At 41.8% G+C, this 57,671-nt stretch carries 46 protein-coding genes and 1 pseudogene; 33 read left to right on the top strand and 14 right to left on the bottom strand.

The window, feature by feature from the left end:
* Positions 1–35 precede the first annotated feature (35 nt).
* From mmgD to prpB, 3 genes are read left to right on the top strand one after another with little or no spacing between them, the layout of a single operon-like run.
* Positions 36–1,178, top strand: coding sequence for a citrate synthase (gene mmgD / locus BA79_RS13130; protein WP_019743303.1), 1,143 nt, complete (start codon positions 36–38; stop codon positions 1,176–1,178).
* A 2-nt stretch (positions 1,179–1,180) separates the two neighbouring features.
* Positions 1,181–2,617: a bifunctional 2-methylcitrate dehydratase/aconitate hydratase gene (locus BA79_RS13125; RefSeq protein ID WP_024718585.1), complete on the top strand. Its 1,437-nt coding sequence runs from the start codon at positions 1,181–1,183 to the stop codon at positions 2,615–2,617.
* Between the two features lie 12 nt (positions 2,618–2,629).
* Positions 2,630–3,547: a methylisocitrate lyase gene (gene prpB, locus BA79_RS13120; protein WP_035703253.1), complete on the top strand. Its 918-nt coding sequence runs from the start codon at positions 2,630–2,632 to the stop codon at positions 3,545–3,547.
* An 87-nt stretch (positions 3,548–3,634) separates the two neighbouring features.
* On the opposite strand, the gene BA79_RS13115 is transcribed toward prpB, so the two are convergent.
* Together BA79_RS13115 and BA79_RS13110 are read right to left on the bottom strand one after the other, a co-directional pair.
* Positions 3,635–4,297: a lysozyme family protein gene (locus tag BA79_RS13115; protein WP_035703248.1), complete on the bottom strand. Its 663-nt coding sequence runs from the start codon at positions 4,295–4,297 to the stop codon at positions 3,635–3,637.
* Positions 4,298–4,394: 97 nt separating this feature from the next.
* Positions 4,395–5,720, bottom strand: a complete 1,326-nt coding sequence (locus tag BA79_RS13110) for an APC family permease (RefSeq protein WP_035703247.1) — start codon at positions 5,718–5,720, stop codon at positions 4,395–4,397.
* A 187-nt stretch (positions 5,721–5,907) separates the two neighbouring features.
* Between BA79_RS13110 and czrA the strand changes: the two genes are divergently transcribed.
* Positions 5,908–6,237, top strand: a complete 330-nt coding sequence (czrA, locus tag BA79_RS13105) for a Zn(II)-responsive metalloregulatory transcriptional repressor CzrA (RefSeq protein WP_007500691.1) — start codon at positions 5,908–5,910, stop codon at positions 6,235–6,237.
* A 35-nt stretch (positions 6,238–6,272) separates the two neighbouring features.
* Here the strand turns inward: czrA and BA79_RS13100 are convergent, their stop codons facing one another.
* Entirely contained in the window at positions 6,273–6,797 is a 525-nt protein-coding gene (locus BA79_RS13100; protein WP_025207492.1) for a CcdC protein domain-containing protein, read from the bottom strand.
* 118 nt (positions 6,798–6,915) lie between these two features.
* Here BA79_RS13100 and BA79_RS13095 point away from each other — a divergent pair, with 118 nt between their 5' ends.
* From BA79_RS13095 to BA79_RS13065, 7 genes are all read left to right on the top strand, one after another.
* Positions 6,916–7,839 carry a helix-turn-helix transcriptional regulator gene (locus BA79_RS13095; protein WP_035703242.1) on the top strand — a complete coding sequence of 308 codons (924 nt, stop codon included), beginning with the start codon at positions 6,916–6,918 and terminating at the stop codon, positions 7,837–7,839.
* A 54-nt stretch (positions 7,840–7,893) separates the two neighbouring features.
* Positions 7,894–8,370, top strand: a complete 477-nt coding sequence (locus BA79_RS13090; RefSeq protein ID WP_035703240.1) for a GyrI-like domain-containing protein — start codon at positions 7,894–7,896, stop codon at positions 8,368–8,370.
* A gap of 38 nt (positions 8,371–8,408) precedes the next feature.
* Positions 8,409–9,128: an MBL fold metallo-hydrolase gene (locus tag BA79_RS13085; protein ID WP_035703237.1), complete on the top strand. Its 720-nt coding sequence runs from the start codon at positions 8,409–8,411 to the stop codon at positions 9,126–9,128.
* Positions 9,129–9,131: 3 nt separating this feature from the next.
* On the top strand, positions 9,132–9,704 hold the full coding sequence (locus BA79_RS13080; RefSeq protein ID WP_035703235.1) for a TetR/AcrR family transcriptional regulator: 573 nt from the start codon (positions 9,132–9,134) through the stop codon (positions 9,702–9,704).
* Between the two features lie 151 nt (positions 9,705–9,855).
* A complete protein-coding gene (locus BA79_RS13075; protein ID WP_035391767.1) occupies positions 9,856–10,737 on the top strand; it encodes a membrane protein in 882 nt (293 codons plus the stop codon).
* Positions 10,700–11,305 (top strand): DUF4166 domain-containing protein, encoded by a 606-nt coding sequence (locus BA79_RS13070; protein WP_035703231.1) that lies wholly within the window; start codon positions 10,700–10,702, stop codon positions 11,303–11,305. The genes BA79_RS13075 and BA79_RS13070 overlap by 38 nt, the downstream gene beginning before the upstream one ends.
* Positions 11,298–12,923, top strand: a complete 1,626-nt coding sequence (locus BA79_RS13065) for a YndJ family protein (RefSeq protein ID WP_035703229.1) — start codon at positions 11,298–11,300, stop codon at positions 12,921–12,923. Before BA79_RS13070 ends, BA79_RS13065 begins: the two co-directional genes overlap by 8 nt.
* Here BA79_RS13065 and BA79_RS13060 read toward each other — a convergent pair.
* Positions 12,920–13,399 (bottom strand): hypothetical protein, encoded by a 480-nt coding sequence (locus BA79_RS13060; protein WP_007500681.1) that lies wholly within the window; start codon positions 13,397–13,399, stop codon positions 12,920–12,922. The two genes, BA79_RS13065 and BA79_RS13060, sit on opposite strands and share 4 nt — an antisense overlap.
* Positions 13,400–13,643: 244 nt before the next feature.
* Here BA79_RS13060 and csaA point away from each other — a divergent pair, with 244 nt between their 5' ends.
* From csaA to BA79_RS13045, 3 genes are all read left to right on the top strand, one after another.
* Positions 13,644–13,976 carry a chaperone CsaA gene (csaA, locus tag BA79_RS13055; RefSeq protein WP_035391774.1) on the top strand — a complete coding sequence of 111 codons (333 nt, stop codon included), beginning with the start codon at positions 13,644–13,646 and terminating at the stop codon, positions 13,974–13,976.
* Positions 13,977–14,493: 517 nt separating this feature from the next.
* Positions 14,494–15,885: a glycoside-pentoside-hexuronide (GPH):cation symporter gene (locus BA79_RS13050; protein ID WP_007500679.1), complete on the top strand. Its 1,392-nt coding sequence runs from the start codon at positions 14,494–14,496 to the stop codon at positions 15,883–15,885.
* 24 nt (positions 15,886–15,909) lie between these two features.
* The gene (locus BA79_RS13045) at positions 15,910–17,517 is read left to right on the top strand and encodes a glycoside hydrolase family 43 protein (protein WP_035703225.1); all 1,608 of its coding nucleotides are present in this window, start codon (positions 15,910–15,912) and stop codon (positions 17,515–17,517) included.
* A 46-nt stretch (positions 17,518–17,563) separates the two neighbouring features.
* On the opposite strand, the gene xylR is transcribed toward BA79_RS13045, so the two are convergent.
* Positions 17,564–18,724: a transcriptional repressor XylR gene (xylR, locus tag BA79_RS13040; RefSeq protein WP_035703222.1), complete on the bottom strand. Its 1,161-nt coding sequence runs from the start codon at positions 18,722–18,724 to the stop codon at positions 17,564–17,566.
* A gap of 213 nt (positions 18,725–18,937) precedes the next feature.
* Between xylR and xylA the strand changes: the two genes are divergently transcribed.
* The 3 genes from xylA to BA79_RS13025 all read left to right on the top strand — a co-directional run bounded on the left by xylA (position 18,938) and on the right by BA79_RS13025 (position 22,583).
* Positions 18,938–20,275, top strand: a complete 1,338-nt coding sequence (gene xylA, locus BA79_RS13035; protein WP_017367424.1) for a xylose isomerase — start codon at positions 18,938–18,940, stop codon at positions 20,273–20,275.
* 33 nt (positions 20,276–20,308) lie between these two features.
* A complete protein-coding gene (gene xylB, locus BA79_RS13030) occupies positions 20,309–21,802 on the top strand; it encodes a xylulokinase (RefSeq protein WP_035703220.1) in 1,494 nt (497 codons plus the stop codon).
* A 94-nt stretch (positions 21,803–21,896) separates the two neighbouring features.
* Positions 21,897–22,583: a glycoside hydrolase family 11 protein gene (locus BA79_RS13025; RefSeq protein ID WP_007500674.1), complete on the top strand. Its 687-nt coding sequence runs from the start codon at positions 21,897–21,899 to the stop codon at positions 22,581–22,583.
* Positions 22,584–22,629: 46 nt separating this feature from the next.
* Here the strand turns inward: BA79_RS13025 and BA79_RS13020 are convergent, their stop codons facing one another.
* Positions 22,630–24,669 carry a molybdopterin oxidoreductase family protein gene (locus tag BA79_RS13020; RefSeq protein WP_035703218.1) on the bottom strand — a complete coding sequence of 680 codons (2,040 nt, stop codon included), beginning with the start codon at positions 24,667–24,669 and terminating at the stop codon, positions 22,630–22,632.
* Between the two features lie 118 nt (positions 24,670–24,787).
* Positions 24,788–25,984, bottom strand: a complete 1,197-nt coding sequence (locus BA79_RS13015) for a cytochrome P450 (protein WP_035703214.1) — start codon at positions 25,982–25,984, stop codon at positions 24,788–24,790.
* Between the two features lie 471 nt (positions 25,985–26,455).
* Between BA79_RS13015 and proC the strand changes: the two genes are divergently transcribed.
* The 4 genes from proC to BA79_RS12995 all read left to right on the top strand — a co-directional run bounded on the left by proC (position 26,456) and on the right by BA79_RS12995 (position 30,336).
* On the top strand, positions 26,456–27,253 hold the full coding sequence (gene proC / locus BA79_RS13010; protein ID WP_019743319.1) for a pyrroline-5-carboxylate reductase: 798 nt from the start codon (positions 26,456–26,458) through the stop codon (positions 27,251–27,253).
* A gap of 27 nt (positions 27,254–27,280) precedes the next feature.
* Complete coding sequence (gene proB, locus BA79_RS13005; protein WP_025207481.1) at positions 27,281–28,399, top strand: glutamate 5-kinase; 1,119 nt, start codon at positions 27,281–27,283, stop codon at positions 28,397–28,399.
* Positions 28,400–28,417: 18 nt separating this feature from the next.
* Positions 28,418–29,686 carry a glutamate-5-semialdehyde dehydrogenase gene (locus BA79_RS13000; protein WP_035703212.1) on the top strand — a complete coding sequence of 423 codons (1,269 nt, stop codon included), beginning with the start codon at positions 28,418–28,420 and terminating at the stop codon, positions 29,684–29,686.
* An 86-nt stretch (positions 29,687–29,772) separates the two neighbouring features.
* Positions 29,773–30,336, top strand: coding sequence for a GNAT family N-acetyltransferase (locus BA79_RS12995; protein ID WP_035703211.1), 564 nt, complete (start codon positions 29,773–29,775; stop codon positions 30,334–30,336).
* 53 nt (positions 30,337–30,389) lie between these two features.
* On the opposite strand, the pseudogene BA79_RS19140 reads toward BA79_RS12995, so the two are convergent.
* Positions 30,390–30,681 (bottom strand): annotated as a pseudogene (locus BA79_RS19140) (IS5/IS1182 family transposase); the annotation flags it as partial.
* A gap of 55 nt (positions 30,682–30,736) precedes the next feature.
* A complete protein-coding gene (locus BA79_RS12990; protein WP_035703210.1) occupies positions 30,737–31,306 on the bottom strand; it encodes a GNAT family N-acetyltransferase in 570 nt (189 codons plus the stop codon).
* An 88-nt stretch (positions 31,307–31,394) separates the two neighbouring features.
* On the opposite strand from BA79_RS12990, the gene BA79_RS12985 reads away from it, so the two are divergent.
* The gene (locus BA79_RS12985; protein WP_035703209.1) at positions 31,395–32,216 is read left to right on the top strand and encodes a MerR family transcriptional regulator; all 822 of its coding nucleotides are present in this window, start codon (positions 31,395–31,397) and stop codon (positions 32,214–32,216) included.
* Between the two features lie 59 nt (positions 32,217–32,275).
* On the opposite strand, the gene BA79_RS12980 is transcribed toward BA79_RS12985, so the two are convergent.
* The 3 genes from BA79_RS12980 to gltC form a co-directional block, all read right to left on the bottom strand.
* Positions 32,276–34,105 carry an ABC transporter ATP-binding protein gene (locus tag BA79_RS12980; RefSeq protein ID WP_035703208.1) on the bottom strand — a complete coding sequence of 610 codons (1,830 nt, stop codon included), beginning with the start codon at positions 34,103–34,105 and terminating at the stop codon, positions 32,276–32,278.
* Positions 34,102–35,835, bottom strand: coding sequence for an ABC transporter ATP-binding protein (locus BA79_RS12975; RefSeq protein WP_025207476.1), 1,734 nt, complete (start codon positions 35,833–35,835; stop codon positions 34,102–34,104). The genes BA79_RS12980 and BA79_RS12975 overlap by 4 nt, the downstream gene beginning before the upstream one ends.
* A 94-nt stretch (positions 35,836–35,929) precedes the next feature.
* Positions 35,930–36,832 carry a glutamate biosynthesis transcriptional regulator GltC gene (gene gltC / locus BA79_RS12970; protein WP_024718330.1) on the bottom strand — a complete coding sequence of 301 codons (903 nt, stop codon included), beginning with the start codon at positions 36,830–36,832 and terminating at the stop codon, positions 35,930–35,932.
* Between the two features lie 153 nt (positions 36,833–36,985).
* On the opposite strand from gltC, the gene gltB reads away from it, so the two are divergent.
* A complete protein-coding gene (gene gltB / locus BA79_RS12965) occupies positions 36,986–41,557 on the top strand; it encodes a glutamate synthase large subunit (RefSeq protein ID WP_035703205.1) in 4,572 nt (1,523 codons plus the stop codon).
* Positions 41,558–41,573: 16 nt separating this feature from the next.
* Positions 41,574–43,058, top strand: coding sequence for a glutamate synthase small subunit (gene gltD / locus BA79_RS12960; protein ID WP_008346585.1), 1,485 nt, complete (start codon positions 41,574–41,576; stop codon positions 43,056–43,058).
* A 63-nt stretch (positions 43,059–43,121) separates the two neighbouring features.
* Here the strand turns inward: gltD and BA79_RS12955 are convergent, their stop codons facing one another.
* On the bottom strand, positions 43,122–44,324 hold the full coding sequence (locus tag BA79_RS12955) for a nitrate/nitrite transporter (RefSeq protein WP_017367412.1): 1,203 nt from the start codon (positions 44,322–44,324) through the stop codon (positions 43,122–43,124).
* A gap of 169 nt (positions 44,325–44,493) precedes the next feature.
* Here BA79_RS12955 and nirB (BA79_RS12950) point away from each other — a divergent pair, with 169 nt between their 5' ends.
* From nirB (BA79_RS12950) to BA79_RS12910, 9 genes are all read left to right on the top strand, one after another.
* Positions 44,494–46,755 carry a nitrite reductase large subunit NirB gene (nirB, locus tag BA79_RS12950; RefSeq protein ID WP_025207474.1) on the top strand — a complete coding sequence of 754 codons (2,262 nt, stop codon included), beginning with the start codon at positions 44,494–44,496 and terminating at the stop codon, positions 46,753–46,755.
* Positions 46,752–48,890: an assimilatory nitrate reductase catalytic subunit NasC gene (nasC, locus tag BA79_RS12945; RefSeq protein WP_025207473.1), complete on the top strand. Its 2,139-nt coding sequence runs from the start codon at positions 46,752–46,754 to the stop codon at positions 48,888–48,890. Before nirB (BA79_RS12950) ends, nasC begins: the two co-directional genes overlap by 4 nt.
* 89 nt (positions 48,891–48,979) lie before the next feature.
* Positions 48,980–51,391 (top strand): nitrite reductase large subunit NirB, encoded by a 2,412-nt coding sequence (gene nirB / locus BA79_RS12940; protein ID WP_017358862.1) that lies wholly within the window; start codon positions 48,980–48,982, stop codon positions 51,389–51,391.
* Between the two features lie 23 nt (positions 51,392–51,414).
* Complete coding sequence (gene nirD, locus BA79_RS12935) at positions 51,415–51,738, top strand: nitrite reductase small subunit NirD (protein WP_008346593.1); 324 nt, start codon at positions 51,415–51,417, stop codon at positions 51,736–51,738.
* 66 nt (positions 51,739–51,804) lie between these two features.
* Positions 51,805–52,497, top strand: a complete 693-nt coding sequence (locus BA79_RS12930) for a DUF421 domain-containing protein (protein ID WP_008346595.1) — start codon at positions 51,805–51,807, stop codon at positions 52,495–52,497.
* A 99-nt stretch (positions 52,498–52,596) separates the two neighbouring features.
* Positions 52,597–53,577: a pectinesterase family protein gene (locus tag BA79_RS12925; RefSeq protein WP_008346597.1), complete on the top strand. Its 981-nt coding sequence runs from the start codon at positions 52,597–52,599 to the stop codon at positions 53,575–53,577.
* 131 nt (positions 53,578–53,708) lie between these two features.
* On the top strand, positions 53,709–55,193 hold the full coding sequence (dacB, locus tag BA79_RS12920; protein WP_008346599.1) for a D-alanyl-D-alanine carboxypeptidase/D-alanyl-D-alanine endopeptidase: 1,485 nt from the start codon (positions 53,709–53,711) through the stop codon (positions 55,191–55,193).
* Positions 55,194–55,212: 19 nt separating this feature from the next.
* On the top strand, positions 55,213–56,580 hold the full coding sequence (locus tag BA79_RS12915; protein ID WP_035703202.1) for an MATE family efflux transporter: 1,368 nt from the start codon (positions 55,213–55,215) through the stop codon (positions 56,578–56,580).
* A 64-nt stretch (positions 56,581–56,644) separates the two neighbouring features.
* A complete protein-coding gene (locus tag BA79_RS12910; protein ID WP_035703200.1) occupies positions 56,645–57,205 on the top strand; it encodes a CatB-related O-acetyltransferase in 561 nt (186 codons plus the stop codon).
* A 31-nt stretch (positions 57,206–57,236) separates the two neighbouring features.
* Here BA79_RS12910 and BA79_RS12905 read toward each other — a convergent pair.
* A partial coding sequence (locus tag BA79_RS12905; protein ID WP_035703196.1) for a BclA C-terminal domain-containing protein occupies positions 57,237–57,671 on the bottom strand: 435 nt, incomplete at its 5' end.

Here is a 57,671-nt window from a genome sequence, read left to right as displayed (position 1 = left end):
TGGAGAACACAATTGAACGAAACGGGGGTTATATGATGACTGAACAATTGCAGTACAAACCGGGGCTTGAAGACATTGTGGCAAGCGAAACGTCAATTTCGTTCCTAGATGTCCAGCAAGAAGAAATTGTGATTCGCGGTTATGACCTCATCGAGCTGGCACAAAGCAAGACGTACTTAGAAACAGCCTATCTGCTCATTTATGGAAGATTACCAGATGCAATGGAATATCACCAATTTCAGCAAGATATTTCCTCACAAACAAGCTTACATCCAACCATTCAAACCATTTTGACAAAACTGCCAAAAACCACTCACCCAATGGATGCCATGAGAACGTGTTTATCTGCTCTTGCAGGGTACGATGAACAACTGAATGATCGATCAGAAGCATGCCAACAAGCGCGTGCTGTTCGATTACTTGGCCAGCTACCAGCGATTGTTGCGGGAAGCTATCATATTCTCACACAAGACACCACACCTACTCCAGACCAGACCAAATCCTACACTGAAAACTTTCTAGCGATGTTAACAGGCCGCACTCCGGCACAAGACGAAATCAAAGCATTTGACCAAACACTCACGCTTTATAGTGAGCATGAGCTGCCGAATTCAACATTTGCAGCAAGAGTCATTGCATCTACTCATTCTGACATGTATGGTGCTTTTACTGGAGCGATTTCTTCATTAAAAGGTGACTTACACGGAGGCGCAAACGAAGCAGTCATGCACATGCTGCTCGAAGGCAAAACAACAGAAGGTTTCCTTGCGCTCATCGAACGTAAATTAGCCGCAAAAGAAAAAATGATGGGCTTTGGACACCGGGTATACATGAGAAAAATGGACCCAAGAGCGGCACTTTTAAAACGATCGTTGAAAACGCTTACTGAATCAAAAGGAGACACGACGCTTTATGACATGTGCGTCGCAGGCGAGGCATACATGAAAGAAAAGAAAAACCTCTATCCAAACCTTGATTATTACGCAGCACCTATTTATTACGTGCTCGGTATTCCTATTTCACTTTATACACCGATTTTTTTTGCTGCGAGAGCAAGCGGATTAGCAGCGCATGTCATCGAGCAGCATTCACACAATCGGATTTTTAGACCGAGAGTAAGGTATTTAGGACCAAGAGGATTAAAAGTCTCAAATGATGATGGAAAAACGGGGGAATGAAGATGAATAAAACAGCAGTAGCCAATCAAACAGATCAACTATTAGAAGATATCGCAGCTTATGCCGTGGATGGAGAAATTACGAGCAAAGAGGCCATTGAAACAGCTCGGTATGTACTCATGGATACACTCGGCTGCGGAATGCTGGCGCTCAACTTTCCAGAATGCACGAAGCATCTTGGACCCATCGTACCTGGAACTGTTGTCCCTAACGGAGCAAGAGTGCCCGGCACTTCATTTGTATTAGATCCTGTTCAAGCGGCGTTTAATATAGGATGTATGATCCGCTGGTTAGATTATAATGACACGTGGCTTGCACAGGAGTGGGGGCATCCCTCAGATAACCTAGGCGGGATATTGGCTGTAAGCGATTATATCAGCAGAACGAGGCTTGCAAACGGAGAAGAACCGCTTTCGATGAATGACGTACTGCATGCGATTGTAAAGGCACATGAAATACAAGGTGTGCTTGCTTTAGAAAATTGTTTGAATCGAAATGGCTTGGATCATGTTCTTTTTGTCAAGGTGGCATCAAGTGCAGTCGTTTGTGCAATGCTTGGCGGAACGAAAGAAGATGTGCAGCATGTATTATCACAAGCATTTGTGGACAATTCACCGCTTAGAACGTACCGCCACGCCCCAAACACAGGATCGAGGAAATCATGGGCAGCAGGGGATGCAACAAGCCGTGCAGTGAGACTAGCGATGATGACATTGAAAGGAGAAATGGGCTATCAAACGCCCCTCAGTGCAGAAAAGTGGGGGTTTGAAGATGTGTTAATGAAAGGAAAACCACTCACACTTGCCCAGCCGCTTGGGTCATATGTGATCGAAAATGTACTCTTTAAAATTGCTTATCCAGCAGAATTTCATGCGCAAACTGCCGCTGAGGCCGCTGTCATTCTACATGACGCGGTAAAAGACCGTTTAGATGAGATTGACAGGATAGAGATTACGACACATGAATCAGCCATTCGAATTATTGATAAAAAAGGACCGCTTTACAACCCGGCAGACCGTGACCATTGCTTGCAGTATATTACAGCCATTGGGTTAATCTATGGTGAGCTGACCGCTGATCATTATGAAGAAGAAACGGCGCAGAATCCGCTCATTGACCGTTTGCGTGATCAAATGATCGTGAAAGAAGATAAACGGTATACAGAAGACTATTTAGATCCGAAAAAGAGATCAATTGCAAACTGTGTTCAAATCTTCTTTAAAGACGGAACGATGACAGATCGAATCGAAATTGAATATCCGCTTGGTCATCGCAGAAGAAGGCAGGAAGGGATCCCGCTGCTTGAAAAGAAATGGGTATATCATTTGAAAACGAGATTTCCACAAAAACAAGTCGATCAAATTGTTTCACTTTGCCAAAATCCAAATCAATTAAAAACAACGACAGTACCAGCATTTATGGACTTATTTGTCATATAAGGGGGAGCTAGTGTGTGGATCGTGAATGATGAAGTAAGTCAAGCTGACTTAGCCGCAGCTTTTAAAGAGCAAATGCACAAATCTGCTTTATTTCAAATTCCAGGCGTTCACGATGGAATGTCTGCGCTCTATGCGAGGAAAATGGGATTTAAAGGGCTTTATTTATCGGGTGCCGCTTTTTGCGCAAGCAAAGGGCTTCCTGACCTCGGTATGATTCATTCCACTGAAATGGCGGAAAAGGCAAAGGAAATCATTCGAGCTTCTCAGCTGCCTCTTTTAGTTGATATGGATACTGGCTATGGCGGGGTATTAAATGCAGCCAGAGCAGCAAAAGAGATGGTTGAGAGCAAGGTAGCGGCTGTTCAAATTGAAGATCAGCAAATGCCGAAGAAATGCGGACATTTAAACGGAAAATCACTCGTTTCTGTAGAAGACATGATGGCGAAAATCAAAGCGATCAAACAAGCGGCACCTACACTTCTCGTCATCGCAAGAACGGATGCGAAGTCAGTAAACGGGATGGAGGATGTCATTCACCGGGCTAATCTCTATCTAGAAGCAGGAGCAGATGCCATTTTTCCTGAAGCGCTGATCACAGCAGAAGATTTCACGTATGCTTCAAATAATATAAAAGGGCCGCTTCTTGCAAACATGACGGAGTTTGGAAAAACACCTTATTATCATGCAGACGAATTTTCTATGTTTGGCTTTCAAATGGTGATTTATCCAGTGACATCCCTGAGAGTTGCTGCAAAAGCGTATGAGCGTTTATTTACAGAGATTAAAGAAAAGGGGACGCAGCAGGGAATGCTGGAGGACATGCAAACGAGAAAAGAGCTATATGAAACGATTCATTATGATGAATATGAAGAAATGGATCAGCATTTAGCCAAAACGATCCTGCCGGAAATCGGGAAAGAGCATTCATAAGATGAAAAGAAGACAAAGGGCTAAAATAAAATTCATTTTAGCCCTTTGTCAACAATTTGAAGCATTTCCTTCACGGAAGTGCTTTTTTTACGATGATGGTGTGGATGATGAAGCCAATTTCATCTTTTCTTCAACTGTTTTCGTTTTTTCTTTTACTTTTTTAGCATAAGTGAAATCACCGTAGCAATACGGATAGCGGAAGTTATCTTTGTCGCCCCCGCATGTATAGACTTCAGGGTTTCGCTTCACTTGCTTTTTGGAGTATTGCTTTGCCAATTTTTCGGAATGTTTTCCCCCGTTTTTTGCAACAAAATCAATATAGCCGATTCCCATGTTATAGCTTTGAATAATGGTTTCCAAATCAACGCCTTTTTTCTTCCCATGCTTGTACATAGTCGAAAAATGATGGACTCCTTGTTTAATGCTTTTCTGAGGGTCATTGATTTCATTTCGTTTCAAACCAAGAGATTCAGAGGACTGCATTGGATCTCCGCCTCTGCCTTTTGATTCTTGATACATCATACCGAGAATTAACGCGGTATATTGATCTAAATCTTGATCTCTTAACTCTGTTTCTACAAGCGGTTTGTAATCATCCAATCTCGACAAAACAATTGATTCCGTATCAATCGGCAGCTTTTTTAACTCCTTTTGATTAAAGGAAATGACAATGGCCGCTAATACGCAAACAAACAGAAAAATCGTGAAACAGCCTGAAATGGCAAAACATCCTGTTTTTTTCTTTTTCAAGGTCAGTTCACCCCTGTTTTGCCCCGCTTTTAAAAGGGAAGTACAGCCTTTATATTATGCCATATCCTGCACAGGATACCAAGTGAAAACCTTATATTCAATCATAGCCAAACGTAAATTCTGTTCTTGATTTCAGTCTATAGCAGAAATAAACAAAACCGATCATGAGCCACACCATGCCGATGATTAATGCATTTGTACTGATGCTTGTTAAGAGCCAAATACAAAAAGCCGTTCCGCAAAGCGGGATGATGGCATACCTCAGTGTGTTTAATACACCTCTTTGTTTTTGTTTGATGAAATAGTAGGCGAAAACAGACAAGTTAACAAACGTAAATCCAATTAATGCCCCGAAGCTGATAAACGAGTAAATGACCTCAAGCTCACCAACAACTGCGGTTAACGAAAAAACACCAATTAATAAAATATTAAATACAGGCGTTTTCAATGTTGGGTGAATATAACCGAAGAAACGCTTTGGTAATGATTGATCTCTTCCCATCGCATACAAGAGTCTTGCGGCACTTGCATGTGATGATAGGGAGGAAGAGATGACAGCGACCATGGTGCCGGCTAAAAAGAATGAGTGGAGAAACGCTCCGCCCACAAATTCCGCAATTTCAAGTGATGCCGCATCTGGATGCTTGAACTGTTGAAAATTTGGAAACACCTGCTGTAAAAAATAAGAGGTAAGGGTAAACAGCACACCTCCAATAGCGACCGTTAAAAATATGGCGAGAGGAATCGTTCTTTTTGGCTTAATTGTTTCCTCAGACATGGTCGAAATCGCATCAAATCCTAGAAAAGAAAAACATAAAATCGTTGCGCCGGAAAAAATAAGGGCGGGATCTAAGCTCGCTGAATAAAACGGACGGGTTGACAGTAACTCTCCTGTGCCTGCATGCTGCGTGAGCCCATAAATAATAAACCCAACAAATGTAACAGCGACAATCACCTGAAAGGTCACAAATAGCGCTGTAATGTTGGCTGTAAGACGTATACCGATTACATTGACAGTCGTTATGGCGATAGCAAGTATGATGATCCAAATGTAATGAGGTACATCAGGAAAGGCTGCGGTTAAATAAGCACTTCCGATTGCAAAATTCACCATAGGCAAAAATAAATAGTCTAGCAATAGTGTCCAGCCTACAAGAAAGCCAACGTGAGGATGAATACTTTTTTGCGCGTATGTATATGCAGATCCTGCTTTTGGAAAAGCCTTCACCATATTCCCATAGCTAAGCGCTGTCAATAGTAATGCCAGTAAAGTAAAGATATAAGCTGCAGCAACGTGTCCTTTCGTCAGCTGAGCAACAATGCCGTATGAATCAAATACGACAAGTGGGTCCATATAAGCAAGCCCGATCACAACAAGCGGAAAAACAGTCAGGCTGCGTTTTAGTCTTGGCTCTTCAGTCAATTTGCCTATCAGCTCCTCTAAAAAAATGTATAAATAATGCTCATTTTAAAAAGAATGCTACCACGTGTCAATGCTATTTGAATAAATCTTTTTTCAAAAGGTGTGGAAGCTTTGCATGCTACACGTTTTGGTATATGATGATACATAGAATAAGTCGTGAGTTGACTGACAAGAAAGGTGAAGCGAAATGAAGGAAGAACTGAATACAAATCAAGAACAGGAACGGATGGAGCTGGACGAAGAAAGTCTATTTCTTGTCTCCCAAACATTTAAAGCCTTATCTGATCCGACGCGTATTCGTATTCTGCATTTGCTGTCTCAAGGTGAACATTCAGTAAATGATATAGCAGAAACACTAAACCTTATGCAATCAACCGTATCTCATCAGCTGCGCTTTTTAAAAAATCTTCGTCTCGTGAAATCTAGACGAGCAGGGACCTCGATTTTTTACAGTCCTGAAGATCAGCATGTGATGGAAGTGCTTGAACAAATGATACACCATGCACAGCATGATTGAGAAAAAACCTTCCTACTTTTATATAGGAAGGTTTTTTATGCATGATGTACTTGGGTTGATCGTTTATTTGCTTTCATCATTTGATAAGAAAACACAATATAGTAAGCCGCTAGAAGGAAAAAGCTGAGTATTGTCAGCGCATCATCGCTGACAATATGCTGATACAATTCAACGATATCCATTTTGGTGATCGCATGTGTTGTCAGATTGACCGATTTAAATGCAAGCCTAGATAAAAACAAACATAAAATAAAGCTTTCAATCCATTTACTTGTTTTCATATACAGCCGGCCATTTTCTAATTTCATCTGAATCGTCTGATAGGCGTGGATGGCGAGACTGCTCCCGAAGATCATGCCAATGACGGCATAGATAAAAATACTGTGATTTTGCCATCCTTCTGATAAGAGAATAAGGGCAGTGAGACTAAATACATACATTCTCATGAAAAGATTTACCGGGCGCACAAGCTGATAGCGTCTCATTCGATTCATTCGAATGATGATCCAGACGAGCATGACGATCCCGATCATGAACAACTGCCATACGTGATGTGTCATGATGCAACCTCCTCCTGCACAGGCAGGGATGTAAACGAATGCTGGCTGTTACTTATCATTACCATTCTTTCTTTTTTTATCAAATCAAAACCTATATTTATGAAAAAGAGGAAAAGTCATGAAAATCGATCGCATTTTGTCCATTGTGATGATACTGATTAGCAAACGGCAAGTACAGGCGAAAGACCTCGCTGAACTACATGAAGTGAGCGTAAGAACCATATACCGTGACATTGATACGATTAATCAAGCGGGGATTCCAGTTGTCACAAAACAAGGCGCAGGGGGTGGAATTTCACTCGTTGACGACTATCGTCTAGAGAAAAAATTATTCACCGATGATGATATTGAACTGATTTTAACAGCTCTTGAAAGCATTACGAGTGCATACACCTTTAAAGAAAGTGAACATGTACTAAAGAAAATGAAATCCCTGATCCCGCCTCAAAATGAGAAACAGCAACATGTCTTTATTGATTTAAGCTCTTGGGGGAAAGACAGCTACTTAGAAAAGAAGCTCCAGCTCATTCATACCGCTGCCTCAGCGCATCAATATATCCAGTTCACCTATCGCAATGCAAAAGGCGAAACACTTCCTAGAAAAGTAGAGCCTTATACACTTGTCTTAAAAGGAAGACACTGGTATTTGTATGCGTATTGCTGCGAGAAAAAAGCGTTTCGTCTGTTTAAACTCAAAAGAATGTCAGACCTTATCACGCATTCAGTATCTTTTCTTCCTAAACGAATAAAAAATGAAGACAAGCCTTGGAATGATTCTTGGCATGAAGAACCTTCCGTCAGTACACTAACGCTCAGGTTGACTCAAGATTCTGTTGGTAAAGTGAAGGAATGGATAGATGAAAATGAATTCACCGTATGTGCAGATGGTACGTATCTTGCCACAATCGCTTTGCCTCAGGATGATTGGTTATATAGCTTTCTTTTTTATTTAGGGCCAGATGTCGAGATTGTCTCTCCGCTATCCGTTCGGGAAGCATTTGATCTCAAGTTGAAACAATTTCAAAAACCAAAAGGAACTTGACACAATGTTGTCAGGTTTCTTTTTATATGATGGAAAAAAAGGAGATGAGAATGTATGTACGATATCGTGATTTTACAGAAACAATGGATCAAGGGATTATCTGTTCGAACAACAAATGAAATGGAGCAAACAAACGAGCGGAAGATTGCACCGCTTTGGCAGCAATTTTTCACGCAGCAGCTCGACGGGGGCCATGCGCCAGTCATAGGGCTGTATTCAGATTATGAAAAGGATGAAAATGGCGCTTATTTGTTCACAGCGGGGCAATTGGTTGACCAGCAGCTAGCACAAGATGCAAAAGAGATTCCAGGCTCCACCTACGCAAGATTTCAAACGAGAAAGGGCCCGATTGAAGAGGTTGTGTTTGAAACATGGCAGCAGATTTGGAGCTGGGATCAGCGTCACTTGCGAACATATACTGGCGATTTTGAATGGTACGACGAACGATCGATTGATCCAAAAGAAGCACAAATTGATATTTATATAGCAGTCGATGAAAAAATAGTTGCTAAAACTAATGGTATTAGTTAATATAAAACTAACGACATTAGTTTTAGGGGGAAAACAAGATGAGATTGACAACATTTGACCGTTTGCACCAGCTTACACTCATGCCACGTATTTTTCCGGTAAATTGTTATGTATTTGAGGAAGAGAATGAACTCATCTTAATTGATGCAGCTTTGAAAATGGCAGCAAGCTCGATAATTGAATTTGCACATCAATTAAACAAACCCATTAACAAAATTATTCTGACTCATAGTCATATGGATCATATTGGCGCACTAGATGAAGTGAAAAAGGCTTTTCCAGAGGCAGTTGTTTATTTATCGAAACGAGATGCTCGCCTGTTTGCTGGCGATTTCTCTTTACTTCCTGGTGAACCAGAGAAAAAAGTCAAAGGCAGTTTTTCAAAAGACATTCTCACAAAACCAGACGTGCTTGTTGAAGAAGGGGACGAGATTGGGTCCCTGAAAGTCATTGCCACACCAGGACATACACCAGGAAGCATCTCTTTATACGATGAAAAGTCAGGGGTTGTCATTGCGGGTGATGCAGTTGTGACAAAAGGCGGTTTATTTGTAACGGGTGAGTTTCGCTTCACCTTCCCATTCCCGGCTTTTGCCACTTGGGATGCAGAAACAGCACTAAAAAGCGCTGAAAAATTACTGGCATTTCCCTTGTCTTGTCTCGCAGCAGGACATGGTGATCTCATCATAGAGCCTGAGGCAAAGCTCAGAGCCGCTATCGAAAAAAGGAAGCATCAGCTACAAAAGGGAGGACAGTAAGCCATGTCTCCAAGAATGGGTATCACACAAGAAAAAATTGTTGAATCTGCCATCGAATTTGTCGATGAGGAGGGCTTTTCCGCTTTGACCATTGCTACATTGTCCAAACGGCTTAACATCAGACCACCATCTCTTTACAACCATATATCTGGTCTTCATGAAATACAGGCAGCTCTTGCTGTCAAGGGGCTGACAATGCTTTGTGAGGCCGGCAAACAAGTAACAGTGGGGCTGGAAAAAGAAGACGCTGTTTTAGCATTTGCAAGACAATATGTTCAATTTGTTCGTCAGCATCCCGGTCTTTATGAGGCTGCTTTTTCACATATGAATGAAAAAGAAGTCAGTGTGGTTGCAGAGAATCTTGCTGATTTTGTCCAATCCATCATGTCTCGTTTTGGTGTAAAAGAAGAGGACATGACGCATGTCGTCAGAGGTCTCAGAAGCTTACTGCACGGCTTTGGAGATATTTCAAACAAAAAAGGATTTCAACGGAAAGAACAGCTTGAAGATAGTGTGAGCTATGCGGTCCGTCTTTATATTGCAGGCATCAAAGAGCAAGAAGATCTGTCTCATTGACAGGTCTTTTTTATGTATCGAACCGATTTGATGAAGGAGATGTAAACAAATCAAAACATTTTTTGGGCAAAAAACCAATAAAGATTTGACAGTTTTGTGAAACATGGTATGCTTATTATGTGAAATAATTCACATAGAGGAGTAGAGGCAGATGAAAAGAAAGCCTGTTTATGTGGAAACAACCATTCAAGCACCTATTGAAAAAGTATGGGAGTATACGCAAAATCCAAAGCTTCATGAACAATGGGATTTGCGATTTTCGACCATTTCATTAAATGGACCTAGTGATGAACAGCCCCAATCCTTTTTGTATGAGAAACACCTTGGATTCGGCATTAGTGTAACTGGGACAGGAGCGTATCGAACGAGCGTGAAGGATGAGCGTCATGAAAGAGCATCCTCACTTCAATTTAAATCATCACACCCTTTGTCTTTCATCAAAGAAGGCGGAGGGTATTGGAAATACATGAAAACGAATGATCACATTGTGTTTCAAACGCAATTTGATTATGAAACAAAGGAAGGAAAAGGGTGGAAATGGGCAGACCGGTTCTTTTTTCGGCCAATGATGGGGTTTATGACTGCCTTTAGCTTTGGCGCATTAAAGACGTGGCTTGAAAAGGGAACGCATCCCCGTTTGCTGCTAGAGAGAACACTTGCCCATTATGGCATTTGTTTGTTGTTTGCCATCGTCTGGTTATGTCAAGCGATCATTCCTTTTTCACCTTCTGCTTTTGATCATAGCACCGGATTTCGATTGTTTTATGCGCTATTAGGTGTATCATGGCTCATGCCTAAACTGCCAAAGAAATATATATTCATCCTTCAAAGCATCTTTCTGCTACTGATGCTTGGTATAGGGATTTTATCGCCAGAAACGACTCTGCACGAGCCGCTGGTGCTGAGTGCATTTTTCATTTTATCCGTTGCAGGAATGATCAATTTAAAAGATTGTGTAGATGTGTTTTCGATCAAACGAAAAAGGGGAGGTAGACATGGTCGTTCATCATCATCAAGTAAAAGACTACGATAAGCTGCATCCAGCATTAAAAGAACGTTATAACCGCGCGTTTACGGCCGAAGGCATCATGGAGGAAATAGGAGGCGGGACAAAGCTCATCCGATTGTTATTCAAAATCGGTCCATTGTTTCGCTGTTTTTTTCCTGAAAGAGGGCGAAATATTCCCTTCCAAATTGTGAACAAGCCTTTTACGACAAGTAAGGGAGAAGAAGGGATGCACTGGTTTCGAACGTTCTATTTTCCTGACAAGGAAAGACATTTTGATGCAGATATGATCATTGATCAGAAGAGCCATCAAGTACTAGACTACTTTGGAAAACCTAGGCTTCTTGTGTCAGAGCTTCATTTTACAGTCACGGAAAAAGGATTCTTGCACATTCAATCAGGTAAGCAAAAGTTTTTGCTGTTTGGGCGGGAGTGGCCACTGCCTTCTTGGCTTTACGGTGAATCTGATGTAACAGAAGGGTACGATGAGCATGCAGGTGAGTATACGATTGATGTTCAAGTGAAAAATCGCCTTTTTGGCACTCTTTTTACTTATAAGGGCCGGTTTACGGAAAGGGTGTCACCTCATGAATAAATGGCATTTGATGTGTAGCATCGTGTTGATGTCCTGCTTTCTCGTTACACGTTTGACGACAGCTCCCATACCAGAATTTTTTGTTTTGATTGCGATTTTATTTTTTCTTCCCGCTTTCTTACACTTTTTTTATCAGGAAGAGAAGAAACGGCAGCAGAAGGGGCTGATCGGCTTCATAATGAAAGCCTTTCCAGTAGCAGCTCTATGTGCAACAGGCGCATTCATCTATCATTCTCTTTGGCTTGCATTGGGATGGCTTTTCTTTACAATGATTCTGGCTTTATTTGGTTTCACCCGTTTGCTGAAAAGAGGGGCCCATCCGCTTCATGAGCTGATGATCGATGGCGCATGTATGTATATCGCTCTAGGTGGGCTTTGGTTCTGGCTGTACATAGCAGATATACAAGTGATGACATTTTCACCGATGATTGTACTTTTGACCGCTATTCATTTTCATTATTCGGCTTTTTTTATCCCTATCTTTTATGGATTATTGGGGAGGCAGCGCAAAAAAGAAACGACGCTATACAAAGTGGGTGGCTGGGTTATTTTACTGTCGCCAGTTATGATTGCTGTGGGAATCAGCTATTCTCGCCTGTTTGATACGTTCAGCGTCGTTCTTTATGTGATCGCACTTTATTTGTATGGAATTTTATGTATGACAACTTCTTTTCGTTCAACTGTCGCAAAAGGGTTCGTTGTGTTTTCTAGCATCATGTTAATGGGAACGATCGTCCTATCATTCCTTTATTCTGCCGGAATGCTTTTACATGTTACCTACATCAGCATGGATCAAATGATTTGGTTTCATGGCAGTATCAATGCAAGTTTGGTTATTTTACCAGGTCTCATAGGATGGTTGATTGAAAAACCAGCTGATCGATTGAAACAGAAGGATTTTCCGGTATCGAGAGTTCACGGTCGTTTTCAGGTCATGTCTTTTCAACATGACGACATGCAGCATGATGAGAAGATTGGTTTAGTCGATTCTCTTGACCAATTAAATGGAAAGGCATTTTCAGCAGAGAGTGTGTCACCTGTTATTCGCAGATTTTATGAGGACCCGATGTCGTTTACGTTAAAAGCAGCCGTCTGTTTTCATTGGTGGGTAAGGCCGTTTGTCTTTTTGCTTCAACCTGTTTTTAGACAAATAGGACAACTCTATTTAGGGTCATCACGATTGCCATATGAAATGCCGGGGAGTCTTTCAAGATTTCAACATCCTCTTGAAGATAGGAAGAATGTACGTGTGTGGATCAGGCGCAATGAGAAAGGCGAGCAAGTCTTTTATGCGCTCTATGCTCAGCACCATGATGAAGAGACAGTCTATATGAATATTGCTTTGCCGCTTCCTTTTTCACAGCTTACGGCAATTTTAAAACCTTTGAATGAAAAGGAAGATTTTCTATTAAAAAGTAAAAGTCCAAAAGGCAGTACGGGCGATGAAGGATTGTATTTGCATACGTCTTTCATCACCATGAAACTGCCAATGGAAGAAAGCTTTCATATGAAAGCAGAGACGGAAAAAAGTCTCACAGCAATTCATCAAATGAAGTTATTCGGTATTCCTTTTTTAACGATTCAGTATCAAATCGCCAGTGAAAGCCCCTCATCTTAGTCAATGATGTCGCATGGTTCACCGTGACGAATGATGTTCACAATCGCTTGCCCATCACTCGGATGATGATCTGCATACTGTACTGGCAGTAAAGCAAAAAATACATAGTAGACTGAGAAGTAAGCAAATTGATAGAAAAATTGATGTTCTGGCAGGAAATCATTGGCGATCATTGTATTCAATATGAGAACACTGAGCAGGTTGCATAATGATCCGCCTAAGTAGACAAGTATGTGTGAGAAACGGTTATTTCTCCTCATTTCTTCATAGTGGCAAAATGCATCTAGAAAATAGATTCTTCTAATTTCAACGACGCCTATTTTCAATACTTTTTTGCCTCGGCCAAGTGCAAACGAAACCTTTGCTCCAAACAGCCATGCGACTACAATATGGCCCAGCTGATGCAAGATGGCAACGATAGGAAGAATGACGAAAAACGACCAGCAAAACGTCCACATATCTGATAATGTAAACAAGTGTTAACCCTCCCTGATATATTTGGGAGGAAGCAGTAGGATTATTTGCCATTTTACCGAATTCATTTTCATGATGCAAATATTTAATAGACTACTATAAAATGATTATGTAAACTAAAAAGGATTTTCAATGAATAGTCTTTTTAACCCTTTCTTTTAGAAGAGTAGGGTGTGCTACAATTAAGAAATTAGTGGAAGACAAGTGGTCATCTTTTATGAAAGATTGAAAGGGAGAGAGATTCTAATGGCAGATATTGAACAGTTTTTAGCATTAGACATTTGTGTTGGGACGATAGTAGAAGCAGAGTTCTTTGCAGAAGCGAGAGTGCCTGCTTTCAAGCTGAAGATTGACTTTGGGGATGAGATTGGCATAAAACAATCTAGTGCACAGCTGACAAAACGTTATCAGGCTGAGAATCTCACTGGGAAACAAATTATTGCAGTGGTCAATTTCCCGCCAAGAAGAATTGCCGGGTTTAAATCAGAGGTGCTTGTCTTAGGAGGCATGCCGTCAAAAGAAGACGTTGTCCTGCTTGCCACCGATGAGCCGGTTGAAAATGGCACCAAAATAGGGTAAGAAAAAAGACATCTTCATCAGAAGATGTCTTTTGCGTATTGAGGCGGAATAACCACACGCCACATTCGTGTGTGTCTCAAAGAGACGTGTTACCCGACTTACACAATTCAGCTCATCGCTTGATTAATATAGCATGGGATTGGTATGAATGCAACCATTATTTGAGTTCTCTTTGTTTTTGGAAGATAAAAAGAAGGTTCATCTCCTCATATCTTAGAAAAAATGACAAGAAATCAATTATTTGGATTATTTTTTCGAAAAATATTGAAAAGTCAGATCATATTTTATAAAATGAATTCATCTTAGTTTGTTTAATCGATAAACTAAGATAGCGATCATCTATTGATCTATTGTTTAAAGCACATGATTTGCTGCTATGTGGGCTAAGCTGAAAGAAAGAGCTGTTCAGCTTCATTTTTACAACGAATTGAAAGCGCTTTATTTTCGACCTATTGATTGCTGCTGCCCTGCACCATCTGTCCGTTAGAAGAGGCTAAGTGAAGAAGGGAGAAAACTCATGGTGAGTGAGAATTTAAAGAAGATTCGTATGTCTGAAAAAGTGGGGTATGCTTCAGGAGATTTCGCATGTAATTTAATTTATGCAACTGTCTCTACGTATCTATTATTTTTTTATACGGATGTGTATGGATTATCAGCAGCAGCAGCAGGGACGATGTTTTTGGTGGTTCGGGCCATCGATGCGCTTGCAGATCCGTTTATTGGGGCGATGGTTGACCGAACGAACAGCCGTTTTGGCCGGTTTAGACCTTATTTGTTATTTGGTGCGTTACCTTTTGCCGTTCTTGCCATTCTTTGTTTTACGACACCGGATTTTTCCGAAATGGGAAAACTCATTTATGCGTACATCACGTATGTTGGTTTATCGCTTACATACACGTTCATCAATGTTCCTTATGGTGCTTTAACTTCCGCAATGACAAGAAATAACCAAGAGGTCGTCAGTATTACGTCTGTTCGTATGCTTTTTGCAAATCTCGGTGGTTTAGTTGTTGCTTTTTTTGTTCCGTTTCTTGCGACGTTTTTGAGTGATACAACAGGAAATACAGCACTTGGCTGGCAGATCACGATGGCATTTCTCGGCGTACTTGGGGGCGGATTACTGATTTTCTGTTTTAAAAGTACGAATGAGCGCGTCACGCTTCAAAAGCCAGAGGAAAAGATCAAGTTCAGTGATCTCTTTGTCCAGTTACGAGTGAATCGTCCGCTTGTTGTGTTAAGCATTTTCTTTATCATTATCTTTGGTGTGAACTCGATCAGCAACTCAGTCGGGATCTATTATGTGACGTATAACCTCGGCAGAGAGGATTTAGTGAAGTGGTACGGCCTGATTGGCAGTCTGCCAGCTTTAATGGTGTTGCCGTTTATCCCTAAGCTACACAAGTTGTTAGGAAAGAAAAAGCTGCTGAATTATTCATTATTGCTGAATATTGTAGGCCTTCTTGCCTTACTTGTGATCCCGCCGAGTCAAATCACTTTAATACTTATTTTCAGGCTCGTTGCGGCTGCAGGGAGTATTACAGCAGGTGCTTACATGTGGGCACTCATTCCTGAAACCGTTGAATATGGCGAATATAAAACAGGGAAAAGAATGGGTGGACTGATCTACGCAGTGATTGGCTTCTTCTTTAAATTTGGGATGGCCTTAGGCGGCATCGTTCCAGGGCTTGTCCTTGACCGATTTGGTTATATTGCAAATCAAGTGCAAACACCAGAAGCTTTACTGGGCATTTTAATCACGACAACGGTGATTCCTGTATGCTTACTCATTTTAGCGATGGTTGATATTAATTTTTATAACCTAGATGAAGAAAAACATAAAAAAGTCATACGAGAGCTTGAGAATAGAGACAAGGTGTATATCGATCATATGGACGACTTTAAAATGTAGCTCTCTGAAAGAGGAGGAAATTCAATGAACATTACCAATCCAGTGCTCAAAGGGTTTAACCCTGACCCAAGTATTTGCCGTGCGGGAGAGGACTATTACATGGCGGTTTCTACATTTGAATGGTTCCCGGGGGTGCAAATTTATCACTCAAAGGATCTCGTCCACTGGCGGCTCGCCGCGCGTCCCTTGCAAAAAATTTCTCAACTCGATATGAAAGGAAATCCTGATTCCGGCGGGGTTTGGGCGCCGTGTTTAAGTTATGCGGATGGTCAGTTTTGGCTCATCTATTCAGATATTAAAGTAGTAGATGGTCCGTTTAAGGATGGTCATAATTATTTGGTCACAGCTGATGCAGTAGATGGCGAGTGGAGCGATCCGGTTCGACTCAATAGTTCTGGGTTTGATCCTTCCTTGTTCCATGATCCAAGCGGAAAGAAATACGTGTTGAATATGCTGTGGGACCATCGAGAAAAACATCATTCTTTTGCAGGTATAGCCTTACAGGAATATAGTGTATCTGAAAAAAAACTGGTCGGTGAACGGAAGGTCATTTTTAAAGGCACGCCAATCAAACTGACAGAAGCCCCGCATCTTTATTACATCAATGATGTCTATTATTTATTAACAGCTGAAGGGGGAACACGTTACGAACATGCAGCCACAATCGCCCGTTCCTCGCGTATTGATGGGCCGTATGAGGTTCATCCTGACAACCCAATTTTAACGGCTTTTCACGCGCCTAGCCATCCACTACAAAAATGCGGGCATGCTTCCATTGTACAAACGCATACAAATGAATGGTATTTGGCTCATCTGACTGGCCGTCCAATTCATTCAAGTAAGGAATCCATTTTTCAGCAAAGAGGCTGGTGCCCTTTAGGAAGAGAGACAGCCATACAAAAGCTTGAATGGAAAGATGGCTGGCCGTATGTGGTAGGCGGAAAAGAGGGGCTCCTAGAGGTTGAAGCGCCTGCGATGAGCGTAAAAGAGTTCTCTCCAACCTATCACATAGTCGATGAATTTAAAGATTCATCGTTAAATAGACATTTTCAAACATTAAGAATCCCATTTACGGATCAGATTGGTTCAGTGACGGAAAATCCTCATCATTTAAGGCTGTATGGGCAGGAATCTTTAACGTCTAAATTTACCCAAGCGTTTGTTGCGAGGCGCTGGCAAAGCTTTTATTTTGAAGCAGAGACAGCGGTTTCCTTCTTTCCGAAAAACTTTCAGCAAGCGGCAGGTCTTGTGAATTATTATAATACGGAAAATTGGACTGCACTTCAGGTGACTTATGACGAGGCGCTTGGCCGTATCCTCGAGTTATCTGTGTGTGAAAATCTGGCCTTTTCTCAGCCGCTAATCAAAAAAATCATCATCCCAGACGAGATTCCGTATGTGCATTTAAAAGTGACCGTTCAGAGAGAGACGTACACGTATTCTTATTCTTTTGATCAACAAGAGTGGGAAAAAATAGATGTACCGCTTGAATCGACCCATTTATCAGATGATTTTATTCGAGGAGGGGGGTTCTTTACAGGGGCTTTTGTCGGAATGCAGTGCCAAGACACAAGCGGCGAACGTCTGCCTGCCGATTTTAAGTATTTTCGATACGAAGAAACAACTGAATAAAAAAAGACAACACTCTAAAGGCTGTCTCTCTTTAACATGTATTCAATTATGGTGAAGGCGTGACATCACGCAAAAAAGCTTCAGTGACAAGAGATGTCATCCCTAAGGCTGGTGCGTTTTGTCCTAATGACGAAGGGAGCAGCTCCACCCGTGAGCTGAATTGTGCATCCATTCTAGAGGATACTTCATCTTGAATGACACTTAGAACGGCCTGCTCAGATTCAATGACCTTGTTTCGTAAAATAACGGCTTGTGGGTTGAAGGTATGCAGAACGTTTGTGAGACCTACCCCAATGTAAAAGCCAAAGTTACGCAAGGCATTGAGTGTCTTCATATCATTTAACTTCGCCAGCCGCTCAATATCTTGATAGGTGAATGGCTGACCATCTGTTTGGAGCGATTGGAACAGTGCCTTCTCAGATGCATACAGTTCCCAGCAACCACGATTTCCGCAGCTACATGTCGGTCCATTAAAGTCGATCGTCATATGTCCCATTTCACCAGAAAAACCGTTTGTGCCTCTATATAAATGATGATTGATAATGATGCCTATTCCAATACCAGTGCCGATACTTGCATAGATCAGATGGTCATAATGTTTAGCAGCACCGAAGATTTTTTCACCGTACGCACCGGCATTTGCTTCATTCTCGATAAAAACCGGTACTTGGAATGTGTCTTGGAGACTTGTTTTTAGATCGACATTTTTCCATTTTGAATGAGGCGTAAACACAATTTGTTCATCTGCATCGACCAGACCTGGTATACAAATCCCTATACCAATCAGCCCGTATGGAGAAGAAGGAATGTGTGAACGTAACTGCTGAATCAATTCAATTAATATTCGGACGGTCACATCAGGTGTGCTGGATGGGAGCTTGAGCTGCTCATCATGAATAATCGACCCTTCAAGGTCTGTTAAAATGCCGTTGACATAATCAACACCGACATCAATGCCGATAGAGTAACCTGCACGTTTATTAAACATGAGAAGCACGGGTCTTCTTCCGCCGCTAGATTCACCTTGACCGATTTCATAAACAAGATGTTCTTTCATTAATGTACTCACTTGAGAAGAAACGGTCGATTTATTTAACCCAGTGCGTTCAGATAATTTTGCTCTGGAAATTGGTGCATGGTGCAGAATTTCGTTTAGCAATAGCTTTTGATTTATTTTTTTCACAAAGTTCTGATCCGCAATATCCATTGTATCCACTCCATTTGTTTCGTCTTTAGATTAAGTGAAGAAAAGCCATTTTTTGTCGAGTTCATTCTCTATAAAACATGCTTTTCACTTTATTATAACGAAAATATTTCTAAAAAACTAAAAAATATGGAAAATTCAAAGAGATTAGTTGGTCAACTCGTTCATTTGTTTGTTGAATCAACTTACTAAGTGAATATATAGGGGGAATCACTTATGGTCAAATCAAATATGACTTCGTTAAGTAGTTTACAAGGGATTGGCAACATTCAATATGAAGGAAAACATTCAAAGAACCCATTCGCATTTAAATATTATAATCCGAGCGAAATGATTGGCGGAAAATCAATGAAAGATCACCTGCGATTCTCCGTCGCTTATTGGCATACATTGACTGCTGATGGAACAGACATGTTTGGAACTGGCACGATGAAAAGGGCATGGGATTCTTATAGTGGAATGGATTTGGCGAAGGCTAGATTGGAAGTGGCTTTTCAGCTCTTTGATCTATTGGATGTCCCGTATTTTTCATTCCATGACCGTGATATTGCACCAGAGGGCGACACGCTTCAAGAGACCAATCAACAGTTAGACATCATCATAGAAAGAATGAAAGATTACATGCAGCAAAGCGGGGTTCGTCTTCTATGGAACACGGCTAATATGTTTAAGCATCCAAGATTTGTTCACGGTGCAGCGACATCCTGTCATGCAGATGTATTTGCCTATGCAGCAGCACAAGTGAAAAAGGGCATCGAAACAGCAAAGGAACTCGGCGCAGAAAATTATGTTTTCTGGGGAGGACGAGAAGGTTACGACACACTGCTGAATACAGATATGAAAAGAGAGCTTGACCATTTGGCGACCTTTTTGCATATGGCGGTCGATTATGCAAAAGAAATTGGATTTACAGGTCAATTTTTAATTGAGCCAAAGCCGAAGGAACCGACAACTCATCAATATGATACGGATGCAGCGACATCGATCGCCTTTTTAAAACAATATGGATTGGATATACACTTTAAATTAAATATCGAGGCCAATCATGCGACATTAGCGGGTCATACGTTTGAGCATGAGCTGCGTGTAGCAAGAATTCATGGACTGCTCGGTTCCGTTGATGCCAACCAAGGAAACTCCCTTCTAGGATGGGACACAGATGAATTCCCAACGGATTTATATGCCACAACACTCGCCATGTATGAAATTTTGCAAAATGGCGGACTTGGAACAGGCGGTCTCAATTTTGATGCAAAAGTCAGAAGAGCCTCCTTTGAACTGGAAGATCTTCTGTATGCCCATATTGCGGGGATGGATGCATTCGCAAAAGGGCTGCGGGTGGCTCATAGACTCATAGAAGACCGTGTGTTTGAAGATGTGATCAAGCACCGGTACCGCAGTTTTTCTGAAGGAATTGGACGGGAGATTTCAGAAGGAAAGGCAAACTTTCATACATTAGAAGAATATGCACTGAAACATCCGCTCATCAGAAACGAATCTGGCAGAGAGGAACAGCTGAAAGCCAGATTGAATCAATATTTGTTAGAAGATTAATGGAGCGGGCTGATGTTTTGAAGGAGTGAACACATGAAGTATGTGATGGGAATTGATCTTGGAACGAGCGGAGTTAAAGCGATATTAGTAGATGAGAGCGGGAAGGTATGCTGCGAGACGACTAAATCTTACCGCCTCATTCAAAGCAAACCAGGTTATTGTGAGCAAAATCCTGAAGACTGGGTAGAGCAGACGATGGCCGCGATGACAGAACTTATGGAGAGAAAGCCTGTTCAGTCAATGCAGGTAGAAGGCATCAGTTTTTCTGGACAAATGCACGGACTTGTTTTATTGGATGAATCCCTTCAGGTGCTCAGGCCTGCCATCTTGTGGAATGACACAAGAACAACACCGCAATGCGTGCGCATGACAGAAAAGCTAGGAGGCAGGCTGCAAGCGATCACAAAAAATCAGGCGTTAGAAGGATTTACACTGCCAAAGTTGTTATGGGTAAAGGAACATGAACCAGAAATTGATCAACGAATCCATTTGTTTTTACTTCCAAAAGATTATGTCAGATATCGATTAACCGGCGCTATTCATATGGACTATTCTGATGCGGCTGGTACGTTACTGTTGGATATGGGAGAACAAACATGGAGTCAGGAGATTTGTCAAAGCTTTGATATTCCGATTCGTATTTGCCCGCCACTCGTTTCATCGGAGGCGGAGGTTGGAACACTCTTGCCGCAGATCGCAAAGGAAACCGGGATGACAGAAGAGGTGAAGGTTTTTGCGGGTGGAGCGGATAATGCTTGCGGTGCCATTGGCGCCGGCATTTTATCATCAGGTCACACATTATGCAGCATTGGCACATCAGGTGTCATTCTTTCCTATGAAGAAAATCATAACAGAGAGCTGAATGGAAACTTGCATTTATTCCATCATGCAAAAAAAGACGCTTTTTATACAATGGGAGTCACTTTATCAGCAGGTTATAGCCTCGATTGGATTAAATCTTTACTTGCTCCAAATGATTCGTTTAAAGCCCTTTTAGCCGGAGCAAAGGATATAGCGCCTGGCGCAAATGGATTGCTATTTACGCCATATTTAGTTGGGGAAAGAACGCCTCATGCAGATTCAGTCATTCGTGGAAGCTTCATTGGATTAGACAGCCGGCATGAAAAAGCGCATATGGTTAGAGCTGTGCTTGAAGGAATCACTTTTTCATTAAATGAATCGATCGCTTTATTCAGGCAGGCCGGAAAAAGAATAGATGCTATTGTGTCCATTGGTGGAGGTGCGAGAAGTCATACATGGCTTCAAATGCAGGCAGACATTTTTCAAGCTGAAGTGATTCAGCTTGAAAATGAGCAAGGGCCCGCGTTAGGTGCAGCGATGCTTGCAGCAGTTGGATGCGGCTGGTACGAGTCACTTGAGGCGTGCGCGGATCAGTTTATTCATCAAGCGGCCGTATTTACACCAAATCAACAGCATGTCGATGTATATGATCATCTCTTTCGTTTGTATCAAAGCATTTATACATACACAAGAGACATTCATGCGGGTCTAGCAAAGTATCGATAATCTAGCAGTGAGTGGGAGCATGAAAGGAGGTGATGAATTCGTTTCATCTTAGAGATGACAGAATCAAAAGGATGAAAAAGGAGAGGAATGGACGATGAATTTGAGAAAATTAAGACTGTTGTTTGTGATGTGTATTGGACTGACGCTTATACTGACGGCTGTACCAGCCCATGCGAGAACCATTACGAATAATGAAATGGGTAACCATAGCGGGTACGATTATGAATTATGGAAGGATTATGGAAATACCTCGATGACACTCAATAACGGCGGGGCATTTAGTGCAGGCTGGAACAATATCGGAAATGCTTTATTTAGAAAAGGGAAAAAGTTTGATTCCACTAGAACTCACCATCAGCTTGGCAACATCTCCATCAATTACAACGCAAGTTTTAACCCAGGCGGGAATTCCTATCTATGTGTCTATGGCTGGACACAATCTCCATTAGCAGAATATTACATTGTTGATTCATGGGGCACGTATCGTCCAACAGGAGCGTATAAAGGATCATTTTATGCTGATGGAGGCACATATGACATTTATGAAACAACCCGTGTCAATCAGCCTTCCATTATCGGGATCGCAACCTTCAAGCAATATTGGAGTGTACGTCAAACGAAACGTACAAGCGGAACGGTCTCCGTCAGTGCGCATTTTAGAAAATGGGAAAGCTTAGGGATGCCAATGGGGAAAATGTATGAAACGGCATTTACTGTAGAAGGCTACCAAAGCAGCGGAAGTGCAAATGTGATGACCAATCAGCTGTTTATTGGCAACTAAAAAAGTCAAAGAAAAGAGCCGGGAGCAAAACTCCTGGCTCTTTCTATCATAATTTTTCAACTTCGACTCTGCCGGAAAAGAACGTCGCACCACCGCCCATATCTGCCAAACGATCAGGTGTGAGGCCATTCACCAAATGTTTTTTGCCTTTTTGGTCTGCCCATAATCCCTGACTGACAACAACACCAGATAACACATTTTGTCCGACTGACACGATCAGCTCGCATTCTCCTCGATCATTCAGCACACGAACCATGTCCCCATCTTCAATCTGTCTTTCTTTTGCATCTTGTTCATTCATATGAAGCTTCGGAAATTTCTCAAGCTTTTGATGCTTCTCATGAAGAGAGAAGGTGGAATTAAGAAAATTATGGTTTGGTCCCGGTATAAACGTTAGTGGATAATCACTTTCCTTGAATAAAGGTACATAGGTTGGAAGGGCTGGATATCCATCTTTTTTCATTTGTTCAGAGTAAAGTTCAATTTTCCCGCTTGGGGTAGGGAGCTTTAAATCTTCGAAAGGCCCTCGTTTTGCTTTGATCCACTTTTTCTCTTTTAACGCTTGATATGAAATGTTTTCATAGTGCGGGTTTTCAGGATGATGAAGAGCTTGTTCCATTAGTTCCGCATCTGTCTCTTTAAAGGCTTCATCTTCAAAGCCCATCGCATGAGCCAAAAGACGAAACACTTCAGTGTTTGATTTGCTTTCTCCATAACGTTCTATAACAGGTTCTTGAATTTGAATGTAATGATGCCAGTAAGAAGTATAAAAATCCTCGTTTTCAAAGGCAGATGTCGCTGGCAGAACAATATCCGCATAAGTGGCTGTCTCTGTCATGAACAAGTCATGGACTACCGTAAATAAGTCTTCCCGCATCAAACCGTCTCTTACTTTATTTGCTTCAGGTGTCACAACAGCCGGGTTGCAAGAGTAGACAAAAAGAGAATCAATTGAAGGTTCTGCGTTCGTTAACACGCTGCCCAGCTGATTCATATTAAATGTTCTAGGTTCGCGCTCCTTTAATAATTCCGGTCGCTGAAGAGCGGTTTCATTATAACTAAGAAAAGAAGAGTTCGATTTCATCGCACCGCCGCCTTTGTGCAGCCATTGACCGGTGAGGGCAGGGAGGCAGGAGATGGTTCGAATACTCATGCCGCCATTATCGTGATGCTGAAGCCCATTGCCAATACGAATGAGAGACGGCGTTGTCTCTGCGTACATTCTCGCAAGTGAGACAATGTCTTCTTTAGGGACACCCGTGATTTGTTCAACCGTTTCTGGATCATACTGCTTCACATGCTCGCGAAGTTCATTGTGACCGACCGTGTAAGTCTCTAAAAATGACGCATCTGTGCGGTCTTCTTTAAAAATGACATGCATGATCCCAAGAGCTAGCGCACTGTCAGTGCCAGGGCGAAGCGGAATGAACCAATCTGCCATCCGGCCCGTTTGGTTTTTGTGCACATCAATGACGACAATTTTAGCCCCTTGCTTTCGAGCTTTTTGTGCCAACGTGATTTGATGCATATTGGTTGAAACCGCATTGATGCCCCAAAAGATAAATAGTTTTGTATGAATGGTTTCTTCTGGGTCTGTCCCAATGCTTGCGCCCATTGTATATTTATAGCCAGTTGTTCCGGCTGACTGACAAATGGTTCGGTCTAGCTGACTTGAGCCAAGTCGATAGAAAAAGCGGCGGTCCATTCCTTCTGCATTAAGATTCCCCATATTCCCATAGAAGCTGTAAGGCAAAATGCTTTCTGGTCCTTTTTCTTCGATCAGCTTTGTCCATTTTTGACGAATGGTTTCAATCGCTTCTTCCCACGTAATTGGTGCAAACTGCCGGTCACCTTTTTGACCTACACGTTTTAATGGCGTTGTCAGACGTTTTTCATCATATAAACGAGCTGTGACATTCCGCACTTTATTGCAAATGTTTCCTTGAGTGACTGGATGATCTGGATCTCCTTGAACTTTAACGATCTTTCCGTTCTCTTTATGTATTAAAAGACCGCACTGATCAGGGCAATCTAACGAACAAACTGATTTGAATATCCCGTCTTTCATTGCTGTGTAATCGGTCATACGTTTAGCTTCCTTTCCGAATTCCGTGATCACTGTACATATGGACTTTATTTTAGCATGTTCAGAGCAGGAAGGTAAGGATAAGCATATGAAAAAAAGCCCCTGATGAAAGGGGCTTTTAAAAACGGGTGACCTGCACAGGGAATTCTTTGACCCCAAACACAAACGTGCTTTGAATCGGTTTCAGCTGATCTGCCGCACAGGTGATTTCTCGAAACGTACGGAGTAAAATCTCAAGTGCTAGATGAGCCTCAAGCCGGGCGAGAGGGGCACCAAGACAAAAATGGATGCCGAAGCCAAAGCTCAAATGCGGATTTGATTTTCTGTCAAGACGAAACGTATCTGGATCGTCAAACTTCCGTTCATCACGATTCGCAGATGCCACCCAGCTGATGAGATAGTCTCCTTTTTCAATGTGAGAACCGGCAATCTGAACATCCTCTGCTGCAACTCGCCCAATCGCTTGAACAGGCGGATAATAGCGCAGCGTTTCCTCCGTCAATTGAGGAATGAGAGACAGGTCTTGCCGCACTGATTCGGCGATATGCGGCTGTTCTGTTAAAAGTCGTACTGCATTTGTGATTAAATTCGTCGTTGTTTCATTACCAGCAACGAGTAAGAGTATACAAAAGCCAAGCAGTTCATTTTCTGATAAACGCTCACCGTCAATTTCTGCTTGGATGAGAAGGGAGATTAAATCATCGGCTGGTGTTTCTTTTCGTTTTTGGATCAAATGAGCAAAGTACGCTGAGAGCTCTTTTTCTGCTTGTTTTTGCATGTCGACAACGGCTTGAATAGCTTCTTTTGAATCATCTTTGGCTCCTGCAACTAGAGCATCTGAATGCTTTTTGATCAGCTCTCTGTCTTTCACTTCTGCACCGAGAAGCTCGGCGATGATCATGACAGGTAGGGGAGCGGCCAGATCTTGCACAATATCGAAGGTCCGTTGATCCTTTACTTGATTTAATAGATCATGGGTCAAGTCTTTGATCTTTTCTTCTATTTGTTTGATCGCTTTTGGCGTGAAGGCTTTATTGACGAGTGCTCTCATTTTGGTATGTTTTGGAGGGTCCATTGTTAAAATACTCGTTTTAGATGTACTTCTTCCTCGCTGTGATGAAAACACTTTTGGCTGCTTCAGAACGGACTGAATATCAGCATATCGAAAGAGATCCCAGCACTTTCTCGTTTCATCGTATCGAATATCACCCTGCGATCGTAATTCATTGTAGATAGGGAATGGGAAAAGAAGGTCATCAGTAGATCGGATTTCTTTCATTGGGATGACATTGACGTAATTTTCTTTTACTTTCATTATGAACGCTCCTTTTTCACTTGATTTCCCTTTCACGGTATCACCACGAAAAACGCATTTCAACGGACATGTTTTCTAAAATATGTCAATAGTCTAATCGAAAGATTCAAACACATTCATCCTATAGGAAAATAGAAAGTCATCAAAAATGATAGCGCTTTCTAAAAACTAGAATTGAAGTCACCGAAACCAAAAATAAAATGGTGAATTCAGTCGAACGAAAGGGTACTATGATTCAAATCTATATAGTTCTTTTGATCTAAATTGATGATTTAAAAAAACACGGCTAACATACATACCGCAAGCTGTTCAGCGTGTATTCGGGACTTTTGAAAAGCGCTGGCTCTTTCTTGACACGATTTCTCATCATGTTACGATAACTAACGTGCGAAAAACACGAACAAAAAGCGAACAAGGGAGAGGATCAATATCATTGATCAAAAGAAAGTTGCTTTCATTGGAGCAGGTTCTATGGCGGAAGGAATGATTGCAGGTATTGTGCGATCAGGTCAGATGCCGCTCAGCCAAATTTACGCAACAAACAAGCAAAATAAGCAGCGATTAAACGAACTAACGAAACGCTACGGAATCCAAACAGCCACAATGGATTCATTTCCTTTTGAAGAGATGGATATGTTGATCCTGGCGATGAAGCCAAAGGATGCTGAAACAGCACTTGAATCATTAAAACCTCATATTCAGAAAGATCAGCTCATCCTGTCTGTACTTGCAGGTGTGAAATCATCGTATATTGAAGACATGCTGCATGAAGGGCAGCCTGTTATGCGAGTAATGCCAAATACGTCAAGTACGATTGGGGCGTCGGCGACCGCTTTATCTGCTGGACGTGATGTGAAAAATGAACATGTAAGCATGAGTCGGGCTCTTTTATCTGAAATGGGAGAAGTGTATACCATTCAGGAAGAGCAAATGGATATTTTCACAGGAATTGCCGGAAGCGGTCCAGCTTATTTTTATTTCTTAATGGAAAGAATCGAAGAAGCTGGAGAAGAAGCTGGCTTATCAAAAGAAATGTCCCGTCAAATCGGTACACAGACACTTCTCGGTGCAGCGAAGATGCTGCAAGAAACAGCTGAAAATCCTTCTGTCCTCAGAGAAAAAATTACGTCACCTAATGGAACAACGGCTGCAGGACTAGATGCATTAGATGATTTTGGCGGAGGAGAAGCCATCAAGCAGGCCGTCAAACATGCCGCCAATCGATCAAAAGAAATAAGTGAACAGCAAAAACAAAAAGTAACGATATAAATAGAGCCTCAATACAGGAGTGATAAGGTGTACGCAGATAAAGAGAGAAAACGAATTGTTGTGAAAATCGGAAGCAGCTCTCTTACTAGCTTTCAAGGTGAGATTAGTTTAAAAAAACTAGAAAACCTCGTCAATCAAATTGTAAAACTCAAAGATGAAGGACACGAAGTCATTTTGGTTTCATCTGGTGCGGTTGCAGCTGGTTACCGAAAATTAGGATTTATTGATAGACCGAAAACACTGCCAGAAAAACAGGCGTCTGCCTCAATAGGGCAAGGGCTTTTAATGGAGTCATATTCTACTTTATTTTTATCGCACGGCTATATTGCTTCACAGCTATTAATTACAAGAAGCGATTTTTCAGATGAAACGCGCTATCAAAATGTGCGAAATACAATGAATGTGTTATTAGATCGAGGGATCATCCCGATTATTAATGAAAATGATACAGTGACGATCAATCGGTTGAAGTTTGGAGATAATGATACATTGTCTGCAAAAGTAGCTGGACTGATTGATGCGGATTTCCTCGCTATTTTATCTGATATTGACGGTTTGTATGAAGATAACCCTCATACAAATCCGAATGCGAAGAGAATTCTAGAAGTCACAGAAATCACAGAAGACATCGAAGCAGCCGCTGGAGATGCGGGAAGCAGCGTTGGCACAGGCGGAATGAAATCAAAACTCGACGCCTTTAAAATTTCAATGGCCTCAGGCATCAATGGCTTTTTGGGAAAAGCCGATACGCCTCACATTTTAGACAAAGCCATTAATGGGACAGAGGACGGCACTTATTTTACAGCTGACGAAAATTTAGCGCCGCTGAATTATAAAAAACAGTGGATTGCTTTTCATTCTGGCCCAAAAGGCGAAATCGTTGTTCAAGAGAAAACACAGGAGCTTCTCATGCATCGTGAGAAAAGTCTGGATTCTGACGGCATAGTCAATGTAAAGGGTTCGTTTAAAAAAGGCGATGTTGTCCGTATTTTAGATCAAGATGAAAGAGAAATAGGGCTTGGCATTGTCAATTATGCGTCCGACGAACTCGCACTGAACGGTGACTTGCTACAGGATGAAGTGGTGCATGTCGTAGATCTTGAAGCGTTTGTTTGTCATTTAGATTTATCAATACCAGTTTGCTAATCATAAGGGAGGAATTTCATGACACTGACAGCTGAAGTTGTCACATCGGTCAAAGAAAAAGCGAAAAAAGCAAAGCACGTATCAAAAAAACTAGGTTTACTTCAAACAGAGGAAAAAAATGAGGCGCTGCTGAAAATAGCAGAAACACTCGAACAGCAAAGTGATTTTATTTTACAGGAAAATCAAAAGGATTTAGAGGCAGGAAAAGAAAAGGGCTTCTCTGAAGCATTAATGGATCGATTAATGTTAAATGAAGAGAGAATTCATGAGTTTGCGGAAAGTTTGCGGCTTGTGACGAGATTAACAGATCCTGTTGGAGAAATATTGGATGAATGGACTCTTGAGAACGGCTTACATGTGAAAAGTCGAAGAGTACCGCTCGGCGTGATCGGGATGATCTATGAAGCGAGACCGAATGTCACTGTCGATGCAGCAGGGCTTGCCCTCAAGGCAGGCAACTCAGTGATTTTAAAAGGCGGTTCCTCCGCTATTTCTTCCAACAAAGCCATCGTCCGCGTCATTCATGAGGCATTGGATCAAACAAAGATCCCTCGTGATGCGGTACAGTTTATTGAACAAACAGACCGTTCATCGGTTCAAGCGATGTTTCATCTAAAAGAATGGATCGATGTTTTAATTCCGAGAGGCGGGGCTTCGTTAATCAAAACAGTTGTAGAAGAATCGACCATTCCAGTTCTTGAAACAGGGACAGGGAACTGCCATATCTTTATTGATCAAACAGCGAATGTAGAAAAAGCCATTCAGATTGTCATCAATGCGAAAACAAATCGTCCGGCCGTTTGTAATGCGCTTGAGACTCTGATCGTTCATCGTGATTGGCTAAAAGAAAATGGTGCAGCATTGAATGAAGCACTGCTTCAGCATCATGTCACTGTGCATGGAGATCAAGACGCTCAATCCTTCTTTTCCGAAGCGGTTCCTGCGGAGGAAGTAGATTGGACAGATGAGTATTTAAGTCTTGATCTTGCGGTGAAAGTGGTTGACTCAATTGAGGACGCCATTCACCACATTGATCAGTACGGGACCAAACATTCAGAAGCCATCATAACAGAGGATGAAAAAAACGCACAAATCTTTCTAAACGAAGTCGATGCGGCCGCTGTTTACCATAACGCATCTACACGTTTTACAGATGGCGGTGCACTAGGATATGGCGCTGAAATTGGCATTTCTACTCAAAAACTGCACGCAAGAGGGCCAATGGGACTTCCTGCACTGACAACAACAAAACTTCTTCTGTCTGGTGATGGTCAGATTAGAAGCTAGAATGAATGTAACGAACACTACCTTTCTTCTTGGGGTAGTGTTTTTTTAGTGTATGATAAAAGAAGAGAGAAAAAAGGGGGAACGACATGGAAACGATCAACTCATCGATCTATTTAAGAGATTTCAAAGAAAGCGATGCTGAAGCACTGGCAACACTTGAATATGAAAATCGCGAGTTCTTTCAGCCATTTACTTCATTTAGACAAGAGGATTTTTACACCATCCCCGAACAATTGAAGCGAATTCAGACATTTCAGCAAAGCCGCCAAAAAGACGAAACATATGCAAAAGGAATTTTCCACCGCGCGTCACATCAGCTCATTGGCACAATCACATTATCTGGTGTTGTCAGAGATGTTCTTCAAAGCGCCTGGCTTGGATACGGACTTGATCAAAAACATAATGGAAAAGGCTACACAACTGAAGCAATTGCCCTCATGCTAGATGAGGCATTTCATGTGCTGGATCTTCACAGAATTGAAGCAGGTGTTCAGCCTCATAATATAGGTTCCATACGAGTACTTGAAAAGGCAGGTTTTCAAAAAGAAGGTCTATCTAGACAAAATGTAAAAATCAATGGGGAGTGGAAAGATCATTATTTGTTTGCGATTCTTGCGACGGATGAAAGGCCTCACATTATATCAAAATAAAAACTCCCCAGATGAGGGGTTTTCACTGATTTTAATACAATTTATCTGTTGACTTAGGCTGGACATGGTCCTTCCCATGTCCAGTTTGCTAGCTTTTTGAGATTCATGGCAGCGAAAGTAAGCATCGCCTATATTGAAACTTTTTTGAGTCCACAAAGTTTCGTCCAATTGACTTTGTGTACAGTTATCTAAAAACGAGCAGGACTTGCATATCTCTGAATCAGACGCATATTGCTTATAGCCTTCTCTAGTCGTTGTACGATAATGCCCGTTGGGGCAAATGTAACAATCAATATGCATCATACACGTATTCATTCTTTTCAAATAACCAGCTTTTGTTCTTGGCGAATGCGAGGTTTTGTCTACATGCTGAAACTCCCCCATATGAGGGGGAGTTTTTTTATGAACTTGAACGGTCTTTTTTCATGACTTTCTCAAATTTGAAAAATTCAAATGTCTCAGGCGCTAAAGGGTCATTTTCTTGATCGTTCTCATGAGGCAAGCTCGGATCTGGATGGTGCAAGTGATAAAACTCAACAATCTGAAACCCGCATTTGTTCACATAAAAATGAATGTTGCGCTTTTCAAAATAAGGAGTGACAACTTCCCACACCTTCGTTTCTGGATATTGCGCCTCAATGGCTTTCCATGCTGCCTGACCAATGCCTCGGCTGTGAGATGATGAAGAGATATATAACAGGTCCACCGAATTGCGGTGTGTGAGAGGGTTGATTTTTAAAACAACCCCTCCTGCCTTTTGACCGTTTAGTAAAATATGATAGACAAGGTTCTCTGTCGAATAAAAAGATTCATCAATCGACTCATCAGGAGGAATTGGTCCACCTTCTGCATCGCCAAATGCATCAATGATGCCAGCTGTGAAAGCATCTTGCAGTTCTTTTTTCATCAAAGGGAAGTCCTCTTGTTTTGCAAGTGATAATGTGACTTGATCTTGTGCGATTTTGTTCATGTGTAAATCCTTTCTCCACATACGTGGTGTTTATGCATGTTATCATAAAGGATGGAGTAACTCCATAGTCAAGAAAGGAGCCCTAAAAATGATGAGCGATGTTCAAAAAACATTTTTAACTGGAGAATTTGCGGCATTATTTGAAGTGAAAAAAGATACACTGCTCTATTATGATAAGATCGATTTGTTTAAGCCGGCAGGTGTTCAGGAAAATGGGTACCGTTATTATACATTTGAACAGTTTGATCATTTCATGGCCATTCAATCTCTTCGTGCTGTTCAATTTCCGATCAAACAATTAAAACAATACTTTACTGAGCCTTCTCAGGAGAAATTGCAAAGCCTTGCGGTTGAGCAAGCAGAAAAGGTCGGGGAGGAGATCCAAAAACTACAGGATATTCAATCTTTTCTTTTTCGTGTGATCGAGACAACGAATGAATTATCATCAGTGAAAACAGGGGAGGTCTTGTTTCAAGAACTGCCAGAAGAACCGATCGTCCTCAGTACATCAAACCCAATTGATTCAAACACACCTATAGAAGAAATTTCTCGAATTGTAGGAGAATTTCTGAAAGGGATTGGTATTAAAGGTGCGGCGGCAAATGGTTCTATTTTAAACAAGGAGCAGTTTTTGCAGCGTCATTATCATCAATCTGATCGGCTGTTTTGCCGAATGGAAGGACCGGATGCAGTCAAAAAGCCAGCGGGCCTTTATGCAGTCATGTATCAACAAGGAACATATGAAGAGATGGAAACTGCCTATTCACGTTTATTAGATCACATCGAAGCAGAGGATATGATACTGGATGGGGATGTCTTTGAGGAGTATTTACTTCATTCTCTGATGTCTAAAAATGAAGCGGATTACATGACGAAACTTAGTGTGAAAGTCAGAAAACGCGAAGCTTAAGGCATAACAAAAAGGATAGACAGGCATTTTTACATGCTGTCTATCCTTTTTGGTGCTGTTTAACCGACTTGGTTTTCGGCAAATTGACTCATATAGAGGTCGGCATAAAAGCCTTTTTCTTTCAAAAGCTCACGATGAGTTCCTTTTTCAATGATCGTGCCATCTTTCATGACTAAAATGAGATCGGCATCTTTAATCGTTGAAAGTCGATGTGCAATGACGAAGCTTGTTCTGCCGTTCATTAATTCATTCATCGCTTTTTGAATATGCATCTCTGTCCGTGTATCGACACTGCTTGTTGCTTCATCTAAGATTAATATCTTCGGATCAGATAAGATGGCACGGGCGATGGTTAACAGTTGACGCTGACCTTGTGAGAGGTTGCCGGCATCTTCTGTTAAGAGTGTGTCATATCCATCTGGAAGGGTGCGGATGAAATCGTCTGCATAGGCATGTTTAGCGGCCTTCAACACATCCTCTTTTGAAACATTTTGTCTGCCATATGCGATGTTGTCATAAATTGTGCCTTCAAAGAGCCATGTATCCTGAAGAACCATCGCAAATAAGTCACGTACTTGCTCTCGGCTGAGGTCGGTTGTTTTTACGCCGCCAATGCGAATGGAGCCTTGATCTAGCTCGTAAAAGCGCATTAACAGATTAATAATCGTTGTTTTTCCAGCGCCTGTTGGCCCAACAATGGCCACCGTTTGTCCTTCTCGGACTTGTAAATTCAAATCTTTAATAATGGGTTGATCTTTCTCATAACCGAAGTGAACGTGCTCAAAGGCCACATCTCCGGAAAGGGATTTAAGATCAATCGCTGCATCTTCTTCCGCATGTTCTTCTTCCTCATCTAAAATTTCAAACACCCGTTCAGCAGATGCGATAGCAGATTGAACTAAGTTTGCAACACTGGATGCTTGCACAAGCGGCTGCGACATTTGTTGTGTGTATTGGATAAATGCTTGCACATCCCCAACACGAATATTCCCGTTAATGACAAGAATTCCGCCAGCAACACTTACCGCCACATAGCCAAGATTCCCAATAAAGGTCATCATCGGCATCATTAAGCCGGAGATAAATTGTGCTTTTCTTGAAGATTCATATAGTTGTTCGTTTAATTGATCAAATGTATCAATGGCTTTCTTTTCATAGCCATACGCACGAACCGTCTGATGTCCTGTGAACATTTCATTAATATGTCCATTGATCATCCCTAGTTCTTTTTGCTGTGCTTTAAAATGCTTTTGCGAAAATGATGTAATGCCTCGAATCGCAAACAAACTAAGAGGCAGCGTCAAACAAACAAGCAGTGTCAGCAGCGGACTGATGAAAAGCATCATGACGACAATACCAATGACTGTAATAACAGATGTGATCACTTGCGTGAGTGCCTGCTGTAAAGAAGTATTAATATTATCAATGTCGTTCATCACCCGGCTCAGCGTGTCTCCGTGTGTTGTTTTATCAAAATAACGAAGAGGGAGACGTGTGAGTTTGTCACTCGCTTCTTGTCTTAGTTCAGCAATGGTCTGCTGCGAGACACCCGCCATTACATATTGCTGCACGAATGAGAAGAGAGATGCCACGACATATAATAGAACAAGCAACAATAAAATGCGTGAAATGACATCAAATTGAACACCAGTTCCTTGTGTAAAACTTTCAAATAGGGAAGAGGTGGCATCCCCAAGTAATTTTGGACTGACAACATTAAAAACGGTTGAACCGATCGCTGCAATCAGGACAACGATCAGCTGAAATTTCCTCGGTTTTAAATAGCCCGTTAAACGAAGAAGTGTTTTTTTAAATTCCTTCGGTTTTTGTACTGGGCCCCTTGGGTGACCGCCTTTATGTCCCATTCCAGAAGACATTTTTTTACTCATCCTTGCTCCACCTCCTGACCTTCCTGTGATGCGACGATCTCTTGATAGACAAGGTTATCTTTCAGTAACTGTTCATGTGTACCGATACCTGCTATTTTTCCATCATCTAACACAATGATTTTATCGCTATGCTTCACTGTGCTGATTCTTTGAGCCACAATAATCAAAGCAGCATGCTCTTTTTCAGCTTCTAGCGCTGACCGAAGTTTTGCATCCGTTTTGTAATCAAGGGCAGAGAAGCTATCGTCAAACAGGTAGAATGCAGGTTTTCTTACGAGTGCTCTTGCGATCGAAAGACGCTGCTTTTGACCGCCAGAGAGATTCGAACCCCCTTGGTCTATCTCTGCGTGAATTCCGCCATCTTTTTGCAAAACAAATTCTTCGGCCTGTGCTGTCCGCAGTGCCTGCCAAATCTCGTCATCTGTTGCATCGCGTTTGCCAAAGCGCACATTATCAGCAATGGTTCCGCTAAATAAAATGGCTTTTTGAGAAACATAACCCATCTGACTTCTCAGTTTCTCTTGAGGCAATTCTCTAATATCGACACCATCTAATGTAATTTTTCCTTCTGTGGCTTCATAAAAACGTGTCATCAGCTGAAGAAGGGTCGTTTTCCCGGAACCTGTACTGCCGATGATCGCCGTCGTTTCACCCTTTTTGGCTTCAAACGTCATGTCTTGAACGGCTGGTTTTTCAGCATTTGAATAATAAAATGACACATCCTCAAAGCGAATGGACTGGGCTGGCTGATCAAGTTTAGTGACAGCTTCTTTTTTGTCTTTAATTTTTGGTTCTAGATTTAACACTTCATTCATCCGTTTAGCTGATGCCTGAGCTCTAGGCACCATAATAAAACTCATAGAAAGCATAATGAGTGCCATTAAAATCATCATCGCATATTGAATGAAGGCGATCAGATTCCCGACTTCCATCTGTCCGGCATCAATCCGATTAGCGCCAATCCAGACAATGCCGATATTCGTGAAGTTCATGATAATGAGCATAAAAGGGAACAAGTACGCCATTAATCGATTGACCTTAAGACCAGTATCCTTATACGATGTATTGGCTTCTTGAAAACGTTCCTTTTCGTCATCTACTCGGTTAAACGCACGAATGACCCGAATGCCTGAAAGCGACTCTCTCATAATCAAGTTCAGCCGGTCCGTTTTTTTCTGAAGCTGGCCAAAGAGGGGGATCGCTTTTCTTGATACCAAATAAATGAACCCACCAAGAAGGGGAAGAGCTGCTAAAAAGATGAGAGATAACACAGCATCTCTAGATACAGCCAAAATAATTCCACCAACGAGCATTAGAGGCGCCCGTGTCATCATTTGTAAGATCATGATCGTGACATCTTGAACTTGTTTCACATCATTTGTTGATCTTGTAATAAAGGAAGATGTCCCGATTTTTTGAAATTCTTCTAATGAGAATTGTTCGACATGCACAAACAGCTGTCTTCTCATATCACGCCCGAAGCCTAGAGCTGTCTTAGATGACAAGTAGGACTTCCAAATCGTGAGCAAGATGGCAAGTAAAGAACAAGCCACCATCCAGCCCCCAACCTTCCATATATAAGCGACATCTCCTTGGACGATCCCGACATCAACGATATCTGCTGTAAGCGTCGGTAAATACAGCTGGAGCATACTGCTTAAAAAGGTGAGAACCACAATGGACACAACGGATAGCCGATAGGGCTTTAAAAACGATAAAATTGATTTCATACGATTACCTTTCTTCCATATAGTCTGTTGTTCTGTAACTCATCATATACAAAGAGGGATTATTTCTACAAATGAAATGTCTTGTTTTAGTGAATTATTTATATTGTTCAATTTTTGAAAAGAAGTCTTTTACAAACATATAAAAATCATGGGCAGAAGGAGACATCTCTCTTGATTTAGACGCAATAATTCCGACCGTTCTTCTCACTTGAGGGAAATCAATGGGAATTTTCACTGTAAATCGCGGTGTTGTTTCATAAAAAGCACTTTCGGGTAATAAGGTAACGCCCATACCCGCTGACACAAGACCTTTAATGGCATCCAAATCTTCTCCTTCAGATGAGATAGTAGGCTCATAGCCAGCCTGCTTACAGGCATCAACCGCAATTTGTCTCAGCACATACCCTTCAGGAAATAAAACGAAATGGTCTTTTCTCAAATCACTTAAATGAATACTTCTTTGCCCGCTAAAGGGGTGACTAATAGGCAAAAGGGCATAAATGCTTTCGGAAAACAAGATATTTCCTTCTATTTGAGGATCGTTTGTCGGGACGGGTCCTAAAAAGGCAAGATCAATGTCTCGATTTTTGACAGCTTCAATCAGAAACTTATAGGAACCTTGACGAAGTAAAAAATCGACCTCTGGATATTCCAGCTTAAATGCGGAAATGACAGAAGGGAGCACTTGGCTTGCTAGACTTGTAGGAAATCCAATGTTCACTGTCCCTTTGTGAGGGTCTAAGTATTCATCAATTTGTTCTTTGGCGTAATCTATCGCTTTTAGGGCGGTTCTGACATGGTCCAAAAATTGTCTGCCGATTTTCGTTAATTTGATATTTCGTCCTTCTCGTTCGAATAAAGCCACTCCAAGTTCTTCTTCTAAATTGGCAATCTGCCGGCTGATGGCAGATTGGGCAACGTGTAAGTTTTCAGCCGCTTCTGACACGTGTTCACGGTCAGCAACTTCTACAAAATAGCGTAATTGACGAAGCTCCATTTTTGCACTTCACACCCATCTATCTCAAAAAGAGATTGTTTTGATCTAAATTATATATTGTTTATATTAATTTGAAAACTTAAAATAAGTTACAGAGTTTGTGAGATTTTATTACTGTGAAAAAACGGATCTTTTAAACGGGGGAGAGAAACGATGACTTATAATCAACTACCACAACCACAAGGTCTCTACCGTCCTGAATTTGAACATGATGCATGTGGAATCGGACTGTACGCCCATTTAAAAGGGGAGGCGACACATAGCATCGTCAAAAAGGGATTGCAAATGCTGTGCCAGCTTGATCACCGCGGCGGGCAAGGCAGTGATCCGTATACAGGTGATGGTGCCGGATTAATGGTACAACTGCCAGACGCTTTTTTTAGAAAGAACTGCCAAGACTTTGCACTTCCTGAAAAGGGCCGTTACGGGGTAGGAATGGTGTTCTTTTCAAAAGATGATGATGCCAAAACGCGTCAAGCGATCGAACAAAAGATCAACGGCTTCATTAAACAAGAAGGGCAAACATTAATTGGCTGGAGAACGGTCCCTGTTGATGCTGGGAAAATTGGAACGGTTGCAGCGAAGAGCTGTCCGGTTGTCCGGCAAGTGTTCATCGGAGCAAACGACAACGTAACAGACCGTTTGTCATTTGAACGAAAATTATACGTCATCCGCAAGCAGGCTGAAAACTGGGGAACAGCAGAGGAAAAACAATTTTACTTTGTCAGTCTGTCTAGTCAAACCATTGTATATAAGGGGCTTTTAACATCAGATCAAGTTGATGCTTTTTATCTTGATCTACAGGATGAAACATTTGTTTCTGCATTTTCACTCGTTCATTCAAGATTTAGTACAAATACATTCCCGACATGGGAACGAGCGCATCCAAACCGTTACTTAATTCATAACGGAGAAATCAACACATTAAGAGGAAACATCAATTGGATGAGAGCAAGAGAACAACAATTCGTGTCTGAAGCCTTCGGAGAAGATCTAGACAAGATTTTGCCAGTGCTGAATGCAGACGGAAGTGATTCATCCATTTTAGACAATGCCTTTGAATTTTTCGTGCTTGCAGGGCGGACTCCTGCTCATACAGCGATGATGCTGATTCCTGAGCCGTGGACGGAGAATACGCACATGTCAAAAGAGAAACGGGCATTTTATGAATACCATAGTTCGTTAATGGAGCCGTGGGATGGCCCGACAGCGATTTCGTTTACGGATGGTAAACAAATCGGCGCCATCTTAGACCGGAACGGATTAAGACCCGCGAGATACTATGTGACAAATGACGATCATATCATTTTCTCATCTGAGGTCGGCGTCATCGACACAAATGAAGAAGATGTGAAGTATAAAGACCGTCTTGAACCAGGTAAAATGCTGTTAATCGATTTAGAAGAAGGACGCATTATTTCTGATGAAGAAGTGAAATCTTCGATTGCGAATGAACTTCCTTATCAAAAATGGCTCGATGAAGAAATGGTTCACGTCAATCGCTCGGAAGAAAATTCAGAAAATTCTAGTATAATGAGTGATTTGTTAACGCGTCAGCGTGCTTTCCATTATACGTACGAAGACATTCAAAAGTATTTAATTCCTTTACTAGAAGAAGGCAAGGACCCAATAGGCTCGATGGGAAGTGATACACCGCTTGCTGTGTTATCAGATCGTGCGCAGTCGCTGTTTTCTTATTTCAAACAGCTGTTTGCTCAAGTAACGAACCCGCCAATTGATGCCATTCGTGAGCAGCTTGTTACATCGACCATGACTTGGTTAGGTGCTGAGGGAGATATTTTACATCCAAATGAATATTCATGCCGAAGAATTAAACTTTATACACCCGTTTTAACAAGCGGGCAGTTCAACGGCTTGAAAACGATTGTTCATAACGCCTTTAAAAGCAAAACGATTCATACACTTTTCACTGATGACCTAAAACGCGGTCTTGATGCGATGTTTGAAGAGGCAGAAAAAGCCATTCGTGAAGGGGTATCTTTACTAATTCTTTCCGATCGTGACATGACGGAAGAAAAAGTGCCGATTCCACCACTTCTTGCATTAAGTGCACTTCATCAGCATCTTGTGCGTCAAGGCTTACGAACAAAGGTGAGCTTAATCGTCGAATCTGGAGAAGTAAGAGAGGTTCATCATTTTGCCGCACTGATTGGCTACGGTGCAGATGCGATCCATCCGTACCTCGTTTACGAAACATACAAACAGCTTATTGCTGAAGAAGCGATTGCGATTAGCTTTGATGAGGCTGTCACAAAGTTTGGCAAAAGTGTGACTGAGGGCGTCGTTAAAGTAATGTCTAAAGTGGGAATTTCCACTGTCCAAAGCTATCGAGGCGCACAAATTTTTGAAGCAGTCGGCATTAGTGAAGAAGTCATCCAGGCATATTTCACAGGAACAGCTTCGCAGCTAGGCGGAATTGATCTTGACACCATTGCAAGTGAAGCAAAGCTTCGTCATGAGGCTGGGTATCAGGCATCAACTGATCAAACGCTAGAATCAGGCAGTGAGTTCCAGTGGAGAAAAAATGGAGAGCATCATGCCTTTAACCCAAAAACCATTCATACCCTTCAGTGGGCATGCCGCAACGAGGATTATGATTTATTTAAGCAATATACGAAGGCAGCGGATGAAGAACGAATTGGTTTCCTTAGAAATCTATTTGCTTTTCATTCAAAACAAAAGCCAGTTCGTCTGGAAGAAGTTGAATCTGCTGAATCCATTGTACGCCGCTTTAAGACAGGTGCGATGTCATTTGGTTCATTAAGTAAAGAAGCGCATGAAGCACTAGCGATTGCGATGAACCGAATTGGCGGCAAAAGCAACAGCGGAGAAGGCGGGGAAGATCCTGCTCGCTTTACAGTAGATGAGCACGGAGATGATCGCAGAAGTGCAATTAAACAGATTGCTTCTGGCCGCTTTGGCGTGAAAAGTCATTATTTAGTCAATGCAGATGAACTGCAAATTAAAATGGCGCAAGGTGCAAAGCCGGGAGAAGGCGGACAGCTGCCAGGAAATAAAGTGTATCCTTGGGTCGCAGACGTACGTGGTTCTACGCCAGGTGTTGGCCTAATCTCACCACCGCCTCACCATGATATTTATTCAATCGAGGATTTGGCTCAATTGATCCATGATTTGAAAAACGCAAACCGTGACGCACGCATCAGCGTCAAGCTAGTTTCTAAAGCTGGCGTTGGTACGATTGCAGCAGGTGTCGCAAAAGGGACAGCGGATGTCATCGTAATTAGTGGATATGATGGCGGTACTGGAGCTTCTCCGAAAACAAGTATTAAACATACAGGACTTCCTTGGGAGCTTGGATTGGCAGAAGCGCATCAAACCCTTGTCTTAAACGGTCTTCGAGAGCGAGTCGTTCTTGAGACGGATGGCAAATTAATGACAGGACGCGACGTTGTCATGGCTGCGATTTTAGGAGCAGAAGAATACGGCTTTGCGACAGCTCCACTTGTCGTATTAGGATGCGTCATGATGAGAGCATGTCATTTAGATACTTGCCCAGTCGGAGTCGCTACTCAAAACCCAGAACTTCGCAAAAAATTCATGGGTGACCCTGATCACATTGTCAACTTCATGATGTTTATTGCAGAGGAAGTAAGAGAAATTTTAGCTGAACTTGGCTTTACATCAATGGATGAATTGATTGGGCGTACGGATGTCTTATCAGTAAGTGAAAGAGCAAAAGCACACTGGAAAGCAGGACAGCTGAACCTTGAAACCCTGCTATATCAGCCAGAGGGACCACGCACATTCAGAACGCCGCAAAATCATAAAATTGATGAATCACTGGATATGAATGAGATTCTCCCTTATGTACAGGAAGCGCTCGATCATCAAACACCGGTTGATCTGTCACTAAACATTCGCAACATTCACCGTGTAGCTGGAACGATTACGGGCAGTGAAGTGTCTAAGCGCTACGGAGAAGAAGGTCTGCCAGAGGATACGATCACACTTCGGTTCACTGGTTCAGCTGGACAAAGCTTCGGCGCATTTGTTCCAAAGGGGATGTCTTTATATTTAACAGGTGACTCAAATGACTATATCGGCAAAGGACTCTCTGGAGGCAAAATTGCTGTCAAAACATCTGATCACTTTGTACAAAATGGACATGAGAACGTGATTGTCGGTAACGTTGCATTTTACGGCGCGACAAGCGGAAAAGCGTATATTAACGGTCGTGCAGGTGAACGATTTGCCGTTCGTAATTCAGGTGTCAATGTGGTCGTTGAAGGAATCGGTGATCACGGCTGTGAATACATGACTGGCGGACGTGTTGTCATTTTAGGTGACGTTGGGAAGAACTTTGGCGCAGGGATGTCTGGCGGTATCGCTTATGTGCATACATCCGATGCAAAACAGTTCAAAAGAATGTGTAACATGGAAATGATCATGTTTGAAAAACTCACAGATCACGAAGAAGAACAAGAAGTGAAGCAAATGATTCAGGAACACCTTGATTATACAAACAGCTCAAAAGCAGCAGCGCTTCTAGAGAACTGGGCACAAGAAAAGAATCAATTCATTAAGATCATTCCGAGAAATTACAAAATGATGCTTCAAAGCATTGAGGAACAAAAACAAGCAGGCCTCAGCCACGAGGAAGCTGTTATGTTCGCATTTGAAGCAAACACAAAACCGAAAAATAAAGAAACGGCAAACGGGCAAAAAGCAGCCGTCGCTCATTAAGAAAGGGGAGAGGACAATGGGCAAAGCAACAGGTTTTATGGATTATAAAAGAGAAAAGCCAAATGAACGTGACCCTCTCACTCGTCAAAATGACTGGAAAGAATATTCAGCTCCTTATACAGATGAGGTATTGAAACAGCAGGGTGCTAGATGTATGGATTGCGGAACACCGTTTTGTCAAATTGGGATGGAGATCAGGGGCGGCGTTTCTGGCTGCCCGATCTACAATTTAATTCCAGAATGGAATGACCTTGTCTACCGGGGCAGATGGAAAGAAGCGCTTGAAAGACTACAAAAAACGAACAATTTCCCTGAATTTACTGGAAGAGTATGTCCAGCACCTTGTGAAGGCTCATGTACCGTCGCGATCAATGATCCAGCAGTATCGATTAAAAATATCGAACGGACGATCATTGATAAAGGTTTTGAAAATGGCTGGATTACACCAAGAATTCCTTCAAGCCGTACAGGGAAAAAGGTTGCCATTGTCGGATCAGGACCAGCAGGACTGGCAAGTGCAGACCAACTAAACCAAGCAGGGCACGCTGTAACCGTGTTTGAACGATCTGATCGTCTTGGTGGACTGCTCACTTATGGTATTCCGAATATGAAGCTCGACAAAGAAGTCGTTGAGCGCAGAGTTAAACTGCTAAGACAAGAAGGCATTGACTTTGTGACCAATACAGAAATTGGTGTGGATATCACGGCTGATGAACTGAAAGAGCAATTTGATGCGGTCATCCTTTGTACAGGTGCACAAAAGCAGCGTGACCTGTTAATTGAAGGCAGGGAAGCAAAAGGGATTCACCTGGCAATGGATTATTTAACACTCGCAACAAAAAGCATGCTTGATTCAGGATTCAAAGATAAAAACTTTATTGACGCAAAAGGGAAAGACGTCATTGTGATTGGCGGAGGAGATACAGGCGCTGACTGCGTCGCAACTGCACTTCGCCAAAAAGCAAAAAGTGTTGTTCAATTCGGAAAGCATCCAAAGCTTCCAGATACACGTGTAGGGGATAACATGTGGCCAGAACAGCCTTATGTCTTCTCTCTAGATTATGCTTACGAAGAAGCACAAGCAAAATTTGGAGAAGATCCGCGGCAATATTCGATTCAAACCACAAAGATTGTGGCTGATAAAAATGGGAAGTTAAAAGAGCTTCATACCATTCAAATGGAAAAGGTGAAAAACGAGCAAGGGAAGTTTGAATTTCATGAGATTCCAGGAACAGAGAAGGTATGGCCAGCTCAGCTAGTCTTTATTGCGATTGGTTTTGAGGGAACTGAACAGCCGCTAGTGAAACACTTTGGCGTGGACAGCAAAAACAATCGGATTGACGCAAAATATGGGGAATATACGACGAATGTAGAAGGCGTATTTGCAGCGGGAGATGCAAGACGCGGTCAAAGCTTGATTGTCTGGGCAATTAACGAAGGCAGACAAGTGGCGCATGAGGTAGACCGTTATTTAATGGGGAGTTCGGTTCTGCCAAAATAGGTCAAACAAAGGGTGTTTACCATATATAGAGAAAAGCCATGACCAAAGAGTGGTCATGGCTTTTTATGATTCAGACATGGTTGGCTGGATAATGACTTTTTTACGTTTGAACTGGGAGACAACCAAACAGAGGAAGACAGCAAGAACAAAAAGAGAAATGGTCAAAAAGCCAAATGTATAGGAGCCCGTCATTTCTTTTAAACTGCCAAGAACGTTTGGTAAAAAGAATCCCCCAATGCCTCCTGCAGCCCCTACAATTCCAGTCACAATCCCAATTTCCTTATGAAACACTTGCGGCACAAGCTGGAACACCGCCCCATTCCCCATACCAAGACACATCATTCCGACAAATAAAAGCGCAATGACCACTGGTAAAGCAGGTAGACTACTCACTGCCCCTAAACAGATACCAATCAAAGCAAATAAACCGAGCAGTACTTTCATCCCGCCAATTTTATCGGCAATCAAACCGCCAACTGGCCGAAAGAAGCTGCCTGCCGCCACACAAAGCGTCACAAAATCACCGGCATGAATTTTTGAAATCGCATATTGGTCCACAAAGAAAATACTCAAGAAACTTGAAAGTCCGACAAAACCACCGAATGTAATTGCATAAAGAAGACAGAAAAACCACGTTGTCTTTACTTTAAAGACTGAAAAATAGGACCGAAGCGGCTGAGGGGCCGGCTGGTTTGGTGCATCTTTTGCTGTGAAAATAAAAAACAAAAAGACGAAACTTAAAGGAATAAGAGCGAGCCCCATCACTGTATGCCAGCCATACATCTCCGCAAGCCTTGGTCCAAAGAGTGTCGAGATCAGTGTTCCGCTGTTTCCGGCGCCGGCAATTCCCATCGCTACCCCTTGTAAATGAGGAGGGTACCAGCGGCTTGCCATCGGTAAAGCGACCGCAAAACTCGCACCTGCAACCCCTAATAAAATCCCGATCAGTACTAGCTCTGAAAGGGTTGTACCACCGAAAAACCCCCATATAAGCGGAATGGTGGTCAAAATCATGCCCATCATCGCTGTTTTTTTAGGTCCCATTCGGTCTGTTAATAGGCCTAGCACAATTCGAAAAAAAGATCCGGATAAAATCGGAATGGCTACAATCATGCCTTTTTCTATTGTCGATAAGGCAAAATCTTGTGCAATAAAAGCACCGAGTGCCCCCAGCAAAACCCAAATCATGAAACTCACGTCAAAATATAAAAATGAACCAAACAATGTCTTAGGATGACCACTAGAAGTCAATTCTGAGAGTTTCACAAAACCACTCCTTTATTTTGAATTTTCTGACTTAAAGATAGCGAGTTGATAGAAGGAATGGAAGTATTGTGTTAGAAAAAATGACATGGATAAACACTTTTTTACAAATGTGTGCCATAATCTAGGCAAACATTGCTTTGGCGCAAAAAGCTAGAAAGGTTGATCTCACATGGCAAAACGTAAACTCGTGTTTATCGGAAACGGCATGGCGAGTATGAAATGTATCGAGCATATCGTAAAGAATCAGCCAGAACGCTATTCCATCACGATCATTGGAAAAGAGAAGCACCCGGCCTACAACCGAATAAAACTTTCATCGGTTTTACAAAAAAGTGAATCATTGTCTCAAATTGAACTAAAGCCAAAAGAATGGTACACCAAACATGACATCACCATCCAAACAGGCGAAGCAGTTGTCCACATCGATACAAAGCGTCAATTGCTCATGACAGAAGCACGCCGGAATATCCCGTATGACAAACTGGTTATCGCCACAGGCTCATCGCCTCATTTTCTACCTATACAAGGCGTATCCAAAAAAGGGGTCTATGCTTTTCGTACGATTGACGATTATGAGGCCATTTACGCTGATTCTTTACGCTATGAGCGTGCAGCAGTCATTGGAGGTGGTGTACTTGGTGTGGAAGTGGCCGCTGGTTTACAGATCGCTGGACTGAAGACAACCTTGATTCATCACACGGATTGGCTTATGCAACGCCAATTAGATGAAACCGCTGCAGGGCTTTTGTCTCAACAATTAAGTCGCAAGGGGATTCAGGTAAAAACAAATGCTCATACGATTGCATGTTTAGGAAACGAGAGAGTAGAAGGCGTTCTGTTAAAAAGTGGAGACATCGTGGATGCTGATCTCGTGGTTTTCACAACAGGGGTCCGTCCGAATATAGAGCTTGCAAAACAGCACGGCATTCATACAAGAAAAGCCATTGTTGTAAATGATGTCATGCAGACAAACGTTGAGAATATTTATGCTATTGGAGAATGTGCAGAGCATAAGGGAATGGTGCACGGTCTTGTGCAGCCTATTTATGAACAAGCAAACGTGCTTGCGAATCATTTATTAGATGAACTGGTCACGAATTTACCTCCTGCCATTTATTCAACAAAATTGAAAGCAAATGACATATCTATTTATTCTGCTGGCAGTATTGTAAACCGATCCCCCTCCGCTTCAGTGGTGACTTACTTAGATGAAGAACAAGAAGTATATAAAAAACTAGTGTTTGAACATGATGTGCTCACAGGCGTTGTATTAGTTGGTCAACTTGAGAGAGCTGAGCAGCTTTTGCAGGATGTAAAAGTGGGGCGTGATAAAAGCGTAGTCATGAAATCACTGAATGAAGAGCAGATATCCCCTTTAGATTCATTAAAAACAGAGGATCTCATCTGCCAATGCCACACGGTGACGAAGGGAGCGATATTCAAAAGCATATCGGTCCATCAGCTGACAAATTTAGAAGAGATAAAAAAACAGACAGGGGCCGCAACGGGCTGCGGAGGCTGTCAAGAGCTTGTTCGTGCCTGCTGCCATGTCTCATCAAATCAGCTAACGGAAGCACTGGACACGTTTTGCTCGTGCACAAATGTAGAGGAAGAGACCATTTTTTCGTATGTAAAAAAGCAGCAGCCGCTGAATGAAGAGCAAGTAAGAAGACAATTTGATTGGATGACAGATAACGGCTGTGACAAGTGCCGAGCAGCCATTCCATACTATCTTGAGCAGTTTCAAGATCTTTTCGTAAAAGACAGCCCATCAGATCATGAGCACATACTAATGCCTCAGTTATATGGTGGCCGTCTTGATCTGACATTTTTACAGATGATAACCGGATTATTAGAGCAAAAGCAAATTCAGCACGTAGAACTAACGGAGAATAAACGAATTCGGCTGATCGGTATTTCACAAGAGGCCGACCATATTGTAAAAGAACATGGACACATCATGCCACAAGAAAGCAAGAGACTTTCTCATGTTCTATCATGTGATTGTCGTCACGATCCATCTGTCACAACACTTGTCATGGAGATCGAAAGACAACTAGAAAACACGCTTTTACCTGCAGTCACATCGATTCATATCGCTGGTCCTTCCTGCGTATGTCATTTCAGCCCCATCTATGACATCTGCATCAAGAAGCAGCTGGATGAATGGGACATTTATATAGGAGGCAGCATACGTCAACCTAAGGCAGGTCAGCTTTTTTATTCTGTGAGCCGAACGGATGAGCTGATTCCTTTTTTAAAAGCACTGCTTGAAGACTATAGAAAACGTGCATATTTTCAAGAATCTATTGGAGACTGGATCCAAAAAAACGGCATCATTTCCATCCGAGAAAAATTGCTCGATGAGGAAATGAGAGAAGAGCTCTGCGAGCAATTTGAGCAAAGTAGACAAAAGGGTGTGAATGTATGAATCAATCTTTTTTACAATATGTGCAGCAAACATCAGAGCAGCAAGAGCGAAAAAGGGTGTTCCCATCTCAATGTCCGTTTTGCAGTATGCAGTGCAAAATGCAATTAGTCGAGCAGCACGCAGAAGGGCGAACACGCTACCAGACGATAGGTATTCATAATCCAACCACGTTCGGCAGGATCTGTATGAAAGGGCAGCATGCCCACCAGCACGCACTGCACAAGGAACGATTGAATCACCCCCTCATCAAAAGAAACGGTCAATTTGTCAAAGTGACTTGGCAAGAGGCACTTGACGAAATCAAAGCACGCACTCAAACCCTTCAGACGGAACATGGGAACGATGCTATCAGTGTGTATGGTAGTGCATCGATTACAAATGAAGAAGCTTATTTACTCGGAAAATTTGCAAGGGTCGCCCTTAAAACGAAATACATTGATTACAATGGAAGACTGTGTATGTCTTCAGCAGCAACAGCAGCTAACCAAACATTTGGACTTGATCGGGGTCTAACCTTTCCGCTTCGTGACATCAAGCATGCCCGGGTTTTACTATTGGTTGGAACCAATATAGCGGAATGTCAGCCGACCCTCATACCGTATTTGGAAGAAGCTAAAAAGAACGGGGCATTTCTCATCGTGATCGATCCGCGAAAAACAGCAACAGCCAAACTAGCTGACTTACATGTCAGCTTAAGGCCTGGGTCAGATGCTGCACTCGCAAATGGAATCTTACACGTCATGCTTCATGAACAGTTACTAGACGAAGAATTTATTAAAAAACGAACATCAGGTTTTCAAGAAATGAAACAGCATATTTCACACATGTCCCTGCAAGACATTACGCAGCAAACCGGTGTATCGATGAAAGTCATTCAAAAAATAGCGAGAAAATTCGCCCGCGAAAAAACAGGCATGATTCTGACTGCAAGAGGCATTGAGCAGCAAATAGACGGGACAGCATCCGTTCGTAATTTCCTGAATATTCTGCTTGTTACTGGGAAGATTGGCCGGATTGGGTGTGGCTATGGTGCCATTACTGGGCAAGGAAATGGACAGGGTGCAAGAGAGCATGGACAAAAAGCAGATCAGCTTCCTGGTTACCGTGATATCACAAACCCAGTACATAGAAAAGAAATGGCCGAAATATGGAAGATCGATGAAAAAGAACTGCCTGGAAAAGGTGTATCTGCTTTTGAAATGTTTGAAAAAATGCAGAAAGGAGAGATAAAAGCGCTCTTTTTAATGTGTTCTAATCCTGTTCAATCAGGTCCGCATGCAAGCTTTATCAAAAAAGCCATCGAGCAGCTGTCCTTTTTTGTCGCAATTGATTTATTTATCTCTGAGACGGCTGCACTCGCAGATGTTATTTTACCAGCTTCGTCATATTTAGAGGACGAAGGGACCATGACGAACATAGAAGGACGCGTTACGCTGAGAGAAGCAACCTATCCACTCAAACACCAAAGAAAGCACGATTGGCAAATCATTTGTGAAATAGCAGCAGTATTAGGCAAAGGCGGCTCTTTTTCTTTTTCATCTGCAGAAGACATCTTTGAGGAATTGAGAACAGCAACGAAAGGAGCCAAAGCCGATTATTCCGGTATGACCTATGACAGGTTAAGGAAGACGCAAGGCATATTATGGCCCTGCTCTCATTTGGAAGACCGAGGAACAGAAAGACTATTTGAGCATCAATTCTCACATCCTGATAAATTAGCAAAATTTGCAGTCGTTGCACATGGACAACAGGGTGCAAAAGAACCAGTCAGTCCAGAATATCCACTCTATTTAACGACCGGCAGGGTGATGGCTCATTACCAAACGGGCGTTCAAACAAGAAAAAGCACCTCTCTTGTTGCCCGGCAGTTTGAAGCTTATGTAGGGCTTCATCCTGACACAGCCGAAGCTTATGGACTTCAGCACGGGGAGCTCGTCACCATCCAGTCAAAACGAGGTAGTGTCATCATGAGGTGCCACATAACAGATAGCATCCGAAAAGATACTGTGTTTGTTCCGTTTCACTGGAATAAACATCAATCAATTAACCTATTAATTGGTAAACAGTTAGATCCACACAGTAAAATGCCAGGTTTTAAATATTGTCCTGTACAGCTGTCAGCCTACAAGAATTGAAAACTATGTGAGAAATTTTAACATGTATTTTCCATCTTTGTTTAGATTATGGTACTTTCTAAAAAACGATCACATGAGGGGTGTTTTTCATGAAAGAAAAACTCGTATTAGTAGGGAATGGTATGGCTGGTATCCGAACGCTCGAAAACATTTTAAAAACAGACAATGAACGATTCGACATGACTGTATTTGGAACTGAGCCGTATCCTAACTATAATCGGATTCTTTTATCGAAAGTTCTCCAAGGGGATACAAAGACAGAGGATATTACGTTAAACGATTGGAATTGGTACAAAGAACATCATATTCAGCTGTTTACAAATGAGACCATTGTGAAGATCGATCCAGACAATCAAACCGTTATGAGTGATCAAGGACGGACCGTGCATTATGACCGTTTAATTTTAGCGACAGGGTCCCTCCCGTTCATCCCGCCCATTCCAGGGAGCGATAAAAAAGGGGTAACAGCTTTTCGTACATTACAAGACACAGAGGAAATGGTCAAAGCATCTATGATGTACAAAAAAGCAGCCGTCATTGGAGGCGGGCTCCTTGGACTTGAAGCCGCGCGTGGTCTACTAAACTTAGGAATGGAAGTGACCGTCATTCATCTTGGCTCTCATCTAATGGACCGGCAGCTCGATCCGGTGGCAGGTCAGCTTCTGCAAGCAGCTTTAGAAAAACAAGGCATGAGCTTTCTATTAGGAAAACAGACAAATGAGATTTTAGGAGATACAAGGGTAGAAGGGCTAACATTTTCAGATGGTTCTACATTAGAGACAGATATGGTGGTCATGGCAGCAGGAATTAAACCGAATCACAAGCTTGCCGAAACGAGCGGCATTGAAGTGAACCGGGGGATTATCGTCAATGATTTCATGGAAACAAGTGTCCCGCGGATTTACGCAGTCGGAGAATGTGTTGAACATAGAGGACAAACGTACGGTCTTGTTGCGCCATTATACGATCAAGCAAACGTGCTTGCGAAGCATGTTTGTGATATGGCCCCGACGCCTTATGAAGGATCTGTACTATCGACACAGCTAAAAGTATCAGGGGTTGATGTATTTTCAGCTGGAGATTTTATCGAAAACGATGAGAAAAAAGCGATTAAAATTTTTGATGAACAGCAAGGTATTTATCAAAAACTAGTCTTCCAGCAAAACCGATTAGTCGGCGCCGTCATGTTTGGAGAAACAAGCGATGGACCACGTTTATTCTCGTACATTAGAGAAGGTGTTGATATGTCAGATATGGAAAAAGTATCTGTCTTAACATCAAATGAGCTGGCGCAAGAAAACACGATTGAACAAATGGCAAACGACCATATCGTTTGTGGCTGTAATGGTGTCTCAAAAGGTCAAATAGTGGCAGCTATTCAAAAAGAAGGCCTAACGACTATACAAGAGGTCAAGCAATGTACAAGTGCTTCTCGGTCATGCGGAGGCTGCCAACCTGTTGTGGAAGAGATTTTATGGCACACTTTAGGCGATGATGCAAACCGCACTGCGCAAAAAGAAACCATCTGCGCCTGCACCACCTTATCAAGAGATGAAGTGATTCATGAAATAAAAGAGAAAGGTTTGCAGCATGTCAAAGAAGTGATGAATGTACTTGACTGGGAAACAGAAGAAGGCTGTTCAAAGTGCCGGCCTGCACTGAATTACTATTTAGGGATGATGTATCCGCTTGACTACAAAGATGAAAAAAGCTCGCGATTTGTGAATGAACGAATGCATGCCAACATCCAAAACGATGGTACCTATTCGGTCGTTCCACGTATGTACGGAGGCGTGACAAATGCTAATGACCTGAGAAAAATAGCGGATGTCGTTGACAAATATGAGATACCGCTTGTGAAAATGACTGGAGGGCAGCGAATCGACCTTTTAGGTGTCAAAAAAGAAGATTTACCAAAAGTATGGGCTGATTTAGATATGCCGTCTGGTTATGCTTACGGAAAATCATTAAGAACCGTCAAAACTTGTGTTGGAGAACAATTTTGCAGATTCGGAACGCAGGATTCCATTTCTCTTGGGATCGCACTTGAAAAGAAATTTGAAGGACTTGCCACACCGCACAAAGTCAAAATGGCCGTATCAGCCTGTCCAAGAAACTGTGCTGAATCTGGGATTAAAGATCTTGGCATCGTAGGTATCGATGGGGGATTTGAATTGTATGCTGGCGGGAATGGAGGGACACATTTACGAGCTGGAGACTTATTAATGAAAGTAAGTACAGCAGAAGAAGTAGAACAAATGGCCGCAGCCTACCTTCAATATTACAGAGAAACCGCAAATTATTTAGAGAGAACATCCGCTTGGGTTGAACGGCTTGGATTGAATCATATCCAAACGGTCCTGCTAGATGACAAGAAACGTGCAGCACTCATCGAAAGAATGGACATCGCACTTTCAACTTATGAAGAACCGTGGCAAGAGATTCGAGAGAACGAAACAGAAACAAGACAATTATTTCAAAAGGCAACTGCTTCCGTCTAAATCAATTGAAGGGATGAGATCAGATGACAGTTTCAATTGTAAAAGTTCATATTGGTACAATATCAGATTTTCCATTGCAGCTAGGGAAAACAGTCGCAGCCGGTCCACTTGAATTAGCTGTTTTTCAAACCTCTAACAAGCAGTTCAAAGCCATTGAAAATCGCTGTCCTCATAAAGGCGGTGTACTAGCTGAAGGAATGGTGAGCGGAGATCATGTCTTCTGTCCAATGCATGATTGGAAAATCAACCTTTCATCAGGAAATGTTCAAGAACCAGATCATGGATGCGTGAAAACATATGAAGCATTGGTTGAGGGAGACGACGTCTTTATTTTACTGCCTTCATAAATGGTTTAGAACCTTCCTTTCCTGTACATGCTGTAAGTACATGCAGTGAGAAAGGAAGGTATATGTGTGCCATTTTTTAATATTTTGATTGAACTCTTTATCGGATTTTTCGCTTTATTTTCCATTACAAAGCTATTAGGGAAAACACAATTTGCACAAATCACGCCGTTTGATTTTATTTCTGCACTGATTTTAGGGGAGATGGTTGGTAACGCCATTTTTGATCCAGAAGTCAGCGTGCTACATATCCTTTTTGCAGTTGCAGTCTGGGGCGTTTTAATCTACACAGTTGAATGGCTTTCACAAAAATTCAAATCCATTCGCGCTTTTTTAGAGGGAAGACCGACTCTTGTGATTGATAAAGGAAAGATTCACTACAATCGATTAAAGAAAAATATGCTTGATTTAAATCAGCTGCAGACGCTGATTCGAGCGAAAGGGCATTTTGCTCTTAATGAAATTGAATTTGCCATTTTGGAAACGGATGGGTCTGTGAGTGTGCTTCCGAAAATGAAATATGCACCAGCTACAGCCGAAGATGTGAACGTGAAAGGAAAAGAAGTCACATTGCCTAGAACGTTTATTATCGACGGAGAGATTTTAAAAAAAGATTTAAAGGAAGCTGGATTTGATGAAGCGTGGCTGAGAGAGCAATTGAAAAAACAGCACATATCCTCCTATAAAGACGTCCTATTTTGTGAATGGATTGAAAATGAAGGAATTTATGCGATGAAATATGAAAAAACATCCACAACCTAACACAGTGGATGTTTTTTTGTGTTTTTTTGTTTTATAACTGAATAGGATCAAAAAGAATACGTCAATGAAAACGTTCACAATATAAGGGGGAGATGTGTGATGAAGTATGGAAAACGACTGCTGATGATGGTATTGGCCTTACTGCTTTTTGACTCAGCTTATGCGCAAGCAGCTGGACACAACCATCAAACAAACCGCGTGCTTATTGTCGACCAAAAAGGAAATGGGACATTTCGAACGGTTCAATCTGCCATTGATGCGATACCAGTGAACAATCAACAGCAAACGACGATATATATTAAAAATGGTGTGTATAAAGAAAAGATTCTCCTTCCGCAAAATAAGCCGTATGTGTCCTTTATTGGAGAAAATCAGTATCAGACGATTCTGACGTATGATGATACAAATGCAAGCAGCGGGAGCACAACCAATAGCTCTAGTACAATGATTCGGGCAAATCATTTTTACGCAGAAAATATCACGTTTCAAAATACAGCTGGCCGAAACGCAGGGCAGGCGGTTGCCCTTTATGTATCCGGGGACCGGGCTGTGTTTAAACACGTACGTGTTCTCGGTTATCAAGATACACTTTATGCCACAGGCACAGGGAGACAATATTATGAAGATTGCTATATCGAGGGCACGGTTGACTTCATCTTTGGTTCAGCAACGGCTGTATTTAAAAGAGCTGAAATAAAAAGTCTTGGAAATGGATATATTACAGCGGCATCCACAACAGAAGCGCAAAAGTATGGCTACGTTTTTATTGATTCCACGTTAAATAAAGGAACGTCTGCGTCTCAATCTGTGTACTTAGGCCGTCCGTGGAGACCTCATTCGGCTGTCACGTTCCTCCAAACAAAAATGGATGAACATATTAAAGCTGAGGGATGGCATAACTGGGAGAACAAAGACAACGAAAGAACGGCTAGATATCAAGAATATGGATCAACGGGCGCAGGGAGTCATGTGGCAAACCGGGTGAAGTGGTCAACGATATTAACAAAAAACGAAGCAAGTCAAATCACCGTTCAAGCCGTGCTTAGCGGAAGCGATGGCTGGAATCCTGAAAAAAGGTAAAAGAGGCTTGTCAGTTTTCGTCAAAGAAAGCTGACTTTTCTGTTTAAAAAACCTTTGAGAACAAACGTTCTTTTGTGTATAATGAACATAATCTGCTAAATTTGGCTGCTTTTCTAAAAAGGAGGGATTGCGTGAAACGTTTCTCACAGGTCATGTTTTTACAACTATGTATTTTGTCGATGTTATTTCTCCCTTTTTCAGTGAAAGATGAACAACTAACAGCTCATGATGATCAATCAAAATGGATCACTTCTTTAGACGAATTCATTCGAACAGCACCTGATTTAGAGGGCGCAATTGCTGGCATCAGCGTACGCGATACTTCTGACACTTCTCTTCTTTATGAACATCAAGCGGACATCCGTCTGACTCCTGCTTCTAATATGAAATTACTCACATCTGCTATCGCACTCGATCTACTGGGTGAAACACACACTTTTCCAACAGACGTTTGGATAGATGGTTCAATTCACAAAAAAACATTGCACGGCAATCTTTATCTCCGAGGCTCTGGAGACCCGACATTGTTAGAAAGCGATTTTGCCGCATTAGCCAAACAAGTCAAAAAGGCCGGAATACATACGATTCGTGGACAGCTTGCAGCTGATGATACTTGGTTTGATGACACAAGGTATTCCATCGATCTGCCGTGGAGTGATGAAGATCAATATTACGGCGCTCAAATATCTGCTCTTACTGCTTCACCGAATGAGGATTATGATGCAGGGACGATCATTCTCGAAGTTAAGCCGGGAAAGAAAGCAGGGCAGAAGGCCAGCTATGAGATGATCCCGAAGACTGACGTCGCTCAAGTTGTCAATCAAGTGAAAACTGTGCCAGAAGGCGGAAAGAAGAAAATATCTTTTAAACGCTCTCACGGTACAAACAAAATTACACTGACTGGAACGATTCCGCTAAAAGCATCCTCGTCTAAACAATGGGTCGCATTATGGGAACCGACAACGTATGCTTTAGACTTAATGAAACGAGCATTAAAGGCTGAGGGGATTCAGCTGAAAGGACCACTCAAAACAAAACAAGTTCCTAAAAAAGCGAAAAAAATCGCTTCCCATACATCAATGCCTTTATCCGATCTTCTTGTTCCGATGATGAAATTAAGCAACAATACACATGCAGAAATTCTGTTAAAAGAACTTGGGAAGCGGGTAAAGAACAAAGGGAGTTTTGACAAAGGGCTTGACGTGCTGAATGAACGTCTTCCTGCCTATGGCATAGATGCATCTATGACTGTGTTGAGAGACGGATCAGGCATATCACCGATTAACCTTGTTTCTGCAAATCAATTCACGTTATTTTTGACAAACATTCAAAAGGAAAAATGGTTTAACACCTATGTCCATGCACTTCCGTTAGCTGGGGCAAGTGAGCGTATGGTGGGAGGTACATTAAGAAATAGATTGAAAGAACCAGCTACACTAGAAAAAGTGCGTGCAAAAACAGGTACACTATCAACGGTCAGCACACTATCTGGATATATTGAAACGCAGAGTGGAAAAACGCTTGCTTTTTCCATCTTATTGAATCATCTCGTTGATGACGAAAAAGGAAAAGAGATAGAAGACCGAATTGTCAGCATGTTAGCTGAGGATCTTTAGACAGAGAAGGAGAACCATCATGACGTTAGATAATAATCAATCTTTAGTAAAAACCATGTCGATCTTTCTAATTCCACTTTTATTAAGCAATATTTTGCAATCAATTGGACAGCTTGTTTCCATTGTGCTTGTCGGTAGATGGATTGGAGAGGATGCAGTAGCTGCGATTTCGGCATTCTTTCCACTTTTCTTTTTACTTGTTTCTTTTTCCATTGGGATTGGATCAGGGAGCTCGATCCTGATTGGACAAGCATACGGAGCAAAAAATGAGCAGAGGTTAAAGGAAATTATCGGTACAACGCTTTCGTTCACCTTTTTAATCGGACTTTCTTTAGCTGTCATTGGAGGTTTTTTTGCCACAGATATTTTACATTTGATGGGGACACCTGCAAATATTGTGGAGGAAAGTGCGGCATATGCCAGAATCCTATTCATCTCCATGCCCATCTTATTTCTTTATTTTGTCTATACAACTTTTTTACGAGGAACAGGAGATTCGAAAACTCCATTTTATTTCTTAATGATTAGTACAGGAACAAATATTTTACTGCTACCGATTTTATTATTCGGCTGGCTTGGATTACCGGCATTTGGTTTATATGGTGCTGCGTATTCTTCTGTGATTTCTACAATCGTTACGTTTATCATTCTTCATATCTACCTTTATAAAACAAAGCACCCGCTGCGCATTGATGCGTCGGTTAGAAAGCATCTATTGATGAAAGGGGATTTATTAAAAACGCTATTAAAGTTAAGTATCCCTTCTAGTATTAATATGATTCTCATTTCTTTATCAGAAATTGCTGTCATTTCTTTTGTCAACGATTATGGATCACAGGCAACAGCAGCCTATGGCGTTGTCAATCAAGTCGTAAGTTATGTACAGATGCCTGCAGTGAGCCTTGGTATTGCGGTTTCTATTTTCGCCGCACAATTCATTGGCGCAGGAAACATGAATCGTTTGAAAGATGTCATTAAAATTGGGCTGGGGCTAAACTTTGCGATAGGCGGATTGATTATTATTTTCGTCTATATTTTCGCACCACAAATTTTATCTATCTTTTTAACAGATCCTGCAACGATTGACATTGCATATAGTTTGGTCGTGATTACCCTATGGAGCTATCTCATTTTTGGAACAGCACAAATCGTTGCAGCCACAATGAGAGCAAGTGGAACAGTTCTATGGCCGACCATCTTTAGTATTTGTTCCATTTGGCTTGTTGAAGTACCAGTGGCTTATGTGCTATCACACCATACATCGCTTGGGATCAAAGGAATATGGATAGGATATCCTGCAGCCTTTTTTGTAAACTTATTGCTCCAATATGGCTATTATCGACTGGTATGGAAGAAAAAGCAGATCGTTGCACTTGTCCAATCATAATGTGAGCCTATCATCTGGCATATACATACGAAGATCGATTACTTTGTAGGGGGTATGATCTTCTATGTTTTTAAATCAAAGAAGTGAGCTCAGTTCGTATGATATAGGTGACTACACTTATGCTGGACCAAATTTTCAAGTCTTGACGTGGGGAGAAGGAACAACGCTGAATGTAGGGAAGTTTTGTTCCATCGCAAACGAAGTAAAAGTTTTTCTTGGTGGTGAACACCGAACAGATTGGGTCACCACATATCCCTTCAATCAAATTTTCACAGATGCTGCCCATATTGAAGGACATCCACGATCAAAAGGGGATGTGTGTATAGGGCACGATGTTTGGATTGGATATGGAGCAACAATCATGTCAGGAGTACAGATAGGAAACGGGGCAGTCATTGGAGCAAATAGTCTGATTACAAAAGATGTGCCTCCATATGCGATTGTCGCAGGGAACCCGCAGCGGCTCATGAAATATCGGTTTTCTTCTGATATCATTGAAAAACTTCAGTTATTAGAATGGTGGAATTTAGAGTTTTCTTTCATACAGTCTATTTTTCACCTCTTGCAATCTCCTGATATTGACCGTTGTATAAGCGTAATTGAAGATAGAAAAAAGAAAGGCTGACAGAGCCTTTCTTTTTTTATCTTCGTTTCACTTAGCTGAGTCTGATGATGGTAAGTGATGCACCGGTTGCACCACCACCTATTAGAATGGCTGTTACAACCGCTCCGAAAAATTGTAATGAAATTGTATTTCCTGCTGTTAAATTGACAATAACTGTATTGCTCATAAAAGTTGTGGATACGGCAGAGGACTGAATTGAACCTGGAATAGCAGTTGATCCATTCAACCATAGCCTTGTGCTCACTAAAAGTGCAGTAGTGGTATTTACTTGATATGTGATATAGTATTTACCTGTTTGCTGGACTGTGAATGTATCATTTGAACCATTCGGCGTAAATCCATTAATATTTTGATTACTTGGTAAAGCAATGTTCGTACCACCAGCAATAGTAATGATTGTAGGACCTGTTGTATTTCCAGCATAAAGTGCCGTATCAGTTGGACCGCTAGCTCCAGTGGCACCAGT

It is taken from the genome of Bacillus altitudinis 41KF2b (assembly GCF_000691145.1).
Classification (GTDB): Bacteria; Bacillota; Bacilli; order Bacillales; family Bacillaceae; genus Bacillus; species Bacillus altitudinis.
Note: the sequence above shows the minus strand (reverse complement) of the source record. Positions and strands in the feature narration are given on the sequence as shown.

Excerpts from the sequence above, each read along its gene's own strand:
- mmgD (WP_019743303.1), top strand. The coding sequence starts at position 36 with ATGACTGAACAATTGCAGTACAAACCGGGGCTTGAAGACATTGTGGCA.
- BA79_RS13125 (WP_024718585.1), top strand. The coding sequence starts at position 1,181 with ATGAATAAAACAGCAGTAGCCAATCAAACAGATCAACTATTAGAAGAT.
- czrA (WP_007500691.1), top strand. The coding sequence starts at position 5,908 with ATGAAGGAAGAACTGAATACAAATCAAGAACAGGAACGGATGGAGCTG.
- BA79_RS13100 (WP_025207492.1), bottom strand. The coding sequence starts at position 6,797 with ATGACACATCACGTATGGCAGTTGTTCATGATCGGGATCGTCATGCTC.
- BA79_RS13095 (WP_035703242.1), top strand. The coding sequence starts at position 6,916 with ATGAAAATCGATCGCATTTTGTCCATTGTGATGATACTGATTAGCAAA.
- BA79_RS13090 (WP_035703240.1), top strand. The coding sequence starts at position 7,894 with ATGTACGATATCGTGATTTTACAGAAACAATGGATCAAGGGATTATCT.
- BA79_RS13085 (WP_035703237.1), top strand. The coding sequence starts at position 8,409 with ATGAGATTGACAACATTTGACCGTTTGCACCAGCTTACACTCATGCCA.
- BA79_RS13080 (WP_035703235.1), top strand. The coding sequence starts at position 9,132 with ATGTCTCCAAGAATGGGTATCACACAAGAAAAAATTGTTGAATCTGCC.
- BA79_RS13075 (WP_035391767.1), top strand. The coding sequence starts at position 9,856 with ATGAAAAGAAAGCCTGTTTATGTGGAAACAACCATTCAAGCACCTATT.
- BA79_RS13070 (WP_035703231.1), top strand. The coding sequence starts at position 10,700 with ATGGTCGTTCATCATCATCAAGTAAAAGACTACGATAAGCTGCATCCA.
- BA79_RS13065 (WP_035703229.1), top strand. The coding sequence starts at position 11,298 with ATGAATAAATGGCATTTGATGTGTAGCATCGTGTTGATGTCCTGCTTT.
- csaA (WP_035391774.1), top strand. The coding sequence starts at position 13,644 with ATGGCAGATATTGAACAGTTTTTAGCATTAGACATTTGTGTTGGGACG.
- BA79_RS13050 (WP_007500679.1), top strand. The coding sequence starts at position 14,494 with ATGGTGAGTGAGAATTTAAAGAAGATTCGTATGTCTGAAAAAGTGGGG.
- BA79_RS13045 (WP_035703225.1), top strand. The coding sequence starts at position 15,910 with ATGAACATTACCAATCCAGTGCTCAAAGGGTTTAACCCTGACCCAAGT.
- xylR (WP_035703222.1), bottom strand. The coding sequence starts at position 18,724 with ATGGATATTGCGGATCAGAACTTTGTGAAAAAAATAAATCAAAAGCTA.
- xylA (WP_017367424.1), top strand. The coding sequence starts at position 18,938 with ATGGTCAAATCAAATATGACTTCGTTAAGTAGTTTACAAGGGATTGGC.
- xylB (WP_035703220.1), top strand. The coding sequence starts at position 20,309 with ATGAAGTATGTGATGGGAATTGATCTTGGAACGAGCGGAGTTAAAGCG.
- BA79_RS13025 (WP_007500674.1), top strand. The coding sequence starts at position 21,897 with ATGAATTTGAGAAAATTAAGACTGTTGTTTGTGATGTGTATTGGACTG.
- BA79_RS13020 (WP_035703218.1), bottom strand. The coding sequence starts at position 24,669 with ATGACCGATTACACAGCAATGAAAGACGGGATATTCAAATCAGTTTGT.
- BA79_RS13015 (WP_035703214.1), bottom strand. The coding sequence starts at position 25,984 with ATGAAAGTAAAAGAAAATTACGTCAATGTCATCCCAATGAAAGAAATC.
- proC (WP_019743319.1), top strand. The coding sequence starts at position 26,456 with ATGGCGGAAGGAATGATTGCAGGTATTGTGCGATCAGGTCAGATGCCG.
- BA79_RS13000 (WP_035703212.1), top strand. The coding sequence starts at position 28,418 with ATGACACTGACAGCTGAAGTTGTCACATCGGTCAAAGAAAAAGCGAAA.
- BA79_RS12995 (WP_035703211.1), top strand. The coding sequence starts at position 29,773 with ATGGAAACGATCAACTCATCGATCTATTTAAGAGATTTCAAAGAAAGC.
- BA79_RS12990 (WP_035703210.1), bottom strand. The coding sequence starts at position 31,306 with ATGAACAAAATCGCACAAGATCAAGTCACATTATCACTTGCAAAACAA.
- BA79_RS12985 (WP_035703209.1), top strand. The coding sequence starts at position 31,395 with ATGATGAGCGATGTTCAAAAAACATTTTTAACTGGAGAATTTGCGGCA.
- BA79_RS12980 (WP_035703208.1), bottom strand. The coding sequence starts at position 34,105 with ATGAGTAAAAAAATGTCTTCTGGAATGGGACATAAAGGCGGTCACCCA.
- BA79_RS12975 (WP_025207476.1), bottom strand. The coding sequence starts at position 35,835 with ATGAAATCAATTTTATCGTTTTTAAAGCCCTATCGGCTATCCGTTGTG.
- gltC (WP_024718330.1), bottom strand. The coding sequence starts at position 36,832 with ATGGAGCTTCGTCAATTACGCTATTTTGTAGAAGTTGCTGACCGTGAA.
- gltB (WP_035703205.1), top strand. The coding sequence starts at position 36,986 with ATGACTTATAATCAACTACCACAACCACAAGGTCTCTACCGTCCTGAA.
- gltD (WP_008346585.1), top strand. The coding sequence starts at position 41,574 with ATGGGCAAAGCAACAGGTTTTATGGATTATAAAAGAGAAAAGCCAAAT.
- nirB (WP_025207474.1), top strand. The coding sequence starts at position 44,494 with ATGGCAAAACGTAAACTCGTGTTTATCGGAAACGGCATGGCGAGTATG.
- nasC (WP_025207473.1), top strand. The coding sequence starts at position 46,752 with ATGAATCAATCTTTTTTACAATATGTGCAGCAAACATCAGAGCAGCAA.
- nirB (WP_017358862.1), top strand. The coding sequence starts at position 48,980 with ATGAAAGAAAAACTCGTATTAGTAGGGAATGGTATGGCTGGTATCCGA.
- nirD (WP_008346593.1), top strand. The coding sequence starts at position 51,415 with ATGACAGTTTCAATTGTAAAAGTTCATATTGGTACAATATCAGATTTT.
- BA79_RS12925 (WP_008346597.1), top strand. The coding sequence starts at position 52,597 with ATGAAGTATGGAAAACGACTGCTGATGATGGTATTGGCCTTACTGCTT.
- BA79_RS12915 (WP_035703202.1), top strand. The coding sequence starts at position 55,213 with ATGACGTTAGATAATAATCAATCTTTAGTAAAAACCATGTCGATCTTT.
- BA79_RS12910 (WP_035703200.1), top strand. The coding sequence starts at position 56,645 with ATGTTTTTAAATCAAAGAAGTGAGCTCAGTTCGTATGATATAGGTGAC.